Annotated in this window: 52 protein-coding genes and 1 pseudogene (2 of these 53 cut by a window edge); 13 read left to right on the top strand and 40 right to left on the bottom strand. The window is 73.0% G+C overall.

Annotated features, from left to right (window positions below; all coding sequences use genetic code 11):
• The 9 genes from COO58_RS29125 to COO58_RS29085 form a co-directional block, all read right to left on the bottom strand.
• Positions 1–176, bottom strand: the 5' end (the start) of a protein-coding gene (locus COO58_RS29125; protein ID WP_098748106.1) for a hypothetical protein. The gene continues 253 nt to the left of window position 1, outside the view; only the first 176 of its 429 coding nucleotides appear in the window; the start codon lies at positions 174–176; its stop codon lies beyond the left edge, outside the window.
• Positions 166–402 (bottom strand): hypothetical protein, encoded by a 237-nt coding sequence (locus COO58_RS29120; protein WP_369700234.1) that lies wholly within the window; start codon positions 400–402, stop codon positions 166–168. Before COO58_RS29120 ends, COO58_RS29125 begins: the two co-directional genes overlap by 11 nt.
• Positions 403–451: 49 nt before the next feature.
• The gene (locus COO58_RS29115) at positions 452–2536 is read right to left on the bottom strand and encodes an AIPR family protein (protein ID WP_176559014.1); all 2085 of its coding nucleotides are present in this window, start codon (positions 2534–2536) and stop codon (positions 452–454) included.
• A gap of 58 nt (positions 2537–2594) precedes the next feature.
• Positions 2595–4073, bottom strand: coding sequence for a class I SAM-dependent DNA methyltransferase (locus COO58_RS29110; RefSeq protein ID WP_255292810.1), 1479 nt, complete (start codon positions 4071–4073; stop codon positions 2595–2597).
• 23 nt (positions 4074–4096) lie between these two features.
• Positions 4097–5497: a restriction endonuclease subunit S gene (locus COO58_RS29105; protein WP_098748100.1), complete on the bottom strand. Its 1401-nt coding sequence runs from the start codon at positions 5495–5497 to the stop codon at positions 4097–4099.
• Positions 5494–8985 carry a DEAD/DEAH box helicase family protein gene (locus tag COO58_RS29100; RefSeq protein ID WP_141561967.1) on the bottom strand — a complete coding sequence of 1164 codons (3492 nt, stop codon included), beginning with the start codon at positions 8983–8985 and terminating at the stop codon, positions 5494–5496. Before COO58_RS29100 ends, COO58_RS29105 begins: the two co-directional genes overlap by 4 nt.
• Positions 8986–9099: 114 nt before the next feature.
• Complete coding sequence (locus COO58_RS29095) at positions 9100–9750, bottom strand: hypothetical protein (protein ID WP_218012430.1); 651 nt, start codon at positions 9748–9750, stop codon at positions 9100–9102.
• Between the two features lie 91 nt (positions 9751–9841).
• Positions 9842–10039, bottom strand: a complete 198-nt coding sequence (locus COO58_RS29090; RefSeq protein WP_141561965.1) for a hypothetical protein — start codon at positions 10037–10039, stop codon at positions 9842–9844.
• Positions 10040–10132: 93 nt separating this feature from the next.
• Positions 10133–10720: a TetR/AcrR family transcriptional regulator gene (locus COO58_RS29085; protein WP_176559013.1), complete on the bottom strand. Its 588-nt coding sequence runs from the start codon at positions 10718–10720 to the stop codon at positions 10133–10135.
• A gap of 254 nt (positions 10721–10974) precedes the next feature.
• Here COO58_RS29085 and COO58_RS29080 point away from each other — a divergent pair, with 254 nt between their 5' ends.
• Positions 10975–12456 carry an MFS transporter gene (locus COO58_RS29080; RefSeq protein ID WP_255292809.1) on the top strand — a complete coding sequence of 494 codons (1482 nt, stop codon included), beginning with the start codon at positions 10975–10977 and terminating at the stop codon, positions 12454–12456.
• Positions 12457–12525: 69 nt separating this feature from the next.
• Here the strand turns inward: COO58_RS29080 and COO58_RS29075 are convergent, their stop codons facing one another.
• The gene (locus COO58_RS29075; RefSeq protein WP_091573333.1) at positions 12526–13311 is read right to left on the bottom strand and encodes an SGNH/GDSL hydrolase family protein; all 786 of its coding nucleotides are present in this window, start codon (positions 13309–13311) and stop codon (positions 12526–12528) included.
• Between the two features lie 188 nt (positions 13312–13499).
• On the opposite strand from COO58_RS29075, the gene COO58_RS29070 reads away from it, so the two are divergent.
• A complete protein-coding gene (locus COO58_RS29070; RefSeq protein ID WP_098748094.1) occupies positions 13500–15035 on the top strand; it encodes a M1 family metallopeptidase in 1536 nt (511 codons plus the stop codon).
• Between the two features lie 97 nt (positions 15036–15132).
• Here the strand turns inward: COO58_RS29070 and COO58_RS29065 are convergent, their stop codons facing one another.
• The 4 genes from COO58_RS29065 to gltB all read right to left on the bottom strand — a co-directional run bounded on the left by COO58_RS29065 (position 15133) and on the right by gltB (position 23655).
• On the bottom strand, positions 15133–15660 hold the full coding sequence (locus COO58_RS29065; protein ID WP_091573331.1) for a hypothetical protein: 528 nt from the start codon (positions 15658–15660) through the stop codon (positions 15133–15135).
• Between the two features lie 62 nt (positions 15661–15722).
• On the bottom strand, positions 15723–17267 hold the full coding sequence (locus COO58_RS29060) for an MFS transporter (protein WP_098748166.1): 1545 nt from the start codon (positions 17265–17267) through the stop codon (positions 15723–15725).
• A 231-nt stretch (positions 17268–17498) separates the two neighbouring features.
• Positions 17499–19004, bottom strand: a complete 1506-nt coding sequence (locus tag COO58_RS29055) for a glutamate synthase subunit beta (protein ID WP_098748092.1) — start codon at positions 19002–19004, stop codon at positions 17499–17501.
• Positions 18997–23655: a glutamate synthase large subunit gene (gene gltB / locus COO58_RS29050; RefSeq protein WP_098748091.1), complete on the bottom strand. Its 4659-nt coding sequence runs from the start codon at positions 23653–23655 to the stop codon at positions 18997–18999. Before gltB ends, COO58_RS29055 begins: the two co-directional genes overlap by 8 nt.
• 145 nt (positions 23656–23800) lie before the next feature.
• Here gltB and COO58_RS29045 point away from each other — a divergent pair, with 145 nt between their 5' ends.
• Positions 23801–24643, top strand: a complete 843-nt coding sequence (locus tag COO58_RS29045) for a GNAT family N-acetyltransferase (RefSeq protein ID WP_098748089.1) — start codon at positions 23801–23803, stop codon at positions 24641–24643.
• Between the two features lie 36 nt (positions 24644–24679).
• Here COO58_RS29045 and COO58_RS29040 read toward each other — a convergent pair whose 3' ends face one another.
• Positions 24680–25867 carry an NAD(P)/FAD-dependent oxidoreductase gene (locus tag COO58_RS29040; RefSeq protein WP_098748087.1) on the bottom strand — a complete coding sequence of 396 codons (1188 nt, stop codon included), beginning with the start codon at positions 25865–25867 and terminating at the stop codon, positions 24680–24682.
• 11 nt (positions 25868–25878) lie between these two features.
• Positions 25879–27192: a prolipoprotein diacylglyceryl transferase gene (gene lgt, locus COO58_RS29035; protein ID WP_098748086.1), complete on the bottom strand. Its 1314-nt coding sequence runs from the start codon at positions 27190–27192 to the stop codon at positions 25879–25881.
• A gap of 102 nt (positions 27193–27294) precedes the next feature.
• On the opposite strand from lgt, the gene COO58_RS29030 reads away from it, so the two are divergent.
• Complete coding sequence (locus COO58_RS29030) at positions 27295–27840, top strand: NUDIX hydrolase (RefSeq protein WP_098748084.1); 546 nt, start codon at positions 27295–27297, stop codon at positions 27838–27840.
• Positions 27841–28613: 773 nt separating this feature from the next.
• Here the strand turns inward: COO58_RS29030 and trpA are convergent.
• The 3 genes from trpA to trpC are packed head-to-tail and all read right to left on the bottom strand — an operon-like array spanning position 28614 to position 31489.
• Complete coding sequence (gene trpA, locus COO58_RS29025; RefSeq protein WP_098748082.1) at positions 28614–29417, bottom strand: tryptophan synthase subunit alpha; 804 nt, start codon at positions 29415–29417, stop codon at positions 28614–28616.
• A 4-nt stretch (positions 29418–29421) separates the two neighbouring features.
• Positions 29422–30648, bottom strand: a complete 1227-nt coding sequence (gene trpB, locus COO58_RS29020) for a tryptophan synthase subunit beta (RefSeq protein WP_098748080.1) — start codon at positions 30646–30648, stop codon at positions 29422–29424.
• A gap of 37 nt (positions 30649–30685) precedes the next feature.
• Entirely contained in the window at positions 30686–31489 is an 804-nt protein-coding gene (trpC, locus tag COO58_RS29015) for an indole-3-glycerol phosphate synthase TrpC (protein ID WP_172968088.1), read from the bottom strand.
• A gap of 473 nt (positions 31490–31962) precedes the next feature.
• Here trpC and COO58_RS29010 point away from each other — a divergent pair, with 473 nt between their 5' ends.
• The gene (locus tag COO58_RS29010; protein WP_172968087.1) at positions 31963–32211 is read left to right on the top strand and encodes a hypothetical protein; all 249 of its coding nucleotides are present in this window, start codon (positions 31963–31965) and stop codon (positions 32209–32211) included.
• Here the strand turns inward: COO58_RS29010 and COO58_RS29005 are convergent.
• From COO58_RS29005 to COO58_RS28990, 5 genes and pseudogenes are all read right to left on the bottom strand, one after another.
• Complete coding sequence (locus COO58_RS29005; protein WP_098748079.1) at positions 32204–32782, bottom strand: Trp biosynthesis-associated membrane protein; 579 nt, start codon at positions 32780–32782, stop codon at positions 32204–32206. The genes COO58_RS29010 and COO58_RS29005 overlap by 8 nt on opposite strands.
• A complete protein-coding gene (locus COO58_RS29000) occupies positions 32779–34332 on the bottom strand; it encodes an anthranilate synthase component I (protein ID WP_098748077.1) in 1554 nt (517 codons plus the stop codon). The genes COO58_RS29005 and COO58_RS29000 overlap by 4 nt, the downstream gene beginning before the upstream one ends.
• A complete protein-coding gene (gene hisI, locus COO58_RS31080) occupies positions 34329–34763 on the bottom strand; it encodes a phosphoribosyl-AMP cyclohydrolase (protein ID WP_369700233.1) in 435 nt (144 codons plus the stop codon). Before hisI ends, COO58_RS29000 begins: the two co-directional genes overlap by 4 nt.
• 180 nt (positions 34764–34943) lie before the next feature.
• Positions 34944–35594 (bottom strand): annotated as a pseudogene (locus COO58_RS31075) (phosphoribosyl-AMP cyclohydrolase); the annotation flags it as partial.
• A 164-nt stretch (positions 35595–35758) separates the two neighbouring features.
• Positions 35759–36148, bottom strand: coding sequence for a MerR family transcriptional regulator (locus COO58_RS28990; protein ID WP_091573318.1), 390 nt, complete (start codon positions 36146–36148; stop codon positions 35759–35761).
• A gap of 106 nt (positions 36149–36254) precedes the next feature.
• Between COO58_RS28990 and COO58_RS28985 the strand changes: the two genes are divergently transcribed.
• From COO58_RS28985 to COO58_RS28975, 3 genes are read left to right on the top strand one after another with little or no spacing between them, the layout of a single operon-like run.
• On the top strand, positions 36255–36977 hold the full coding sequence (locus COO58_RS28985) for an ABC transporter ATP-binding protein (RefSeq protein ID WP_098748075.1): 723 nt from the start codon (positions 36255–36257) through the stop codon (positions 36975–36977).
• Positions 36974–37729, top strand: a complete 756-nt coding sequence (locus tag COO58_RS28980; RefSeq protein ID WP_091573316.1) for an ABC transporter permease — start codon at positions 36974–36976, stop codon at positions 37727–37729. The genes COO58_RS28985 and COO58_RS28980 overlap by 4 nt, the downstream gene beginning before the upstream one ends.
• On the top strand, positions 37726–38328 hold the full coding sequence (locus COO58_RS28975; protein WP_091573315.1) for a TetR family transcriptional regulator: 603 nt from the start codon (positions 37726–37728) through the stop codon (positions 38326–38328). The genes COO58_RS28980 and COO58_RS28975 overlap by 4 nt, the downstream gene beginning before the upstream one ends.
• 104 nt (positions 38329–38432) lie before the next feature.
• Here COO58_RS28975 and COO58_RS28970 read toward each other — a convergent pair whose 3' ends face one another.
• Both COO58_RS28970 and COO58_RS28965 read right to left on the bottom strand, forming a co-directional pair.
• Positions 38433–40214 carry an ABC transporter ATP-binding protein gene (locus COO58_RS28970; RefSeq protein ID WP_091573314.1) on the bottom strand — a complete coding sequence of 594 codons (1782 nt, stop codon included), beginning with the start codon at positions 40212–40214 and terminating at the stop codon, positions 38433–38435.
• Positions 40215–40328: 114 nt separating this feature from the next.
• Complete coding sequence (locus tag COO58_RS28965) at positions 40329–42203, bottom strand: ABC transporter ATP-binding protein (RefSeq protein WP_176559010.1); 1875 nt, start codon at positions 42201–42203, stop codon at positions 40329–40331.
• A 195-nt stretch (positions 42204–42398) separates the two neighbouring features.
• Here COO58_RS28965 and COO58_RS28960 point away from each other — a divergent pair, with 195 nt between their 5' ends.
• From COO58_RS28960 to COO58_RS28950, 3 genes are all read left to right on the top strand, one after another.
• Positions 42399–43028 (top strand): TIGR03085 family metal-binding protein, encoded by a 630-nt coding sequence (locus COO58_RS28960; RefSeq protein ID WP_091577206.1) that lies wholly within the window; start codon positions 42399–42401, stop codon positions 43026–43028.
• Between the two features lie 129 nt (positions 43029–43157).
• A complete protein-coding gene (locus tag COO58_RS28955; protein ID WP_091573312.1) occupies positions 43158–44108 on the top strand; it encodes a terpene synthase in 951 nt (316 codons plus the stop codon).
• A gap of 139 nt (positions 44109–44247) precedes the next feature.
• Positions 44248–46074, top strand: a complete 1827-nt coding sequence (locus COO58_RS28950) for a long-chain fatty acid--CoA ligase (RefSeq protein ID WP_098748072.1) — start codon at positions 44248–44250, stop codon at positions 46072–46074.
• A gap of 82 nt (positions 46075–46156) precedes the next feature.
• Here the strand turns inward: COO58_RS28950 and COO58_RS28945 are convergent, their stop codons facing one another.
• On the bottom strand, positions 46157–47464 hold the full coding sequence (locus tag COO58_RS28945) for a low temperature requirement protein A (protein WP_369700231.1): 1308 nt from the start codon (positions 47462–47464) through the stop codon (positions 46157–46159).
• Positions 47465–47539: 75 nt separating this feature from the next.
• Complete coding sequence (locus tag COO58_RS28940; RefSeq protein WP_091573310.1) at positions 47540–48991, bottom strand: PLP-dependent aminotransferase family protein; 1452 nt, start codon at positions 48989–48991, stop codon at positions 47540–47542.
• 59 nt (positions 48992–49050) lie between these two features.
• Here COO58_RS28940 and COO58_RS28935 point away from each other — a divergent pair, with 59 nt between their 5' ends.
• Both COO58_RS28935 and COO58_RS28930 read left to right on the top strand, forming a co-directional pair.
• Positions 49051–49683 (top strand): YitT family protein, encoded by a 633-nt coding sequence (locus tag COO58_RS28935; RefSeq protein WP_098748071.1) that lies wholly within the window; start codon positions 49051–49053, stop codon positions 49681–49683.
• 116 nt (positions 49684–49799) lie between these two features.
• Positions 49800–50261, top strand: a complete 462-nt coding sequence (locus COO58_RS28930) for a hypothetical protein (RefSeq protein WP_098748069.1) — start codon at positions 49800–49802, stop codon at positions 50259–50261.
• 8 nt (positions 50262–50269) lie between these two features.
• Here the strand turns inward: COO58_RS28930 and hisF are convergent, their stop codons facing one another.
• The 12 genes from hisF to hisD all read right to left on the bottom strand — a co-directional run.
• Positions 50270–51037 (bottom strand): imidazole glycerol phosphate synthase subunit HisF, encoded by a 768-nt coding sequence (gene hisF, locus COO58_RS28925; RefSeq protein ID WP_098748067.1) that lies wholly within the window; start codon positions 51035–51037, stop codon positions 50270–50272.
• Positions 51038–51114: 77 nt separating this feature from the next.
• Complete coding sequence (locus COO58_RS28920) at positions 51115–52113, bottom strand: NADP-dependent oxidoreductase (protein ID WP_098748066.1); 999 nt, start codon at positions 52111–52113, stop codon at positions 51115–51117.
• The gene (locus COO58_RS28915; protein WP_091573305.1) at positions 52110–52535 is read right to left on the bottom strand and encodes an organic hydroperoxide resistance protein; all 426 of its coding nucleotides are present in this window, start codon (positions 52533–52535) and stop codon (positions 52110–52112) included. Before COO58_RS28915 ends, COO58_RS28920 begins: the two co-directional genes overlap by 4 nt.
• Before the next feature lies 1 nt (position 52536).
• Positions 52537–52983, bottom strand: coding sequence for a MarR family winged helix-turn-helix transcriptional regulator (locus COO58_RS28910; protein WP_098748064.1), 447 nt, complete (start codon positions 52981–52983; stop codon positions 52537–52539).
• Positions 52984–53374: 391 nt separating this feature from the next.
• Complete coding sequence (locus COO58_RS28905) at positions 53375–53800, bottom strand: RidA family protein (RefSeq protein WP_091573303.1); 426 nt, start codon at positions 53798–53800, stop codon at positions 53375–53377.
• Entirely contained in the window at positions 53797–54525 is a 729-nt protein-coding gene (priA, locus tag COO58_RS28900; protein ID WP_098748062.1) for a bifunctional 1-(5-phosphoribosyl)-5-((5-phosphoribosylamino)methylideneamino)imidazole-4-carboxamide isomerase/phosphoribosylanthranilate isomerase PriA, read from the bottom strand. Before priA ends, COO58_RS28905 begins: the two co-directional genes overlap by 4 nt.
• 19 nt (positions 54526–54544) lie before the next feature.
• A complete protein-coding gene (locus COO58_RS28895; RefSeq protein WP_091573301.1) occupies positions 54545–54865 on the bottom strand; it encodes a hypothetical protein in 321 nt (106 codons plus the stop codon).
• Positions 54858–55481, bottom strand: a complete 624-nt coding sequence (gene hisH, locus COO58_RS28890; RefSeq protein ID WP_098748061.1) for an imidazole glycerol phosphate synthase subunit HisH — start codon at positions 55479–55481, stop codon at positions 54858–54860. Before hisH ends, COO58_RS28895 begins: the two co-directional genes overlap by 8 nt.
• Positions 55481–55648, bottom strand: a complete 168-nt coding sequence (locus tag COO58_RS30430; RefSeq protein WP_172967956.1) for a hypothetical protein — start codon at positions 55646–55648, stop codon at positions 55481–55483. Before COO58_RS30430 ends, hisH begins: the two co-directional genes overlap by 1 nt.
• Positions 55648–56259, bottom strand: a complete 612-nt coding sequence (hisB, locus tag COO58_RS28885; protein ID WP_091573299.1) for an imidazoleglycerol-phosphate dehydratase HisB — start codon at positions 56257–56259, stop codon at positions 55648–55650. The genes COO58_RS30430 and hisB overlap by 1 nt, the downstream gene beginning before the upstream one ends.
• Entirely contained in the window at positions 56256–57329 is a 1074-nt protein-coding gene (locus COO58_RS28880; protein ID WP_098748059.1) for a histidinol-phosphate transaminase, read from the bottom strand. The genes hisB and COO58_RS28880 overlap by 4 nt, the downstream gene beginning before the upstream one ends.
• Positions 57326–57671, bottom strand: partial view of a histidinol dehydrogenase gene (gene hisD, locus COO58_RS28875; RefSeq protein ID WP_098748058.1) — the 3' portion only. It continues 980 nt past the right edge of the window; the window shows 346 of its 1326 coding nt (coding positions 981–1326); its start codon lies off the right edge, out of view; the stop codon is at positions 57326–57328. The genes COO58_RS28880 and hisD overlap by 4 nt, the downstream gene beginning before the upstream one ends.

Genomic DNA, 57671 nt, shown 5'->3' with positions numbered 1-57671 from the left:
CGCAGCACGTGCACACGCAGGTCGACCCGGTAGCCGTCCTCGACCTGGCGCTCCCAGACGCGGGTGGCGAAGCGGACGTCCTCCCACTCGGTGGCGAAGTCCGACACCTGCTCCCCGACCTCGGCCGGCAGGTATCCGATGTGGAAGCCGCTCAGTTCCCCACCGTCACGTGTCACCCCGACTCCCCACGTAGATCTTGGAAGGAACGGCCCCCGGGAGAGCCCTCAGCCTCCAAGATCTCGAAGCGTCCCCACTACCGCGACTCGGGACGCTCGGCAACGAAGCCTTCGACCCCGGGGCGCTGATCGCCTTGGGCACCACAATGGCCGACACACCATGCTGACGGCACAGCTCCGAGGTCGACGGCAGCTTGTCTCCCGGCGCGAGCGCAACGGAACGGATCTCGACGCGGATACCTCAACTCCTAGCGGACGCGCGCACTCTGACGGAGCTATTCGGGTTCGGTGGCACGGATATCGTCAGCAATACTGGCGAGTGAGCCGAGGCTGGGGATGAACCAGCGTGTGGTGCCCTGCACAGCTCGCGGGGGCTCACCAGGAGCGGCTTTCAGCATCTGCATGGTCAGTCCCGTGGGCGAGTACTGCTTGCGGTCCGCTGCCCAGAGCAGTGGGCGTCGTCGGTCGTTGACCCAGGTGGCCTGTCCTCGACTCGGATCCTCGGCGATCCACGGCAGAAGCGCCTTGCGTTCTGGCCCCGTGACCGGTCGGAACTCCACAGGCGAGCCGTCGGGAACCCGCCCCGAGTTCACAATCACGGCAACGGCCGCCGCCCTACGCTCGGTCTCCTTCGGAGCTGGCCGATACTCGGGAGGGAGATTAGGACGCGCTGAACCGCTCTGGATGGATTCCAGAGCACGACCGACGAGTTGACGGCACTTCTGCGGGTGCTTGAACGTCACCAGGGCTGAACTGTTCGGATACTCCGCGTCGAAGTGGTGGATGAGCCAGTCAAGCGCAGCGTCCGTGAGCGCCGGTACCCGACGAATCACGCGTTCCCAGTCCTGATGCTGTTCATCCATCGACTCACCCCCGATCGTCTGCATGACGAGGTGTGCGGTGAGCAGATCGCCATGTTCGGCTACCTGCGCTGCTCTGCCCTCCCTCAGCTTGTTGCCCTCGCTCAGGTGAGCCAGCGCAGCCCTGAGGACGAGTACCGACCGCCAGACCCGGTAGGCACTCGGCTGTGTGCCGAACAGTTGGTGGTAGCTGCCGTGTGCGCCGAACTCCCACAGGAGTTCCTGGTTCTGCTTGGCGCGCATCGCCAGCTCAGGATTCCGATGCGCACAGGAGAGAGCCGTGGCCGCCTCCACTATCGAGCAGCCCGCGTCCGGCGAGGGGTCCACATCGCCACGCTTGTAGACGTAAGTTTTGTGCAGCGACAACGCGAAGTCGTCACGCAGTCTGGCCTGCCGCTCGTCGAGCGCGGCATAGTCACGGGCCTGAACCTGGTTCTGCGTGTTCGTCGCCTGTGTCACCGCCGTCGCGAAGCCCTCGGGGCAGTCCTCCAGTGAGATCAGTCGAACCCAGATCCTGCCAATCCCGGCGACGTCGGGGGCTTGCCGGACGCCGGCATGCACGGCAGCCACGGTCTGGGCACCGTTGACCACGGTCGCGCCGGTCAGCACAAAGTCCCCCGGCCCACCGGCGGCGTTGGCGAATTTCGCCGTGCGCCGCACACTGTCGCAGAGCACGGTGATCCCGTTGTTGAAGTACCAGAAGTGATCGGGGCGCTTGGTCAAGGTCTCGGTGATGCCGCGGTTGACTGTGGTCAGGCCGAGCGATGTGCGGATGTTCTTGGCGAAGAGACGGTCTCCGTGCTCTTCGTACCAGCTCGCCACCTCGCCGGCGTACATCGTGCCGTAGTAGGCCTTGAACGGTTCGGGAACGGAGGCGCATCCGTCCAACCGGGCGGTGAGATCGATCTTGGGCTCGCCGATGCCAGCCCGTACCAGGTCGTGGAAGTCCTTCAAACCAAGGATCTTCACGTCCGTCATCGGTTCCGTTTCCTGACGCGCCTGGTCGAGGACGTAACCCACCGCGTCGGCGAGCGCCGGACGGCCGAGCAACGCCACGACAAGCGTGATCTTGATGTCACCCTCACTGAAGGCACGGTCCACGGTGTCGGCCAGCGCTTGGAACCGCTTATTGAAGCGGGCGTATTCCTCCTTCAACAGCAGATCGAAGCCCTGTTTGAACTTGAGCGCACTGGCCTGGTCCAGGGAGGCGTTACCCGTGTCGCTCCATTTCGCTTGAACGAGCCACACATGAGGCACATCCTCACTGACCGCAACCGCGTCGATACCCCAGTCGTCGAATCCGTCGATGACAGCCATCGCGGCCTCGGCCGGTCCGATCCCGGCGAGGTGCTGTACCGCCATCGCCGCCAGCGCGCGCGATAGGAACACCTGCTCGCGGTGCCTTTCGGGGGCCTTGGCATCCACATCGCTGAGGTCGATGTGTTCCTCGAACTGGCGCACGAGCGCTTCGCGCACATGCCGCACCTGAAGCGGGTTCATCTGCGTTCGTCCTAACCGCTGGGGGTGGAGGGAGGAATTCGACGGCGTCGTCGGCCGACTACTGGCCCGGGGCAGCGAGGGTGGATGGCTTGGCATTCAACGCGTCCGCGATGGCAGCGAACTCCACGAGAGCTGCTTGCAGGTCGTCAACGATCTCCTGGGCGATGATCTCGGGTGGCAGTAGCGAATCCGCGTCCTCCAGCGAAGCGTCCTTGAGCCAGGTGATGTCGAGGTTGACCTTGTCCCGGGCGATCAGCTCCTCGTAGGAGAAGGTTCGGAACCGCTCGGTCTCGACTCGCTCGGCGCGGTCCTTGCCTGGCAGATAGCAGTCGACGAAGTCCTGGAGGTGATCACGACGCAACGGGTTCTGCTTGAGCGTGAAGTGCTGGTTGGTGCGAAAGTCGTAAACCCAGAGTTTCTGGGTCCACGGCTCCTCACGGGCGCGCTTGCGCTCGAAGAAGAGCACGTTGGCCTTCACACCGCCCGCGTAGAAGATGCCGGTGGGCAACCGCAGCATGGTGTGTAGGTCGTACTGCTTGAGCAGCCGACGGCGGATGGTCTCCCCCGCGCCGCCCTCGAAGAGCACGTTGTCGGGGAGCACGACGGCGGCCCGACCGTCGATCTCCAGCAGGGAGGCAATGTGCTGGACGAAGTTGAGCTGCTTGTTGGCGGTGGTGGCCCAGAAGTCGCCTCGCTCGATCTCCCGTTCCTCCCGGCTGGACCGGCCGTCCTCGCCGACGACTCGAATTGAGGAGCTGCGGCCGAACGGCGGGTTGGCCAGCACCAGGCTCACGCGGCGGGCGGGTTCCTTGCCGAGCGCGTCCCCGACCGTGATGAGGGACGGTCCGTTCGGCGTGCCGATGCCGTGCAGCAGCATGTTCATCGCCGCAAGGCGAGCCGTCCCGTCAACCAGCTCGGTGCCGGTGATCGCGCCGTGGGCGAGTCGCCGCCGCTGGTCAGGAGTGAGTGCGGCACCGTGATGCCGCTGGATGTACTCGTAGGCGGCAAGCAGGAACCCACCAGTGCCGCACGCAGGGTCGGTGATCCTGTCATCTGGCGTGGGCAGCATGCAGTCGACCATTGCGGCAGTCAGCGCTCGCGGAGTGAAGTACTGCCCCGCGCCGGACTTGGCGTCCTCGGCTCCCTTGGCGAGCAGTTCCTCGTAGGCGTCACCCTTGACGTCGACGCCGGTGCCCGACCAGGACTCCTTGTCGATCAAGTCCACGATCAGGCGCTTGAGCTTCGCCGGATCCTGGATCTTGTTCTGCGCCTTCCGGAAGATGGTGCCGAGGGTTCCGCCCTCTTTGCCCAGCCCGGTCAGGATGTGCCGATACTGCACCTCCAGCGCGTCGCCTTCGGCGTCGAGTAGCGTCTGCCAGCTCAGCTCATCCGGCACGATCTGCTCGGGCTTCAAGGGTCGGCGGGCTCGTTCGTCAGCCATCTTGAGGAACAGCAGGTACGTCAACTGCTCAACGTAGTCGATGGTCGAGACACCGTCGTCACGTAGGACGTCACAGTAGTTCCACAGCTTCTGCACCAGTCGGCGGGAACCTACATTGCTCACAGCGGCAGCGCCTCCTGCTGATAGTTGTCACCAGTCACCTTGGTCGGCGGAGCCGGCAGCTCCTTCGTGGCACGCACGGTGCGCGCCCTTTGCTTTGGAGGCATGGCTACTCGTTCGGTCCGGACACGAGCGAGCAACGCCGAGGCCGGCTCATCGTTTGGATCCTGAGGCACAAGCTGGCCGGCGAAGGCGGCTGACAGGAGCGCCTTGCTCAACTTCTCACCCCGTCGAGCGGCGCTCGCGACGTCGCCCCGCAGCCGATCCACCATCTTGAGCCGAGACGAAGCTTCGGCCGCGATTCGCGTTTGATCGACAGCATCAGGAATAGGGATACGAGTCTCCAGAAGGGCCCGCTGCGATATGTTTCGCATTGAGTCTTTGGTACCTGTAGCTTTGGCCGATATCTGGCGGCGCACAAACGGCGAAGCAAGTAGATGGAGTAGCCAATCCTTGTCAACATCCGACTTTACGCGCAACCGAAGACTCTTATCACTTAGCAGCAACCTCTGCCGCAGCACTCCTACCATCACCGGCGCACCGACATAGGCGGACGTGTTCGCCCGACTGATCAGGATATCGCCCGAATGAATTTGGTTTGCGGCATCAATAACACGACCTTCAGGGACGGCCTTGTTTTCCTCTGGCCGGAACTCACCCCACGTCATTGCACTTACCTTGATCACACCCCACTCATCAGGTCGAGCAGGCCGCGGATGGCAGCTGAATGACTGGCCAGCTTCTACAGAGGCGATTACATCCCCGAGGATCCCCCAACGCCAGCCAGCAGGAAGGCTGTGATCAGCGTCGGCGCCACCGAGAACGGAAGCCTGCCGAAGAGAGCGAATCAGGTTGTGCGATCTGACGGAACCTCGCTCAAGATTTATCCGGCCTGCCGTTGCATGCGACAGCAGCCTTTCGAGGACAGCCACGATCCGACGCTGCTCAGCGAGCGGCGGAATTGGAACCGGAAGCTGAGAAAGTGCCCGCTCGTTAATTTTCGGAAGCACAGTGCGCGCCTGACGCGCAGCGGCCGCCTGAGTAAATTCAGAGGTAAGCATCCAATAGAATAGAAAGCGCTGATCGATGAAGCAATCAATTGGATACATGTCGGCGCTACATAGGCCGTCAAAGTTGACGTCTACAACCTTTGATAGGTACGGACGGATTTTCGAATATAGCAACTGACCCGCGAAAAAGCGATGCTTTGGACTCGTAACGCCATCTTCAACAACTGTGCGGTACGCGAGGAGTCGGCCGCTTCCAGATTCGATGTGGTTAGGTGCGATATGCGGCATCGCAGGAAAGTCGGCTGGATCTACCAGGTTCGAGGCAACGGAAGCAACTTCACCGAAGGTCGCCCACCTCCACGAGGCCGGAATACGGAATGGCTCGGTCATGCAGAGATCTCCTCGTTCAGCTCGGTCAGCAGCGACTCAGCGCGCTCACCGAAGGCGCCCGCGTACCCGTCGATCCCACCCCGCTCGGTGAACGGCGCGCCCTCCAGGTCATCCGGGCTGATCTCCACGCTGACCGCTATCACGTCCTTGATCCTCTCCAGCCACCACGCCTGATCGGTAGTGAACGTAGCGCCCGACTGCTCCTGTCGGAGCAGCCACCCACGGAAGCGCTCCTCGACGAGACTGCGGTACGGACGCAGCTCCTGATCCAGCCCCAACTCATACCGGACGAGGCTGACAAGGTCGGTGACGCCCCGGTTGCCGGGTGCCTCGGCGGTGCGCCCGAGCAGCACGTACGACTTCCACAGCGACTCCGGCGTCCATGCCTGCGGCGGCCGGGCGATCCGCGCCGCCAACTCCTTGAGCTGCTCGTAGCCCACCCGACCCCGGCCGTCGTAGAAGACCTGCAACGCGGTGATCTCGTCGCGGTGCTCCTCCAGGTAGTCGTGCCAGCTCTTGACCGTGACCTGGGCGCGCTCCTCGGCGGGGACACCCTTTGCCGAGATCAGCCGGTCGGCGTTCACCTCGTCGATGGTGATGTCGTGGGCCCGGCGGATCTCCAGGATGCGTTCCCGCAGCGGCGGGTTCGCGGCCAGCGGGCGCAGCGCGCCGGCCAGCAGGTCCCGCACGGCAGCCGGGCCGGCCTCGGTCGCCGGGTTGAGCTGTTCCGGGGCCACCGCGTCGGTCAGCCCTCGCACGATGTCCTTCAGCGGTTGGCCTGCGAGGTCGGCGAGTTCGGCCCGTTCGTCGTCGGTGAGCTGCTGATTGAGTCGGGCCAGCCGTGAGGCGAGCGTCGCCACCTCGTCGGCGTCGGCGGTCAGCGTGCCGGCCTTGCGCAGCAGGTCGCGCAGCGAGATCTGCCGTTCGGTGTGCCGCTGCAACGGGACCGCCTCGTCCAGTTCGGCCTCGGTGACGCCGACCGCATCGACGATGACGAAACGGTCCTTGACCTCGGCGTCGGGCGTGACGGCCTGGAAGTCGGCCGCGTCGATGGTGCGGGCGCCGCGTCCCTTCATCTGCTCGAAGTAGGTGGAGCTGCGTACGGGCCGCAGGAAGAAGACGCACTCCAACGGCCGGACGTCGGTGCCGGTGGCGATCATGTCCACGGTCACCGCGATCCGCAGCTCGGGACTGTTGCGGAACGCCTGGATCAGGGTGTCCGGGTTGTCGCCGTCCCGGCGCGAGGCGTACGTGATCTTCTTGACGAAGTCGTTGCCCCGGCCGAAGACGTACCGGACCATCTGCACGATCTCCTCGGCGTGGTTGTCGTCCCGCGCGAAGATCAGCGTCTTCGGCACGGTCGAGCGGCCCGGGAAGATCTCCTCGAAGAGCTTCTCGCGGAACGTCTCCAGCACCAGCTTGAGCTGACCCTTCGAGATCACCGACCGGCCGACCTGGCTGCCGCCGTACGTGAAGTCGTCCTCCAGCTCCTGGTAGCGCTCGGCCCGGGTGCGGCGGTCCCGTAGCGGCACGACGGTGCCGGCCTCGATGTCCGCACCGCTCTCGGTGATCTCCGTCTTGATCCGGTAGACGTCGAAGTCGACGTTCACGCCGTCGGCGACGGCCTGCTCGTAGGTGTACTCGGAGACCAGGTTCTGCTGGAAGAAGCCGAGCGTCTGCTTGACCGGCGTGGCGGTGAGGCCGACCACGAACGCGTCGAAGTACTCGATGACCGCCCGCCACTTGCCGTAGATCGAACGGTGGCACTCGTCCACCACGATCAGGTCGAACGTCTCCGGCGGGAGCTGTGGGTTGTACCTCACCTCGGCCGGCTCGTCCAGGTCGTAGCTGTCGTAGGCACGGTCGTCCAGGTCGACGTCGGGCAGCTCGACGCCGCGCAAGGCGCCGTAGAGGCGCTGGATGGTGGAGATGACCACGGCGGACGAGTCGAGCATGCCGGTGCCGGAGAGCCGGTCGACGTTGTAGAGGTCGGTGAACTTCCGCCCGTCGTCGGGCGTCTGGTAGCCGGCGTACTCCCGCAGCGTCTGCTTGCCGAGGTTGTTGCGGTCGACCAGGAACAGGATCCGGGCGGCGCGGGAGTGCTTGAGCAGGCGGTAGCTGGCGGTCACCGCGGTGAACGTCTTGCCCGCGCCGGTCGCCATCTGGATCAGCGACCGCGGCCGGTCCTCGGCCAGCGATCGTTCCAGCCCGGCGACGGCGTCGACCTGCGCGGGCCGCAGACCGAGCCGGTCCAGCGCCGGCATCCGCCGCAGCCGGGCCCGCAGCGTCGGCGCGGACGGATCGTCGTCGGCCTCCCGCATCCACCGCGCGAGGGTGGCCGGTTGATGAAAGGCGAAGACCTCCCGGGTACGCGGAAACGGGTCGAGCCGGTTGACGAAGGCCGTCTCCGTGCCGGTGGCGACGTATCCGAACGGCAGCGGCTCGTCCCGCCGCCAAGCGCTGAGCTTCTGCGCCGGGGTGAGCCCGCTCAGGTAGCGGTCGAGCTGCGCCTCCACGCCGCGCGGGGCGGTGCCTTCCCGCTTCGCCTCGATCACGCCGACCAGTCGCTGGTCGACGTAGAGCAGGTAGTCGGCGCGGCCGGTGGCGAGCGTCACCTCGCGGACGGCGACGCCGGTGGCCGCGAACAGGTTGATCTGGTTCTCGTCCTGTACCACCCAGCCGGCGGCACTCAACTGCCGGTCGATCTCTCCCCGGGTCTGCACCTCGTTGAGCGGTTCGTGGGAGGCGCGGCGGGCACGCGCGATGAACTCCTCCCGCCGGGCGGCGGAGACCCGTGCCGGCTTCCGCTGCTCGGCGGCCCGCTGCGCCTCGTGCGCCGCCGGCTCCAGGCTCGCCACCAAGGCGGCAGCCTCACCCTGGCGAGCACTCGCCGCTCGGACCGCCTGTTCCGCCGCCGCGTGCGCGTCGGCCTGGGCCTGCACCAGCGACGGCTTGCCGTCGAGCAGCAGCTTGGTCTGCGCCAGTTCGTTCTTGTAGCGCTCGAGTTCGGCCTGGAGCGCGTCGGCGACGCTCTGGGGCACCTGCTGAGGGGGCGGTGTGGGCGGCACGAAGCCGATCGGTGCGCGGTCGCCGGTCAGCGCGCGGTGGAACCAGACGCCCAGCTCGAAACACGTCCGCAGCAGCTCCAGCGCCGCGCGCACCTCGCCCAGGTGATCGTGTACGGCGCGGTTGCCCTGATCCCGCAGCCGGTCGAACGCACGGTAGATGTCCGGGACGAGGGTGCCGTTGGCCTGGAGCGCCTGCACCCGGTGGAAGAACTTCTCCGACTGCGGCCGGGCGTCGGTGCGGCGCACCAGGTCCTTGGCCAGCTCGTCGCCGAAAGCGCGGATCTTGAACATCGCCGCCTGGGCGTCGACGTAGACGAGCAGCTCGGCGCCCGCGCCGTACCAGACCAGGAGCGGATGATCCTTGAGGAAGCCGAAGTTGGCGGACTGCTCTGCCAGACGTCGTACCTGTCGCTGATCCACAGCTCTCCACGCACATAGCCGACGGATGAACACGTCAGGATATGGAGGATCACTCTGGAGCGCAGCCCCCACCACAGGCTGTGTCGCCTTTCCGACCGTCGACGCCGAACACGATCAGCGACGGTTGGCCGGTCCGCTACCGCTCGGGCTGTTGCCCGGAGGACGCGAGCGAGGTGTGATCAGTCGCGAGATCTGCGCTCGCAGGCCGTGGTCGTCCGGCGGCACGACCCGGTAGCCCAATCGCTCCAACTCGGCCATCGCGGTGCCGGTGTTGCGCCGGACGACCGCCGCGATCTGCCGGCGTCGGTAGTCCCGACGGGTCGACTCGATCAGCTGCTGCCACCCGCTCTTGGCCTCGACAAGCCCTTCGATGATGAGGCACTCGAGGACGTCCTCCAGCGCCGGGCGGAATCTACGTCCGCCGACCGGAAGGTGGATCTTGCTCAGCCCGCCGGTGCCCTTACGCCCCAACTCGGAGAGGAAGGTTTCGAAGGTGGGATGAGTGGCGCATACCTGCAGGTGCGCCTCGGTGTATTGCTCCTTGTCGCGCTGGAAGTCGTAGTGCAGCAGCGGCTCGGGCGTGTCACCGAACTTCAGCGCACAGTAGGACGCCTCGATGGTGAGGAACCTGCCTTCGTCCTGGTCGAGCGCGAGAAGGCACTGCACATCGAGCCAGATGCTCGTGCGAGCCGCCGAGCGCATGCGTACCGGCTTCGATCGGAGCCCGACGAGGTCGGTTCCGACGACGGCCTGCCCGGTTGCCACTCGCGCCACGACCCGCGCGTTGTCACAGACCGTTTTGTTCAGCAGACCCTGCAGCGTTTCGGCGAACGTTCGAGCCTGCGGCCCGAGCGCACTACGGCCGCGTGTTGCCAATGGACATCCAGAGCTTCTGGGCTTCGACCGAGCAGAAGTCGCGCCGCTCCGCCATGTCGGCGAGCTGTCCGTACGTGAGGTGCAACTGGTCGAGTTCCTGCTCGACCGCGACGCGCCACTCGTCGTCACTCATCTCGATCACGAGTGAGCCTGGCATCTGGTAGGGGGCACTGGTCACCGCAACCTCCACCTCACTCGATGTCCGTAAACGCGATGTTAGGCAGAAGACAAGATCCTTATCTACCCGGCGCGTCCTTCCGGCTACTTTTCGTCACGATCGGGCGGGTGTCGCCGGTGGGCGCAGGCCGTCCAGCGCGATCGTCAGCACCCGGTCGCGCTGCGCCGGGTCCGGGAACTGGTACGCCGCGAGCCCGCTGATCAGCCGCACCACGTCGTCGAAGTCGGCGTCCGGCCGGGCGGCCCCGGCGGCCTGGGCGCGGCGCAGCAGCGGCTCGCCGGCGGCGTAGATCTCGGTGCGGCAGCTGCGGAACACCTCGGAGTCGTGCACCAACTCCTCGGCCAGGGCCCGCTTGGTGGCCACGTAGGCGACGAACCGGTGCAGCCAGCCGACCAGGGCGTCCCACGGGGCGAGGTCGGCCAGGTCGGCGGCGGAGGCGCTGAGCGCCCGCACCTCCTCGACGTAGACCGCCTCGAACAGGTCCCGCCGGCCGGGGAAGTTGCGGTAGAGCGTGCCGATGCCCACGCCCGCCCGGCGGGCGATCTCCTCCAGCGAAGCCCCCGCGCCGCACTCGCCGAACACCTCGCGGGCGGCGGCGATCAGCGCGTCGTAGTTGCGCCGGGCGTCGGCCCGCTTCGGGCGGCGCGCGAAGACCTCGTCCCGCTGGTCGGCGCTGGTCATGACGCGCGTCACCTCTCCCTCCCGCTTGCAACCGGAGGCATCCCTCCGCTACGTTGGTGGAGGCACCCCTCCGGATAGCGTACTCCGGACTTCCCGGCCGCGTCCGGCCGGCGTGGGTGACCGAAACCGACCCCGGACCCCAGGAGGTCCCGCCATGCCCGCTGTTCGCTGACCACCCGCGACGACCCGGCCGCCACCGCCGCCCCACCCGCGCGAGCGGCCACTCACCTCGTACCGAACGGAAGTTCTCCCACATGATCGACACACCCCGGCGCGGCTCGCGCCGGATGACGTTCCTCGTCCTCGCGGCCGGCACCGGATTCTTCGCGATGCTCCAGTCGCTGATCACCCCGGTGCTGCCCACGATCCAGCACGACCTGCACACCTCGCCGAACACGGTGACCTGGGTGCTGACCGCCTACCTGCTCTCCGCGTCGATCTTCACGCCGATCCTCGGCCGGGTCGGCGACATGATCGGCAAGGAACGGACGCTGGTGGTCTCGCTCGCCGCGCTGGCGCTGGGCTGCCTGCTGGCGGCCGTCGCGCCGAGCATCGGCGTGCTGATCGCCGCCCGGGTGGTCCAGGGCATCGGCGGCGCCGTCTTCCCGCTGTCCTTCGGCATCATCCGGGACGAGTTCCCGGCCGCCCGGGTGAGTTCGGCGGTCGCCTCGATCTCGGCGGTCGTCGCCGTCGGCGGCGGGCTGGGCGTGGTGCTGGCCGGCCCGATCGTGGCCACCCTCGGCTACCGCTGGCTGTTCTGGATCCCGCTGGTGGTGGTCGGCCTGACCGCGGTGGCCGCGTACCGGTTCGTGCCGCCGTCGCCGGTGCGCACGCCGGGCCGGATCAACTGGCTCAGCGCGCTGCTGCTCTCCGGCTGGCTGGTGGCGCTGCTGCTGCCGGTCAGCAAGGGCGCCGCGTGGGGCTGGGGCTCCGGCCGGGTGGTCGGGCTGCTGACGCTGGCCGTGGTGCTGGCGGCGGCCTGGCTGGTCGCCGAGGCCCGGGCCGGGAACCCGCTGATCGACCTGCGGATGATGCGCCTGCCGGCGGTCTGGACGACCAACCTGGTCGCGCTGCTCTACGGCGCCTCGATGTTCTCCGTCTACGCGTTCCTGCCGCAGTTCGCCCAGATCCCGACCAGCGCCGGCTACGGCTTCGGCGCCAGCGTCACCCAGGCCGGGCTGCTGATGCTGCCGATGCTGGTCGGCATGTTCGCCGCCGGTCTGCTGGCCGGCCGACTGGAGTCCCGGTTCAGCGCCAAGGCGCAGCTGAGCACCGGCGCGGCGTTCAACGTGGCGGCGGCGGCGATGCTCACCGTGGCGCACGACACCCGGTGGGAGGTCGGCGTGGCCGGCGGCCTCGTGGGCCTCGGCATCGGGTTGGCGTTCGCCTCGATGGCCAACCTCATCGTGGCCAGCGTGCCGGCCGCACAGACCGGCGCCGCGACCGGCATGAACGCCAACATCCGCACCATCGGCGGCGCGATCGGCGCGGCCCTGGCCAGCGCCGTGATCACCGCTCACCCGCAGGCGAGCGGGTTGCCCCGGGAGGCCGGCTTCACCGCGGGCTTCCTGCTGCTCACCGGCATCTCGCTGGCCGCCGCGCTGGCGGCCCTCGCGGTCCCCTCCGGGCGCCACGCGCGACCTCGACGGCGGCGGCTGGGACCGGTGTCGGGCGTGACCGGCGCGCCGGTCGTGGCGGCGGAGACGGTCGGCAGCCTGGCGCCGGCGGGCCGCTGACCCCCGTGAGTTGTTAAAAGGGGGCCCCTCCTCTACAGAATGCGTTAAGAGGGGCCCCCTCCTTACACCTCAGCCGATGGCGGCGGTCAGCGCGGCCAGGTAGCCGTAGCGGTAGCCGCTCGCGTTCGGGTGGTACGCCTCGATCACGCCGCTGACGTCGCGGATCCACGGCTCGGCCGCGCAGACACCGTGCCCGGTGAAGTACGGCCGGGCGTCGACGAAGGTGGCCCCGGCCGCGCCGGCCCGGTCGGCGGTGACCCCGTTCAGCACGTCCGCGGCCTGGTTGAGGATGGTGCGCTTGTAGCTGCTCATGGCGAGCAGGCCGCAGTATCCGGTCTCGAACAGCCGCGGGTAGCCCAGCACCACCAGCCGGGCGTTCGGGGCCCGCTCGCGGATCGCGGCGTAGGTGGCGTCGAGCCGGCCGGGCAGCGTGGCGGTGGCGAACGCCTTGGCCCCGGCCACCGCGCTCTCACAGCTCGACGTGCTGCCGAAGCGGCAGCTGGTCATCACGTCGGCGAAGCCGGCGTCGTTGCCGCCGATGGTGATGGTGACCAGCGTGGTGCTCGCGCTGAGCTGCCCGACCTGGTTGTTGCGGACGTCGGCGGTGACCGCGCCGCCGCAGGCAGGGAACCGGAAGCTGGTGACCGCGTGCGCCGCGGCCCAGAGCGGGGCGTACGACTTCTGGCTGCGCAGGCAGGTGGAGAGGTCGTACGGCCCGGCGCCGACGCCGGAGGAGTAGGAGTCGCCCAGGGCGACGTAGTTGACGGTGGCGGCGCGGGCCGCGCCGGGCAGGAGCACGGCGCCGAGGACGGCCGCCAACACCGCGGCGAGGGCGGTACGGACGCGACGGGACATGACAGGACCTCCACGGGACAGGGGTGGTGGAGCCCGTTGACCGCGCGCGTGGCCGAGGGGTCGTGCTTGTTACTAGTCGGTAATGCTATCGAAACATTCGCAAGAATTGAATAGCTGCCGACCCAGATCCGTTTACATGCGTCGATTAAGTTGGCCGGTGCGTACACCCGACGGAGGGAGTCCCACCCGTGCGACGCGCACTCACGGCGGCGATCGCCGCCCTGACCCTCACCACCGCCGGCACCACCGTGACCGGCGCCCCCGGCCTGGCCGCCCCGACCGGACGGGGCGGCCCGCAACCCGCGGCGGCGACCCCGACGCCGGGCGGCCCCGGGCTGGGCGACAGCTACTTCCCCGACTACGGCAACGGCGGCTACGACGTCGACCACTACGACATCCGGCTGCGCTACGAGCCGTTCACCGACCGCCTCAGCGGCACCACCACGATCCTGGCCACCGCCAGGAAGGACCTGTCCCGCTTCAACCTCGACTTCGCGCTCGACGTCGAGTCGGTCCGGGTCAACGGCTGGGTCGCCACGTTCGCCCGGGCCGGCGACCACGAGCTGGTGGTGACCCCGGCCCGGTCCCTGGCCAAGGGCCAGCAGCTCACCGTCGTGGTGAAGTACGCCGGCGTCCCCTCGCAGACGACGGTCTACGGCTACACCGGCTGGACCCGCACCGCCGACGGAGCGCTCGCGGTCAACGAACCCGAGTCGGCCTGGTGGTGGTATCCGAGCAACGACCACCCGAAGGACAAGGCCACCTGGGACATCTCGGTCTCGGTGCCGACCGGTGTCGAGGTGGTCAGCAACGGCGTGCAGCCGCGCGACCCGCTGCCCGAAGCCGGCAACCGCACCCGGTGGAGCTGGCGCAGCGTGAAGCCCGGCGCCACCTACCAGGCGTTCCTGGCCATCGGACAGTACGACATCGTCACCGACACCGCACCGAACGGGCAGCCGGTGGTGAACGCGTACAGCACCACGCTGGGCGAGCGCGGTCCGGCGGCCCGGGCCAGCATCGAACGCACCGCCGAGATCGTCGACTGGGAGAGCGGGCTGTTCGGCCCGTACCCGTTCGAGGCGCAGGGCGGCGTGGCCGGGCCGGTCGACGGCATCGGCTTCGCGCTGGAGACGCAGACCCGACCGGTGTACGGCCCCGGCTTCTGGCGGCGCGGCGCGAACCCGTACGTGGTGGTGCACGAGAACGCGCACCAGTGGTTCGGCGACTCGGTCTCGGTGGCGGCCTGGCGCAACATCTGGCTGAACGAGGGCTTCGCCTCGTACGCCGAGTGGCTCTGGTCGGAGGAGCAGGACGAGGGCACCGCCCAGGAGCTGTTCGACTTCACCTACTCCAGCTACCCGGCCGACTCGGAGTTCTGGCAGGTGCTCCCCGGTGACCCGGGCGCCGAGCGGATCTTCGACGACGCCGTCTACGACCGGGGCGCGATGGCGCTGCACCAGATCCGGTTGGCCGTCGGCGATCCGGCGTTCTTCCGGATCCTGCGCGCCTGGACCGCGCAGCGCCAGTACGGCAACGGCACCATCGAGCAGTTCCAGGCGCTCGCGGAGCGCGTCTCCGGTCGCGACCTGGACGCGGTGTTCACCACCTGGCTGTTCACCGCCGGTCGCCCCGAGGTGGGCGCCACCGCGCGGGCGACCTCGGCCCCGGCCCGACCCGCCTCCTGGGCGAAGATCCGGGCCGCGCACGACCTGCTCGGCCGCTGACCGGCACCGGCCGGGCCCGCTCCCCCACCGGCGGGGCCGGCCCGGGCGGGCCGGCCCCCGGGTCCGTGGTCCCCGCTGCGACCGGGTACGGCCCCGGTCAGCCGGCCGCCGGCGCGGGCGTCCCGACCGGCGTCGCCGGCGTGCGGGCCGCCTCGACCGCGCGGATGTGCCGGTAGGCGAACCAGAGCGGCGGGAACGCGCCGACCGCGAACGAGAGGTCGACGAGCGTCCAGAACCACGGGATGCCCCGGATCGGGCCGCAGATCAGGGCCAGCGGCACGATGCCGGCGCAGGCGATCATTCCGACCTGGACCACCCAGACGTTGCGCACCGGGTCGCGCAGCGGCCCCCAGAACGCCACCGCCAGCACCAGATGGGCGAACGCCAGCCAGTCGGTGCCGTAGAGCAGGAACGGGTAGTCCCGGTCGGCGGCCACCAGCCCGTCGTGGACCCGCTCGATCCAGCCGACCAGCGCCGGGAGCCGCCCGGCGAGCGGGTCGAGCGCCGCGAGCAACCACCGGACCTCGATCTCCAGCGGGAACGCGGTCACCCCGCTGAGGAAGAGCCCCACCACCACGACCCAGAGCCAGCGGCGGATGCGCCGCAGGCGTACCTCGACGTCCATGCCCGCAGCGTAACGATGATCATCGTGCCCGCGGGGCCCCGGCGGGCATGACGTGGCCCACCTCAGCGGCGGCCCGCGTCCACCCGGGCGGCGGCCGACGCCGGCCGGGCCGTGCCGGGACGGACCCCGGGCCGTGACGCCGGGACCGGCCGACCGGCCATGACGGTCGGCGCGACACCCGCCGCGACGGTCGGAGTCGGCCCGGACGGGACCGGCACGGCACGCCGGACCGGCCGCACCACCCGGACGGCGCTCGCCGCCACCCGACGGACCGGACGACGCACCGCGACCGGCACGAGCGTGAGCCGACGGACCGGACGCCGCACCGCGGGCGGCACGAGTGCGAGCCGACGGACCGGACGACGCACCGCGACCGGCGTCCGGACCAGCCGGCGCTCGCGCAGCCGGTCCAGCGCCACCCCGGCCGCGAGCGTCGCCACGGCGCTGACCGCGCCGGCCAGCACCAGCGTCTGGCGGGGGCCGGCGTGCTCGGCCAACCAACCCAGCAACGGCGCGCCCACCGCGGCGGCGACCGAGCCGGTGACCGCGAGCGCCGCCAGCACCCGCCCGCGCATCGCGTAGTCGGTGTCCAGCTGCGCGCGGGCGCCGACCGTGGTGTCGATGACCACGGCCGCCGCCGCCACCGGCAGGATCACCGCGGCGAAGCTCGCCGTGCCCGGGGCCAGCCCGGCCACGATCTGCAGCGCGCTGGCGAGCAGCCCCGCGCCGACCAGCACCGCGTAGCCCAGCTCGGCGCGGCGGGCCGCGACCAGCGCGCCGAGCACCGCGCCGACGGCGAAGACGGTGGACAGGAAGCCGTAGCCGGACGCGCCGCCGCCCAGCGGCCCGTCGCTCATCGCCGCCATGGTCACCTGGTAGTTGCGGCCCAGGCTGCCCAGCACGAACGACAGCGCCAGCGCGACCAGCACCACCGGCTGACCCCGCAGGTAGCGGAACCCGGCCCGGATCCCGCCGTCCGCCGGGCCCGCGTCGGCCGCCACCGGCCCGCCGGTGTGCCGCTCCCCCTCGCGTACGGCCAGCAGTGCGACCACGACCGCCACGAAGCTGGCCGCGTTGACGGCGAACAGCAGCGCCGGGCCGACGGCGGCGACCACCACGGCGCCCACGCTCATGCCGAGGATCCGCCCGGCGGAGTTGGTCAACGAACCGAGCGCGAGCGCGTTGCCGAGGCTCTCCCGGTCCACCAGGGTGGACGCCCAGCGGCCCAGCACCGGCCCCTCGATCGCCGACACCGCGCCGGTGGCCAGCGAGATCGCGTAGACGGCCGGCAGACCTCCGGCGCCGGTGAGCGCCACCACGGCCAGGCCGGCGGCCAGCACCGCGTGCGCCGCCTGCGCGGTGACCAGCAGCGGCTTGGCGGGCAGGCGGTCGGCCAGTGCGCCGCCCCACACGCTGAGCAGCAGCGTGGGCAGCGCCTGGAGCAGGACGGTGAGGCCCATCGAGGTGGCGGAGCCGGTCTCCGCGAGCACGAACCAGTTGACGCCGAGCACCTGCATCCAGGTGCCGGTGACCGACACGAAGCCGGCGCCCGCCCAGATCCGGTAGTTCCGGTGGCGCAGCGCGGCGAACGTGGCGCCGAGAGCCACGACGATCTCCCCCGTTGACGACAGCGACATGACGAAGGCCGGACCCTCGTGAGGTCCGGCCGGTCGCCAAGTCTGGCGGCGGAGGAAACGTCGCGGCGACAGTTGGTGGCAGGTGTCACCGGGCGACCCGGACACCCGGTCCGGGTCGGTGCGATACCGGGCGTCCCGCCCCGACACAGCTGTTAAGAGGGGCCCCCTGCTCTACCGGAGGCGTTAACAGGGGGCCCCTCCTTACGCGGCGAGTGGCTGCCGGGCCGGGTCGACCGGGGCGGGCAGCTCGCCCACCCCGCCCAGGTACGCGTGGATGGCCGCCGCCGCGGCCCGCCCCTCGGCGATCGCCCAGACGATCAGCGAGGCGCCCCGGTGCATGTCCCCGGCGACGAAGACCCCGTCGGCGTCGGTCTGCCAGTCGGGTCGGGCGTCGACCGCGCCCCGGCCGTTGCGGGTCACCCCGAACTGGGCCAGCAGCGGCTGTTCCTCGGTGCCCTCGAAGCCGATCGCGAGCAGCACCAGGTCGGCCGGGATCTCCCGCTCGGATCCGGGCAGCGGGGTGACGATGCGCCGGCCGTCGACCTTCTCCACGGTCACCTCGGCGACGCGCACGGCGCGGACCTGCCCGGTGCCGTCGTCGACGAACTCCTGCACCGCCACCGCGAAGACCCGCTCCCCGCCCTCCTCGTGGGCCGGATAGGACCGCAGCACCCACGGCCAGGTCGGCCACGGGTCCCGCGCGCCGTCCCGCTCCGTCGGGGGCTGCGGGTAGAGGTCGAGCTGGTGTACGCCGGCCGCGCCCTGCCGGTGGGCCACGCCCAGGCAGTCCGCCGCGGTGTCGCCACCACCGATGATCACCACGTGCTTGCCGGCCGCGTCGATCGGCGTGCCGTCCGGCAGCACGGCCAGGGCGGGCCGCCCGTCGCCCGCGGCCGCCACCACCCGGTTCGCGGCCACCAGGTGCGACATCGCCTGGTGCACGCCGCGCAGCGCCCGGCCCGGGGTGCCCGGGGTGTCCCGGCCCTGGAGCGCGCCGCAGGCGAGCAGCACCGCGTCGTGCTCGGCGCGCAGCTGGTCGGCGGTCACGTCGACGCCGACCTCGACGCCGGTGCGGAACCGCACCCCCTCGGCGGTGAGCTGGGCGACCCGGCGGTCGACGTGCTGCTTCTCCAACTTGAAGTCGGGAATGCCGTAGCGGAGCAGGCCGCCGATCGCGTCGTCGCGCTCGTACACGGTGACCGTGTGACCGGCGCGGGCGAGCTGCTGCGCGGCGGCCAACCCGGCCGGGCCGGAGCCGACCACCGCGACCGACCGGCCGGTAGGGGTGGAGGCGGGCCGGGGACGCAGGCCGTCCCGGGCCACCGCCGCGTCGGCGATCTCCACCTCGACCTGCTTGATGGTGACCGGCTGCTGGCCGCCCAGGCCGAGCACGCAGGCCGCCTCGCACGGCGCCGGGCAGAGCCGGCCGGTGAACTCGGGGAAGTTGTTGGTGGCGTGCAGCGACTCCACCGCCGCGTCCCAGTTGCCGGTGCGGACCAGGTCGTTCCAGTCCGGGATGCGGTTGCCCAGCGGGCAGCCGTCGTGGCAGAACGGGATGCCGCAGTCCATGCACCGGGTGGCCTGCTCGCGGACCAGCTCCTCGCCGGCCGGCGGGTAGACCTCCCGCCAGTCGGTGATCCGCACCGGCACCGGGCGGCGGGCGGGCAGCCGCCGGTCGTAGCGCAGGAAACCGTTCGGGTCAGGCACGAGCCACCTCCTGGGCGACCACCCGGGGCGCGGGTGGTACCGGGGCGGGAGAGAGGGCACTCATCACCGCGTCGTCGACGTTCCGGCCGGCGGCTTCGGCGGCCCGCATGATCTCCATGACCCGGCGGTAGTCCCGGGGCACCACGGCGGTGAACTCCTCCACCGCCTGCGGCCAGCGCTTGAGCAGGTCCTCGGCGACCGCCGAGTCCGTCTCGGCGAAGTGCCGCTGGACCAGCTCGTGCAGCCGGTCGCGCTCCTCGTCGCGCAGCGGCGACAGGTCGACCAGCTCGGCGTTGACCAGCCGGCGGTCGAGCCGGTGCACGAACGCGGTGCCGCCGGACATACCGGCGGCGAAGTTGCGCCCGGTCGGACCGAGCACCACCACCGTGCCGCCGGTCATGTACTCGCAACCGTGGTCGCCGAGACCCTCGACCACCGCGGCCGCGCCGGAGTTGCGCACCGCGAACCGCTCGCCGACCCGACCGCGCAGGAACACCTCGCCGCCGGTGGCGCCGTAGAGGATCGTGTTGCCGGCGATGATCTGGTCCTCGGCGCGGCGGCCCGGCTCGGCTTCGGCGCCGACGAACGGCGCGTCGGCGTCCGGCCGGACCACGATCCGCCCGCCGGACAGTCCCTTGCCGACGTAGTCGTTGGCGTCGCCGTGCAGGCGCAGCGTGACCCCGCGTGGCAGGAACGCGCCGAACGACTGCCCGGCGGTGCCGCGCAGCAGGAACTCGACGGTGTCGTCGGGCAGCCCGGCGCCGCCGAACCGGCGGGTCACCTCGCCGCCCAGCATCGCGCCCACGCTGCGGTGCTCGTTGCGCACCTCGACCTCGACCCGGACCGGGGTGCCGTCGCGCAGCGCCGGGCCGGCCAGCTCGATGAGCCGGTTGTCCAGCGCCGCGTCGAGGCCGTGGTCCTGGGCACGGACGCCGCGCCGGGCCGCGCCCTCGGGCAGCTCCGGCAGGTGCAGCACCCGGCCCAGGTCGAGCCCGTGGCCCTTCCAGTGGTCGATCGCGCCGGCCACGTCGAGCAGCTCGGTGTGCCCGATCGCCTCGTCGATGCTGCGGAAACCCAGCTCGGCCAGGTAGCCCCGGACCTCCTCGGCGAGGAAGAGGAAGAAGTTCTCCACGAACTCGGGCCGGCCGGTGAACCGCTCGCGCAGCACCGGGTTCTGGGTGGCGATGCCGACCGGACAGGTGTCCAGGTGGCAGACCCGCATCATCACGCAGCCCTCGACGATCAGCGGGGCGGTGGCGAAGCCGAACTCCTCGGCGCCGAGCAGCGCCGCGACCAGCACGTCCCGGCCGGTCTTGAGCTGGCCGTCGACCTGCACGGTGACCCGGTCGCGCAGCTTGTTGAGCAGCAGCGTCTGCTGCGCCTCGGCCAGGCCCAGCTCCCACGGGGTGCCGGCGTGCTTGAGCGAGTTGAGGGGCGACGCGCCGGTGCCGCCGTCGTGCCCGGAGATGAGGATGACGTCGGCCTTCAGCTTGGCCACGCCGGCCGCCACCGTGCCCACACCCACCTCGCTGACCAGCTTGACGTGCACCCGGGCGGCCGGGTTGACGCACTTCAGGTCGTGCACGAGCTGGGCCAGGTCCTCGATGGAGTAGATGTCGTGGTGCGGCGGCGGGGAGATCAGGCCGACACCCGGGGTGGCGTGCCGGGTCCGCGCGATCCACGGCCAGACCTTGTTGCCGGGCAGCTGCCCGCCCTCGCCGGGCTTCGCGCCCTGCGCCATCTTGATCTGGAGGTCGTCCGCGTTGACCAGGTATTCGCTGGTCACGCCGAACCGGCCGCTGGCGATCTGCTTGACCGCCGAGCGGCGCGCCGGGTCGTGCAGCCGCTCGACGTCCTCGCCGCCCTCGCCGGTGTTGGACTTGCCGCCCAGCCGGTTCATCGCGATCGCGAGCGTCTCGTGCGCCTCCGCGGAGATCGACCCGTACGACATGGCACCGGTGGCGAAGCGCTTGACGATCTCGGTGGCCGGCTCGACCTCGTCCAGCGGCACCGCCGGGCGGACGCCGGTGCGCAGCGTGAACAGCCCGCGCAGCGAGCCCGCCTGCGCGGCCAACTCGTCGACCTTGGCGGTGTACTGCCGGAACACGTCGTACTGGCGGCTGCGGGTGGCGTGCTGGAGCAGGAAGACCGTCTCCGGGTTGAACAGGTGCAGCTCGCCCTCGCGGCGCCACTGGTACTCGCCGCCGACCTCCAGCCGGTCGCTGATCTGTGCGCCCGGCGCCGGCCAGGCCCGCGCGTGCCGGGCGGCCACCTCGGTGTGGATCTCGGCCAGCCCGATCCCGCCGATCGTGCTCGGCGTGCCGCGGAAGTAGCGGTCGACCAGGCGCGTGTCCAGGCCGACCGCCTCGAACACCTGCGCCCCGCAGTACGACGACACGGTGGAGATGCCCATCTTGGACATGATCTTCAGGACGCCCTTGCCGAGCGCCTTGACGTAGTTGCGGACCGCCTTCACCGGCTCCACACCGGCCAGCGCGCCGGTGGAGATCATGTCCTCGACCGACTCGAAGGCGAGGTACGGGTTGACCGCCGCCGCGCCGTAGCCGATCAGCACGGCCGCGTGGTGCACCTCGCGGCAGTCGCCGGACTCGACGACCAGCGCCACCTGGGTCCGGGTCTGCTCGCGCACCAGGTGCTGGTGCACCGCGGCGGTGAGCAGCAGCGACGGGATCGGCGCCAGGTCGGCGTTGGAGTCCCGGTCGGAGAGCACCAGGATCCGTACGCCGTCCTCGATCGCCTCGGACACGTGCCGGCAGATCTCGGTCAGCCGGGCCTTGATGCCGGCGCCGCCGTCCCGGATCCGGTAGAGACCCGAGACCCGGACCGCCTTGAAGCCGGGCAGGTCGCCGTCCTCGTCGATGGAGAGGATCTTGGCCAGCTCGTCGTTGTCGATCACCGGGTAGGGCAGCACGATCTGCCGGCAGCTCGCCGGGCCCGGGTCGAGCAGGTTGCCCTCCGGCCCGATGGTGGACGCCAGGCTGGTCACCAGCTCCTCCCGGATGGCGTCCAGCGGCGGGTTGGTGACCTGGGCGAAGAGCTGGTGGAAGTAGTCGTAGAGCAGCCGCGGCCGGGTGGACAGCGGGGCGATCGGGGTGTCGGTGCCCATCGAGCCGATCGGCTCCGCGCCGCTGCGGGCCATCGGGCCGAGCAGGATCTTCAGCTCCTCCTCGGTGTAGCCGAACGTCTGCTGGCGGCGGCGTACCGAGTCGTGGGTGTAGACGGTGTGCTCGCGCGGCGGCAGGTCGTCCAGCTCGATCAGGCCGGCGTGCAGCCACTCCTGGTACGGCTGCGCGGCGGCCAGCTCGGTCTTGATCTCGTCGTCGGAGACGATCCGACCGTTGACGGTGTCGACCAGGAACATCCGGCCGGGCTGGAGCCGGCCCTTGGCCACCACCGTGGTCGGGTCGAGGTCGAGCACGCCCGCCTCGCTACCCAGCACCACCAGGCCGTCGGAGGTGTGCCACCAGCGGCCCGGACGCAGACCGTTGCGGTCCAGCACCGCGCCGACGATCTCGCCGTCGGTGAAGGCGACCGAGGCGGGGCCGTCCCACGGCTCCATCAGGCTGGCGTGGAAGCGGTAGAACGCGCGCTTGTCGGCGCGCATGTCCGGGTCGTTCTCCCAGGCCTCGGGGATCATCATGAGCACCGCGTGCGGCAGGCTCCGCCCGGCCAGGTGCAGCAGTTCGAGCACCTCGTCGAAGTTCGCCGAGTCCGACGCGGCCGGCGTGCACACCGGGAAGACGCGGCGGATGTTGCCGGGGATGCTCGGGCTGCGCAGCAGCGCCTCCCGGGCCTGCATCCAGTTGCGGTTGCCGCGAATCGTGTTGATCTCGCCGTTGTGCGCGATGAAGCGGTACGGGTGCGCCAGCGGCCAGGACGGGAACGTGTTGGTGGAGAAGCGCGAGTGCACCAGCGCGATGGCGCTGACCACCCGCTCGTCGGTCAGCTCCGGGTAGAACGCCGGGAGCTGGTCCGGGGTGAGCATGCCCTTGAACACCATCGTGCGGCCGGACAGCGACGGGAAGTACGCCGGCACGCCCCGCTCGGTGGTCTCCCGCTCGACCTGCTTGCGCAGGCAGAACGCCACCCGGTCCAGGTCGAGCCCGGCCAGCGGGGAGCCGGCCGGGCCGGCCGGCGAGTCGGTCAGCCGGTGCGCGGCCACGAACAACTGCCGCACCCGGGGCATGGCCGCGAGCGCGGTCTCGCCCAGCCCGGACGCGTCGGTCGGCACCTCGCGCCAGCCGAGCACGTCGGCGCCCTCGACCAGCGCGTACTTGTCCACCACCTGGCGGGCGCGCGCCTCGGCCGCGTCGTCGTCGGGCAGGAACACCAGACCGGTCGCGTACTGGCCGGCGGGGGGCAGCGGGAAGTCGACCACGGCGCGCAGGAACGCGTCCGGCACCTGGATCATGATGCCGGCGCCGTCACCGGTGTTGTGCTCCGCGCCCCGGGCGCCCCGGTGGTCCAGCCGGCAGAGCGCCCCGAGGCCGTTCGCGACGACCTGGTGCGAGCGCCGCCCGTGCAGGTCGGCCACGAAGGCCACGCCGCAGGCGTCGTGCTCGTACGCGGGGTCGTAGAGCCCCGTCGTCCGTGGGGCCGGCTGCGGGCTGAGAGGGTACGGAAAGGCCACCGGGCCTCCTGTCGTCACTCAGGTTGGATCATGGTGGGGACGACGTCGGCCCTCTGGGGTTTATTGAGTCTACGTTAGGGCGTCCGGCGCAAGGCCAGTTCAGATTGATCACACTTCCAGAATCTGGGACGTGTAGTCTCGCGCGGTGGATGTCGTACGAGCTGACGCACTCGACCGGTTGGAGCGTTTCTACGACGCGGTGCCCCGCGACGGGGCCCGGACCGAGGAGTTCGACTCCCTGGTGCTCTTCGTCCGCGACGGGGCCGGATGGCCGTTCTACGCCCGCCCCCGGCTCGACGCCACCGAGACGCCCACCCTGGCCGAGGTGACCGCCGTCCGCGCCCGGCAGCGGGAGCTGGGCCTGCCGGAGGCGTTCGAGTGGGTGCACGAGCACCAGCCGGAGCTGCTCGCGGTGGCCCGCTCGGCGGGGCTGAGCGTGCTGGAGGCGCCGCTCATGCTGCTCGAACCCGAGCTGCTGCCCGAACCGGGGACGCTCAGCGACGTACCGGTGCGGGTGCTGGACCCGGGCGACCCGGGCTTCGCCGCGGACATCGCGCTGCGCCGGGCCGTCGCCGCTGTCGGTTTCGCGAACGGCGGCACCGCACGCGGCGAGGCCGGGCCGGCCGAGCGGGACGCCGCGGTGGCCCGCCTCGACGTGGAGGCGCTGGAGGAGGAGGCCGCCCGGGTGGCCGACGGCCGGCGCGTATCGGCGCTCGCCGGCACCCCGCAGGAGGGCGCGCTGGCCAGCGGCATGGCGATGCGGGTGGACGACGTGGCGGAGATCGCCGGCGTGGCCACGCTGCCCTCCGCCCGCCGACGCGGCCTGGGCGCCGCGGTCACCGCCACGCTGGCCCGGGAGCTGCGCGCCGCCGGCACCGACCTGGTCTTCCTGAGCGCCGGCAGCGAGGACATCGCCCGGGTCTACCTGCGGGTCGGCTTCCGCCGGGTCGGCACCGCCTGCATCGCCGAGCCGGCCGCCGTCATCTGACCAGCGCGCCGACCGGACGAGGGACGCGCGAGGCGGTCAGGACGGCGGCTGCCAGGCGGCGGCCGCCGCGGCGGCCGTGTTGCGCATCCGCGGGCTGATCGTGCCGAGCGCCGCGTCCCGGGCGCGCAGCGCCAGCCGGCCCCGGGTCTGCAGCACCGCCGACATCCGGCGGGTCTGCCGCACCATGGTGGCCGCGCGCGGCCGGCGCAACCGGTCGTAGCCGGTCACCGCGTCGGGCAGCCGCGACTCGCGCAGCAGCCCGGCGAGCGTGGCCGCGTCCTCGAACGCCAGGCAGGCGCCCTGCCCCAGGTGCGGCGGCATCGCGTGCGCGGCGTCGCCGAGCAGCACCACACCGCCCGGGCCGACCGGGAAGCCGTACGCCCGGGGCAGCGGTCGCAACTCGCGGATCTCCTGCTGCACCACGTCCGCCGGGTCGGTCGCCTCGAGCAGCGTGGCGATCGGCGCGGGCCAGCCCGCGTACCAGCGCTTGAGCAGGGCGAGCTGGATCTCCGGCGGCTCGGGGCGGGGCGCGCCGGCGGCGGTGGCCACCCAGTAGATGCCGCCCCGGCGGGAGGCGCCGGCGGTGCCCCGCTCACCGAGCGAGGCGGCCACGAACCGGTAGCCGGCGCCCAGCGTCTCGCCGTGCACCGGCTGGTCGGCGGGGAGCTGCGGCGCGCGGTACCAGGGGATCACCGCCCGCCAGGCGGCGCAGCCGGAACTCACCACCGTCGTCTCCGGGCAGAGCTGCCGGCGGATCTCGCTGTCGGTGCCGTCGGCGGCCACCACCAGGTCGGCCTCGACCGTGTGCCGGCCGTCGCCCACCGCGGGACGTTCGCCGGGCACCGCGCGTACGCTGCGCACACTCACCCCGGTGCGCAGCTCCACCTGGTCGCCCAGCCCGGCGATGAGCGCGTCGTGCAGGTCCTCCCGGTGCACCACCACCGGCATCCGGTCGGCCGGCGTGGGCCGGGGCTGCACCAGCCACTGCCCGTCCGGGCGACGGATGCCGCCGTCGGGCAACGGCGTGGCGATCGCGTCCAGCCCGGCGCCGAGCCCGAGGGCGCGCAGCGCGCGTACCCCGTTGGGCCACAGCACCACGGCGGTCGGCTCCGGCCGGACCCGGTCGGAGCGTTCCAGCAGCGTGACCCGCCATCCGGAGCGGGCCAGCGCGCCGGCCACCGCCATCCCGCCGAGGCCGGCGCCGACCACCACCGCGCTGCGCATGACTCCCCCGCTCAGCTGTCCCGGTCCGTCGGTCGCCCGCCGGCGTCCGCCCGACCGGCGTCCGCGCGGTCGACCCCGCCCGTGTGGTCCGACCCGGCCGGATCGTCGCCGGCCCCGGCCCGGTCGGCCGACGCGTCGTCCGGGCCGTCGGTCGCCGCGCGGTCCGGCCGGACCGCGTCGTCGTCGATCACCGCACGGTCCGCGTCGTCGTCGGCCGCCGCACGGTCCGCGTCGTCGTCGGCCGCCGCACGGTCCGCGTCGTCGTCGGCCGCCGCACGGTCCGCGTCGCCGGTCGCCGCCGGTTCCGTCGGGGGCAGCGCACCGGTCTCCCGGTACGCGCGGAACTGGTCCTCGGTCACCACCCGGTAGCCCTCCGGCGCGACCGGCCGCGCGCCGGCCTCGCCGGCCGAGAGGTCGACCTGGGACACGTCGCCGGCCGGTGCCACCGGGGCGGCCGGCTCACCCACCGGGACGAGGTATTCCCGGGGACCGCGGACCCGCACGAAGTAGACGAGCGCGCCGAGGAAGACCAGCGCGGCGGTCCAGACGTTGAGCCGCACGCCGAGGATGTGGTTGGCCTCGTCGGTGCGCATCAGCTCGATCCAGAACCGGCCCACCGTGTAACCCATCACGTAGAGCGCGAAGGCACGGCCCCGGCCCAGCCGCAGCCGGCGGTCCAGGATCAGCACCAGCGCGGCGACGCCGACGTTCCAGAGCAGTTCGTAGAGGAACGTCGGGTGGTAGAGCCCGGGTTGCAGGACCGGGTTGCCGGCGTCGTCGCGCAACGCGTGACCCGGGTTGTCCGGGTCCATCACGTGCACCTCGAGACCCCAGGGCAGGGTCGTCCGCCCGCCGTACAGCTCGTTGTTGAACCAGTTGCCCAGCCGGCCGATCGCCTGGGCCAGCGGCATCCCCGGCGCCAGCGCGTCGGCCACCACGGTGAGCGGGATGCCCAACTGCCGGGCGGCGAGCCAGGCGCCCACCGCGCCGCCGGCCACCGCGCCCCAGATGCCGAGGCCACCCTCCCAGATGTAGAGCGCCTTGATCGGCTCACCGCCGGCGCCGAAGTATTTCTCCGGCGAGGTGATCACGTGGTAGATCCGGGCACCGATGATGCCCGCCGGCACCGCCCAGACGGCGATGTCGAGCACGGCACCCGGGGCAACGCCACGGCGGCGCAGCCGGTACTCGGTGACCACGCAGGCCACCGCGATGCCGGCGATGATGCAGAGCGCGTACGCCCGGATCGGAAAGGGACCGAGCTGCCAGACGGCGGTGCTGGGGCTGGGCATGGCCGCCAGTGGGGTCATCGGGGCGAGGGTCACGGGTGCACACGGTACCGGTGCGGACCGTGTGTGCGGCACCCCGGTCCGCCGCGTCGTGGAGCCGCATGACTTCTGGTTTGCGCGGCCGTACGCTCTTTGTCCATGAGCGCGCTCACCTGGGCGGTCGCCGCGGTCGTCAGCGACGGGTCCGGCCGGGTCCTGCTCTGCCGGCGCTCCGGCGGCGTGCCCCGCTGGGGCCTGCCGGGCGGGCGGCTGCGCCACGACGAGAACCAGCCCGACGCCGCCGTCCGGTCGATCCGCGCGGAGACCGGATGGCTCGTCGACCTGGTCGACCTGGTCGGCCTCTACCGGGTCGCCGATCCGAGCGCTCCCGTGCCCCCGGCCGGCCGTTGCGGCCCCGCGCCGGACGTCCTGGTGCACGTGTTCCGCGCCCGGCCGACGGGTGGCGCTCCGGCCGGCGAATCGGCACCCGGCTGCCATCCCGAGTGGCACCCCTCGGTCGCACTGCCCCGCGCGCTCACCCCCGCCACCCGGGCCGCCGTCGCGGACGCGCTCGCCGGCCGTTCCGGCGTGCTCCGGAACACGCCCGCCGCCGACCCGCCGCCGCCGGACGCGCATCCGTCCGACGGCGTCGGCACGCCGCCCGGCCAGCGGTCGCCAGGTGGCTTCGACACCGGCCGGCGCTGAGCGGCACCGGCGCTGAGCGGGCTGACGCCGATCGAGGGCCGACGCCGAGCAGGGGCCGACGCGAAGTCGCGGCCCACGCGAAGTCGCGGCCCACGCGAAGTCGCGGCCCACGCGAGGCGAGCCGCGACTGTGACGGGGTCGGCCTCGGGCAGACCGTCAGCCGGACAAGGCCGCCTCGACTCGCTCGGCCGGGCTGGGTCTCTTTCCGACGCCTGTCGAGCTGATATCAGTAACGACTCAGCGCACGGGGGATCTCGCCAGGACGGCGGTCACCACCGGGAGGGCGCAGGACCGGACGCCACTCGGCCGGACCGGCGGTATCGGGGTGAGCCACGCAGCGCATTCCCGGCGGCGTGGTGTCGACTGCGCGTGGAGGCGGCCCGCTGCGTCCCTCGGGGCAGCGCGATATCACAAACGACTCAGCTCGAAAGGCGTGCGGTGGGGGTGGCCCGACCTCGGGCGGCGGGAAACCGACGGGTTCGGCGCGAGGCCTGCCCGGCACCCGGCGCAAGCCTGCCCGGCACCCGGCGCAAGCCTGCCCGGCACCCGGCGCGAGCCAGCCCGGCACCCGGTCCGAGCCTGCCCAGCGCCCAGCGCCCGGTGCCCGGTGCCCGGTGCCCGGTGCGAGTCTGAGCGGTGCCGGTGCGAGCGCGGAGACCCGACAGGAGCCCGACACCGGCCCGACGGCGCCCGACACCGGCCCGACGGCGCCCGACACCGGCCTGACGGCGCCCGATGCGAGCCGACAAGTGCCGGACGGCTGGCGGAGACGGTCAGCGGACCGGGTTGCGGACGCCTTCGGCCAGTTCGGCGCTGAGCGTGCGCAGGGCGGTGAGGCCGGCGGCCTGGTCCGGGGCGTCGAGCACGCACCGGACCAGCGCGCTGCCCACGATCACCGCGTCGGCGTAGCCGGCGACGGTCGCGGCCTGCGCGCCGGTGCCCACGCCCAGCCCGACGCCGACCGGCAGGTCGGTGACCTCGCGCAGCCGGGAGACCAGGATCGGGGCGGCGTCGGAGGTCCGCGACCGGGCGCCGGTGACGCCCATGATCGCGGTGGCGTAGACGAAGCCACGGCAGTGCTCGACGGTCATCCGCAGCCGCGCGTCGGTGGAGGACGGCGACACCAGGAACGTCCGGTCCAGGCCGTGCGCGTCGGAGGCGGCCAGCCACTCGGCCGCCTCGTCGGGGATCAGGTCGGGCGTGATGAGGCCGGTGCCGCCGGCGGCGGCCATGTCGCGGGCGAACGCGTCCGGGCCGTACTGCTCGATGGGGTTCCAGTAGGTCATCGTCACCACGGACGCCCCGGTCGCGGCGACCGCCTCGACCACGCGCAGCGCGTCGGCGGTGCGTACGCCGCCGGCCAGGGCGATGTCGCTGGCCTTCTGGATGACCGGGCCGTCCATCACCGGGTCGGAGTAGGGGATCTCCACCTCGATGACGTCCACACCCGCCTCGACCATGGCGGTCATGGCGGCGATGCTGCCCTCGACGGTCGGGAAGCCGGCCGGCATGCAGCCGATCAGCACGGCCCGCCCGTCGGCCCGGGCCTTGTCGAACGCGACCCCGATGCGGCTCACGCAGTCACTCCTTGTCGAGGATGCCGAAGTACGCCCCGGCGGTGTGGACGTCCTTGTCGCCCCGACCGGAGAGGTTGACCACGATCACCGGCTCGCGGCCCAGCTCGGCGGCGAGCTCCGGGGCGATCCGCTTGGCGCCGGCCAGTGCGTGCGCGCTCTCGATCGCCGGGATCACGCCCTCGGTGCGGCAGAGCAGCTCGAACGCGGCCATCGCCTCGGCGTCGTCGACCGGCAGGTAGGTCGCCCGGCCGGTGTCGTGCAGCCAGGCGTGCTCCGGCCCGACGCCCGGGTAGTCCAGGCCGGCCGAGATCGAGTGCGACTCGATGGTCTGGCCGTCGGCGTTCTGCAGGACGTACGTGCGGGTGCCGTGCAGCACGCCCGACGAGCCGCCGGTGATGCTGGCCGCGTGCCGGCCGGTGGCGACGCCCTCGCCGCCGGCCTCGAAGCCGTAGAGCCGAACCCCGGTGTCGGGCACGAAGGCGTGGAAGATGCCCAGCGCGTTGGAGCCGCCGCCGACGCAGGCCGCGACCGCGTCCGGCAGCGCGCCGGTCAGGTCCAGGCACTGCTGGCGGGCCTCGACACCGATGCCGCGCACGAAGTCCCGGACCATCTCCGGGAACGGGTGCGGCCCGGCGGCGGTGCCGATCAGGTAGTGGGTCGTGTCGACGTTGGCGACCCAGTCCCGCATCGCCTCGTTCATCGCGTCCTTGAGCGTGCGCGAGCCGGTGGTGACCGGGACGACGGTGGCGCCGAGCATGCGCATCCGGGCCACGTTGAGCGCCTGCCGCTCGGTGTCCACCTCGCCCATGTAGACGACGCACTCGAGGTCGAACAGGGCGGCGGCGGTCGCGGTGGCCACGCCGTGCTGGCCGGCGCCGGTCTCGGCGATCACCCGTCGCTTGCCCATCCGCCGGGTGAGCAGCGCCTGGCCGAGGACGTTGCGGACCTTGTGCGCGCCGGTGTGGTTGAGGTCCTCCCGCTTGAGCAGGATCCGGGCGCCGAGCTGGGCGGACAGCCGCCGGGCCTCGTACAGCTTCGAGGGGGTGCCGGCGTAGTCGCGCAGCAGCGCGTCGAACTCGGCGAGGAACTCCTCGTCGCCCATCGCCTTGCGGTACGCCGCGTCCAGCTCGTCCAGCGCGGCGACCAGCGCCTCGGGGACGAACCGGCCGCCGAACCGGCCGAAGTGGCCGGCGGCGTCGGGGACCTGGCCGGCTGCGGGTGCGGCGCTCATCGCGGGCGTCCTCTCGGATCGGGTGGCCCGGCGCGGGTCAGCGCACCGGGCGGGGCGTGGCCGGGTGGTTACCGGCGTTGACCAGCTCGGCGACCGCCTCACGGGGGCTCTTCTGGGTGACCAGTCCCTCGCCCACCAGGACGGCGTCGGCGCCGGCCGAGGCGTAGCGGATCAGGTCGTGCGGGCCGCGCACGCCGGACTCGGCGATCTTGACGACGTTGCTGGGCAGGCCGGGCGCGATCCGCTCGAACACCGAGCGGTCGACCTCCAGGGTACGCAGGTCACGGGCGTTGACACCGATCACCTGGGCGCCGGCCTCCAGGGCCCGGTCCGCCTCCTCCTCGGTGTGCACCTCGACCAGCGCGGTCATGCCCAGCGACTCGATCCGCTCCAGCAGCCCGACCAGCGCGTTCTGCTCCAGCGCGGCGACGATCAGCAGCACCAGGTCGGCGCCGTGCGCCCGCGCCTCGTGCACCTGGTAGCTGGAGACCACGAAGTCCTTGCGCAGCACCGGCACGTTCACCGCGGCCCGGACCGCGGCCAGGTCGTCCAGCGACCCGCCGAACCAGCGGCCCTCGGTCAGCACGCTGATCGCCCGCGCCCCACCGGCCGCGTAGTCACCGGCCAGGTCGGCCGGGTCCGCGATCTCGGCCAACCGCCCCTTGGACGGCGACGAGCGCTTCACCTCGGCGATCACGGCCACGCCGGGCCGGCGCAGCGCCGCGTACGCGTCCAGCGGCGGCGGCGCGGCCGCGGCCAGCTCGCGGATCCGCTCCAGCGGAACCTGCTCCTGGCGCCGGGCCACGTCCTCGCGGACGCCGGCCAGGATCTCGTCGAGCACGCCTGCGGACGGCGCCCCTGCGGCGTCGTCCCCCTCCGCGTGCGCATGCTCAGCAGTCACCAACGGACTCCCCTCTCCGGGTGTCATGGGCCGATGCTAGGGGGCGCCACCTGGCGACACGTGCCGGGGGGTATGGCGCACCTCACGAAACGGGCTGTGGCATGATGGCCGACTTCTGGTGAACGCGGTGTCACGCAGCGCCACCGTGGGTATCGATCGCCGCCCATGCCCTATCTCACCACGGCCGCTCCCGCGCCGCAGCGGGGCGGGTCCCGCGCGACTGTGACCAAGCTCAAGGACCTCCGGCCCTGCCCTGGTCGCTCCCTCTGTCGGACCGTTGACCTGGGCTTCACGGCGCCGAAACGTGAGCCCGGCAGCATGGTCCTCGGGCAGACTCGACGAGGCGGCTGCCGACCGTCACCAACGATCTCGTGCGGGGTGAACCAGTGAGCGTCAACGGGCCGAACCAGACCATGGGCCTGACCACCATCTCCCGGACCGTCGCCTCCCTCGCCGTCGGCGTGGTGCACACGCTGGAACGCGCGGTGGCGGGCGACGGCCGCACCCGTACCGCCCGGGGCAACGCCTGGGAGGCGGTCTGCGCCGATCGCGCCCGGGCCGCACAGCGTCGGGAGCTGGAGCGGCTGGTGGCCGAGCTGGCCGCCGCCCGGGCCGCGGCCCGTGAGCGCCGGGACGCGCGCGAGGCCCAGCCGGTCAGCTGACCGTCGGGTCCTCGCCCCGGTCCAGCGCGTCCCACGCGTCCCGGGCGCCCCGCTCGACCGCCGGCCGCTCGGCGCCGCCCGGTGCGGCCGACGACGACGCCGCCCGCCGCTCGTAGCGGGCGCCCATCGCCGGCCACCCGCCGCCCCGCAGCGCCGCGAACGCGCCACCGGCGGCCAGGGCCAGGCCGCCCGCCAGCACCAGCGCCGGCCAGTGCCGGCTCACCCCCGACTCGGCGAGCCCGATCCCACCGCCCAGCGCCACGGCCAGGCCGATGCCGGCCAACAGCGCGCCCAGCACCCGGCGCAGCCGCCCCCCGGTCGCCAGCAGCGCGCCGCCGCCGGCCAGCCCGACCCAGGCCAGCGCCGACACCCACGGCAGCAGCTCCGCGCCGGTGCGGCCCGGCCGCCCGGGCGGCAGCGACCCGCGGGTGGTCACCTCGACCGACCAGGTCCGGGTCACCGCCCAGCAGGCCAGGCCCGCGCCGGCCAGGCAGAGCAGCACCGCGTACGCCAGCTCGCGCCGGCCCCGCGCGGCGGGCGCGCCGGTCGCGGCCGTGCCGGACGCGCTCATCGGGCCGGCCGCAACGTCTCGGCGGCGGCGATCGCGGCGAGCACCGCGGCGGCCTTGCTCCGGGTCTCCTGCTCCTCGGCGGCGGGGTCGGAATCGGCCACCACCCCGGCGCCGGCCTGCACGTAGGCGCGGCCGTCGCGGATCAGCGCGGTGCGGATGGCGATCGCCATGTCCAGGTCGCCGCCGAAGGCGAAGTAGCCGACGGTGCCGCCGTAGACGCCACGGCGGACCGGTTCCAGCTCCTCGATGATCTCCATGGCGCGGACCTTGGGCGCGCCGGAGAGCGTGCCGGCGGGGAACGTGGCGGCCAGCGCGTCGAACGCGGTGCGGTCCTCCCGCAGCTCGCCGACCACCGTGGAGACGATGTGCATGACGTGGCTGTAGCGCTCGATGGTGGCGAACTCCGGCACCTCCACGGTGCCCGGCCGGCAGACCCGGCCCAGGTCGTTGCGGCCCAGGTCGACGAGCATGACGTGCTCGGCGCGCTCCTTCGGGTCGGCCAGCAGCTCGGTGGCGAACTTGGCGTCACCCTCCGGCGAGCCGCCGCGCGGGCGGGTGCCCGCGATCGGGTGCAGCAGGGCCCGGCGCCGCCCGCCCGGCCCGCCGCTGACCTTGAGGTGCGCCTCCGGGGACGAGCCGACGATGTCGAAGCCGTCGAAGCGCAGCAGGTACATGTACGGGCTGGGGTTGGTGGTGCGCAGCACCCGGTAGACGTCGAGCGGGTCCGCGTCGGTGGGACGCTCGAAACGCTGGCTGAGCACGATCTGGAAGCACTCACCGGCCCGGATCGCCTCCTTGGCCGCCTCCACCGCCCTGGGGTATCCGCCCTCCGGCGTCCGGCTCACCACCTCGCCCACGCCGGGCCGGCCGACCGTGGCGACCATGGGCGGAATCGGACGGGACAGCGCGGTGGTCATCGCGTCGAGGCGGCCCACCGCGTGGTGGTACGCGGCGGTGACCCGCTCGTCCCGGTCGGGCGCGTCCGGCGGCGGAAGGACCGCGTTGGCGACCAGGATCGCCGAGCCCTCGTAGTGGTCGAGCACCACCAGGTCGGTGGCGAGCATCATGCCCAGCTCGGGCACGTCCAGCTCGTCGCGGGTCAGCTCGGGCAGCCGCTCGAACCGGCGGACCAGGTCGTAGCCGAGGTAGCCGACCAGGCCGCCGGTGAGCGGCGGCATGTCGCCGGCCGGGTCCCAGGCCGGGCCGGCGAGCGCGGCGACGGTCTCCCGGAGCACGGCGACCGGGTCGCCGGTGGTGGGCACGCCGGCCGGCGGCGTACCGGTCCAGTGGGCCGCGCCGTCCCGCTCGGTGAGCGTGGCGGCGCTGCGTACGCCGATGAACGAGTAGCGCGACCAGGCGGTCCCGGCCGCCCCGACGCCCTGCTCGGCGGACTCCAGCAGGAACGTGCCCGGCCCGCCGGCGAGCTTGCGGTAGACCCCGACCGGGGTCTCGGCGTCGGCGAGCAGCCGCCGGGTCACCGGCACGACCCGCCAGCGGGCCGCCAGCTCGGCGAAGGTGGTCCGGTCCGGGGTGAGCGCGCCGTCGGTCACGGGGTCGCCTCCGGCGAGCTGACCGGCAGGTCGGTGAAGAAGCAGGTGCGGTGCCCGGTGTGGCAGGCCGCGCCGACCTGCTCCACGCTGACCAGCAGCGCGTCGCCGTCGCAGTCCAGCGCCACCGAGCGGACGTACTGGTGGTGGCCGGAGGTGGCGCCCTTGACCCAGTATTCCCCCCGGCTGCGCGACCAGTAGGTGGCCCGGCCGGTGGTGAGCGTGCGGTGCAGCGCCTCGTCGTCCATCCAGGCGACCATCAGCACCTCACCCGAGTCGTGCGCGCGCACCACGGCGGCGACCAGGCCGTCGGGGGTGCGGCGCAGCTTGGCCGCGATGGCCGGGTCGAGCCGGGAGGGGCGGGCCGGGCCGGGGGCCGCGGCGCCGCCGGAGCGGGCGGGGGCGCCGGTCACCGGCGCGTCAGAGGCGGGCACGGTTGACCATTCTCCCGCACGCGGCGTCGGCACCGCCGACGTGTCCCGGGGGACGGGCCCGACCGGGTCCAGCGCCCGGCCCAACTGGCGCAGGTAGCGCTCCACCCGGCCGTCGACCAGGGCCTCGGCCAGGTCCGTGCCGGCCACCTCGGCGATCTCCCCGGCGTACGGGCGGACCAGCGGGAGGATCCCGCGGACCAGGCGGCCGGCGGCGGCGCCGACCTCGGCCGGGTCGGCGGGGCGCAGACCGAGGCAGAGCAGCATGTCCGTCCGGTAGCCGGGGGGCGCGACCGGCAGGTCCAGCGCGGCGGTCAGGGCGGCCCGGCGGGACACCACCCGCACCGACGGGTTGGCCAGCCGCAGCACCGAGGGGCAGAGCCGGGCCAGGTCGGCCGCGGCCAGCCGGACGCCGACCGGGTCGTCGGCCCAGTGGGCGCCGGCCACCTTGCCCAGCGTGGCGATCAGCTCCTCCAGGCGCGGCTCGTCGGCGGGCTGGCAGAGCACCGGCAGGTCGATCCGGCGACGCCACTCGGGCACCGCCCAGAGCAGGCGGGCGGGCGCGGTGACGGGCAGCCCGAAGGCCCAGTCGGCGGGCTGACCGAGCCGGTGCACCCAGGAGCGGACGTCCCGGGCGGCCACCGAGACGTGCACCAGCCGGCCGTCGAACTCGGTCAGGTAGGCGCGGCGGGCCGCGTACGGGCCGGCGGGGCGGGCCGGGGCGGTGGTTCCGGGGGTGCGGACCGCGCGGTCGTCGTCGGCCGCGACGAGCACGTCCACGTCGACGTCGCTGTGTTCGGTGGCGGCCCGCCGGGCGTGGCTGCCACGCAGCATGATCCCGACGACCGGCCGGTCCGCGGCCTGCCGCAGGCGGGCGGCCCACTCGTCGAGGAATCCGGACTCGGGCAACGAAGCGGGACCCACCGCGACATGGTGCCGGAAGTCCGATCTTCGGCGCAATGCCCGATGGCGGACCGGGTGTCCGCTACTGGGCGACTTCAGCCCAGTTCCTCCTCCGCCCTCCGGTACGCGTCGATCTTGTGGTCGAGGACCGTCAGGTCCTCGGTCAGTTCGGCCATCCGGGCCAGCACGCGGGCCCGGTGCGCCTCGAACAGCGCCCGCCGCGCGCCGAGCGTGCGATCACCCTGCCGGGCCAGCTCGGCGTAGCGGCGCATGTCCCGCACCGGCATCCCGGTGCGGCGCAGCCGGGTGAGCAGGAACAGCCAACTGACGTCGTCGTCGGTGTAGCGCCGCCGACCCGCCGAGTCCCGCCCGACGGGGGCGACCAGCCCCTCCTGCTCGTACCAGCGCAGCGTGTAGGTGGTCAGGCCGACCCGCTCCGCCGCCTCGCCCACGCTGAGGCTCTTCTCCCGGATACCGATGTCCACCGGTCCAGGCTTCCAGTTCGAGTCCGCTCGAAGTCAAGCCCGTTGACCGGACGGAAGAATTCATCTAGCGTTGATTTCAACGGTTGATGACTTATCGGAGGCGGACATGGACGACGCGGTGTCGGTCCGTGACCTGGTGATCGAGCGCGGCAAACGGCGGGTGCTGCACGGCATCAGCTGCGCCGTGCCCCGGGGCACGGTCACCGGGCTGCTGGGACCCAGCGGCAGTGGCAAGACCACGCTGATGCGCGCCGTCGTCGGGGTGCAGAGCGTGCGCTCCGGCGCGGTCGACGTGCTCGGCCGTCCGGCCGGATCGGCCGACCTGCGCCACCGGGTCGGCTACCTGACGCAGGCGCCCAGCGTCTACGCCGACCTGACCGTGCGGGAGAACGCCCGCTACTTCGCCGTGCTGCACGGCCGGGGGCACGCCGAGGCCGACCGGGCGGTGGCCGACGTCGGCCTGGCCGCGGCGGCCGGGCAACTGGTCGGCACGCTCTCCGGCGGTCAGCGCAGCCGCGCCTCGCTGGCCTGCGCCCTCGTCGGGGACCCGGAGCTGTTGGTGCTGGACGAGCCCACCGTGGGCCAGGACCCGGTGCTGCGGGCCGACCTCTGGGCCCGGTTCCACGCGATGGCCGCCGCCGGCACCACGCTGCTGGTCTCCAGCCACGTGATGGACGAGGCGGCACGCTGCGACCGGCTGCTGCTGATCCGCGAGGGGCGGCTGGTCGCCGACGACACCCCGGCCGCGGTGCGCGCCGCCACCGGCGTGGACGACCTGGAGGAGGCGTTCCTGCGCCTGATCCGCAGCAGCGAGGAGGCCGGCGCGTGAACCCGAAGATCCTGACCGCCACCGTCGCGCGGATCCTGCGCCAACTGCGGCACGACCGGCGCACCGTGGCGCTGCTCGTCGTGGTGCCGGTCGTGCTGCTCACCCTGGTCTACTTCATGTACGTCGACCAGCCCACCCCACCCGGTGCGCCGAGCACCTTCGACCGGGTGGCGCTGATCATGCTGGGCTTCTTCCCGTTCATCATCATGTTCCTGGTGACCAGCATCGCCATGCTCCGCGAACGCACCACCGGCACGCTGGAACGGCTGCTCACCACCCCGCTGGGCAAGCTCGACCTGCTCTTCGGCTACGGCATCGCGTTCGGCCTGGCCGGGGTGGTGCAGTCCACCGTCGCCTCGCTGGTGGCCTACCAGGTGTTCGGGTTGGACACCGCCGGCAGTCCGTGGCTGGTGGTCCTGATCGCCGGGGTGAACGCGGTGCTGGCCGTGGCGCTCGGTCTGTTCTGCTCGGCCTTCGCCCGCACCGAGTTCCAGGCCGTGCAGTTCATGCCGGTGGTGGTCGCCCCGCAACTGCTGCTGTGCGGGCTGTTCGTGCCGCGCGGGCAGATGGCCGGCTGGCTCCAGGCGGTCAGCGACGCGCTGCCGCTGTCGTACGCGGTCGAGGCCTTGCAGGAGGTCGGCGCGCACGCCGAGCCGACCGGCACCATGTGGCGCGACGTGGCGATCGTGGCCGGCGCGGCGGTGGCGGCGCTGGTGCTGGCCGCCGCGACGCTGCGCCGGCGCAGCGGATGAGCCCACGTCGCACCGGCCGGCGGCCCGGCAACCCGGACACCCGGGAGTCGATCCTGGCCGCCGCCCGGGCCGCCTTCGCCGAGCGCGGCTTCGACGCCACCCCGATCCGGGCGGTCGCCGCCGCCGCCGCTGTGGACCCGGCGCTGGTGCACCACTACTTCGGCACCAAGGAGGACCTGTTCCGGGCCGCGATGGCGATCCCGATCGACCCGGCCGAGCTGGTGCCCCGGGTGCTGGCGGGGGGCCGGGACGAGGTCGGCGAACGAATGGTCCGCACGTTCCTGGGCGTCTGGGACTCCCCGGCCGGGACCGCCGCGGTGGCCCTGCTCCGCTCCGCCGTGAGCAACCAGTGGACCGCCCGCCTGCTGCGCGAGTTCCTGACCACGCAGATCCTGCGCCGGGTCGTCGACCGGCTCGACCTCGACCCGGCCGAGGTGCCGCTGCGGGGCGCGCTGGTCGCCACCCAGATCGCCGGCCTGGCCATGATGCGCTACGTGATCCGCCTGGAACCGGTCGCGTCCGCGACGCCGGACACCCTGGCCGCCACGATCGGCCCGACCGTCCAGCGCTACCTCACCGGCCCGCTGGACGGGGGCTGACCCGTCCCCCGCGCCGATCTTGCACTTGCTGCCCGGACGAAAGGGGACGATCCACCCCTACCGGGGGCCGAAAATGCAAGATCGCGGGCGTTCCGGGTGACAGGTCAGCGGGTCTGTTCCAGCCAGGAGGCGTAGAGCAGGGCGTAGACCGAGTCGGTGTCGCGGACCAGCTCGTCGTGCGGGCCGCGCTGCACGATCCGGCCCCGGTCCACCACGATCACCTCGTCCGCGGCCTGCGCGGTGGAGAGCCGGTGCGCGATGGCCAGCGTGGTCCGGCCCCGGGTGACCGCGTCCAACGTGCGTTGCAGGCGTACCTCGGTGGCCGGGTCGACGGCGCTGGTCGCCTCGTCGAGGACCAGCAGGTCCGGGTCGGCGACGTACGCGCGGGCCAGCGCCACGAGCTGCCGCTCACCCACGCTGAGGGCCTCGCCGCGCTCCCCCACCGGGGTGTCCAGCCCGGCCGGCAGGCCGGCCAGCCAGTCGGCCAGGCCCAGCTCGGTGAAGGCGGCGGTGAGCCGCTCGTCGGTCAGGTCGGGGCGGGCGAAGCGGACGTTCTCCCCGACCGTGGCGTCGAACAGGAAGCCGTCCTGCGGCACCATCACCACCCGGGTGCGCAGCGAGTCGAAGCGCACCCGGCGCAGGTCGACGCCGGAGAGCAGCACCTCCCCCTCGCTCGGGTCCATCAGCCGGGTGAGCAGCTTGGCGAAGGTGGTCTTGCCGCTGCCGGTCTCGCCCACCACCGCCACCCGGCTCTTCGCCGGGATGTCCAGCGTCACGTCGTGCAGCACCGGCGGGCCGCCCGGGTAGGCGAACGTCACGCCGGCGAAGCGGACGTCCAGCGGACCGGCCGGCAGGTCCCGCCCCTGCGTGCCCGGGTCGGCCACGTCCGGGGCGACGTCGAGCACGTCGAGCACCCGACGCCAGCCGGCGATCGCGTTCTGCGCCTCGTTGAGCACCTCGGTGGCGATCTGCACCGGCTGGATGAAGAGCGTGACCAGGAACAGGAACGCGGTGAGCTGACCGACCGACAGCGTCCGGTCGACGCCGAGGTTGACCCCGACCACCACCACCCCGGCCAGCGCCAGGCCGGCGGCCAGCTCGCCGACCGAACTGCCCAGGATGCTGATCCGGATCGCCCGCTGCTGGGCCAGCCGCTGCCCGTCGATCGCCGCGTCCAGCCGCCGCGCGGTGCGCCCGGCGATCCCGTACGCCCGGATCACCGGGGCGCCCACCACGCTCTCGCCGATCGCGCCGAGCAGCGTGCCGGTCCGCTGCCGGACCAGCCCGTACGCGCCGGCCAGCCGGCGCTGCAACGACCGGATGATCAGCACCGCGGGCGTGAACGCGATGAGCACCACCAGCGTCAACTGCCAGGAGTACGCGAGCATCACGGCGGTGGTGACCAGCAGCTGCCCCAGGTTCACGATCAGGATCACGCCGCCCCACTGGAGGAACTGGGTGATCTGGTCGACGTCGCTGGTGACCCGGGAGACCAGCGAGCCACGCCGCTCCGACTGCTGGTGCAGCATGGACAGGTCGTGCACGTGCCGGAAAGCCCGGGTGCGCACCCCGGCCAGCGCGGTCTCGCTGACCGTGAACAGCCGGCGCATCATCAGATAGCCGCAGGCGGTCGTCACCACCAGCACGGCGGCCGTGATCGTCACGGTCAGTGAGATGACGTCCAGGTCGAGCCCGCCGACGATGCCGTGGTCGATGCCGCGCTGCACCGCCACCGGCACGGCCACCCGGCCGATCATGTAGACCAGGGCCAGCGCCAGCGTGCCGGCGAGCCCGGTCTTCAGCTCCGGGGAGAGCGCCAGCCCGCGCCGCAGCGTCCGCCAGGTCGACTCGGTCCGTGCCTCGGCCGTGGTCGCGCTCGCGCTCACCGGGCCCGCCCTTCGTTCGCGACTGCGGGGCTCCGCTTCGCTGCACTCCTCGCGCTCACCGGGCCCGCCCTTCGTTCGCGACTGCGGGGCTCCGCTTCGCTGCACTCCTCGCGCTCACCGGTCCACCTCCATCTCCAGGCCGGAGGGCACCGGCGCGACCTCGTCGTACGTGCGCTTCTGCTCGCGCTCCTGCTCGGCCTGCTCGTACGCGGTGACCAGGTCGACGTAGCCGGGCACGGTGGCCAGCAGCTCGGTGTGCGTGCCCCGGGCCACCACCCGGCCCTGCTCCACGTAGATCACCTCGTCGGCCAGCGCGATGGTGGCCCGCCGGTACGCCACGACCAGGATCGACGCCGACGCGCCGCCGTCACCGGGGGTCCGCAGGCCGGCCAGGATGGCCGCCTCGACCCGCGGGTCGACGGCACTCGTGGCGTCGTCGAGCACCAGCAGCCGGGGCCGCCCGGCCAGCGCCCGCGCCAGCGTCAGCCGCTGCCGCTGGCCGCCGGAGAGCGAGGTGCCGCGCTCGCCGACCATGGTGTCCAGTCCGTCCGGCAGGGCGGCGACGAACCCGTCCGCCTCGGCCAGCCGCAGCGCCGCCCACACCTCGTCGTCGCCGATGCCGTCGCGGTCGAGCGTGATGTTGGCCCGGACCGTGTCGTCGAAGACGAAGGGCACCTGGGCCACCAGCGCCACGGTCGCGGCGAGCGACGCGGCGGTCAACTCCCGCACGTCGACGCCGTCGAGCGTGACCCGGCCGGAGCCCGGGTCGACCAGCCGCACGGCCAGCGACGCGATGGTGGACTTGCCGGCCCCGGTCGGCCCGACCAGTGCGACGGTCTTCCCGGCCGGCACGGTGAACGTCACCTCGCCGAGCACCTCGGCGCCGGGCAGGTGCGCCTCGGCCGGCTCGTACCCGAAGTGCACGTCGTCGAAGCCCAGCGTGGCCGGTGTGCGGGTGGCCGGGTCGAACGCGACCTCGCCGTAGGGCATCTCGCCGGTGGTGTCGAGGACCCGGCGGACCCGGTCCCAGCCGGCGACGCTGCGCGGCAGCTCGGCCAGCACCCAACCGATGGCCCGCACCGGGAAGGCCAGCACGGTGAACAGGAACGCCACGCTGACCAGCTCGGTCACCGTGATCGCGCCCTGCCGCAGCCGGATCGCGCCGACCACCAGCACGGCGAGGGTGCCGAGGCTGGGCAGCGTCTCCAGCATCGGGTCGAAGACGCCGCGCAGTCGACCGACCGAGATGAGCGCGTCGCGCAGGTCGCCGGCGCGGGCGGCGAAACGGGCGGTCTCCTGCGCCTCCCGGCCCATGGTCTTGACCACCAGCGCGCCGTCGAAGCTCTCGTGCGCGATGCCGCTGACCTCGGCGCGCAGGCGCTGGGCCCGGGCCTGGCGGGGCGCCATCCGACGGGAGTAGACCACGTTGAGCGCGAACAGCGCGGGAAAGACGGCGAGGCCGACCAGCGCGAGCGCCCAGTCGGTGACGAAGAGCGAGGCCACCGCGCCGACCAGCATCACCAGCGTGCCGACCGCGAACGGCAGCGGCGCGATCGGATACCAGGCGGCTTCGACATCGGAGTTGGCGTTGGACAGCAACGTGCCGGTGGAGTTGCGGTGGTGCCAGGCCAGCGGCAGGTCCAGGTAGCGGCGGGTGACCCGGCGGCGGTAGGCGGCCTGGAGCCGGTACTGCATGTAGCCGGCGCCGAGTCGCCGACCGAAGATGCCGACCACCCGCAGCACGCTGATGCCGAACAGCGCCGCGGCGGCGAGCGCGAGGACCCCGCCGCCCACCTCGCCGCGCTCGACCGCCGGCACCACCACCTCGCCGACCACGCCGCCGACCACGTACGCGCTGGCGATCACGAGGAGGCCGAAGAGCACACTGCCGGTCACCGCCACCGCGAAGATGCGCGGTTGCTCCCGGATCGCCCGGCCGAGCACCCGTAGCCCTCTGCCGAGCACGTCCCGACTTGTCCCGCTCGCCACGCTCTCCCCCGCCGTAAGCCGCCCGTTTCTCCCCCATCCTTACCGCACCCCGCCAGGTCCGCCGACCCGCCGGGGATATGTCCGCCGTCACGTTCCTCGGCGGACCTGGGCGGACCACGCCGCGTGGTCGGCCGGTCGCCGCCGCCGCGCCGGCCACGGCGCGCCGATCGGTCCGCCCGGGCCTACGATCGGGCCATGCCGCGGTACGCCCGGGCGGAGCGCGAGGCGCTCGCCGATCTGATGCTGGAACTGGGACCGGACGCGCCGACGGTCAACGAGGGGTGGACCACCCGTGACCTGGCGGCGCACCTGCTGGTGCGTGAGCGCCGGCCGGACGCGGCCGGTGGGATCCTGCTGCCGCCGCTGCGCGGACACGGCGAGTCGGTCCGCCGGCGGATCGCCGCCGGGCCCTACCCGGAGCTGGTGGCCCGGGTGCGCCGCCCGCCGCTGTGGAGCCCGGTGAGCAATCCGCTCACCGACGAGCTGGCCAACGGGCTGGAGTTCTTCATCCACCACGAGGACGTCCGCCGGGCCCGGCCCGGCTGGCACCCGCGCGACCTGCCGGCGGGGCAGCAGCGGGTGCTCTGGAAGCGGGTCGGCCTGCTGGCCCGGATGGCGTTGCGCCGCTTCCCGGCCGAGGTGCTGGTGCAGGCGCCCGGTCACGGCGAGCTGCGGGCGGGGCGCGGCGGCGAGCGACTGCGGGTGGTGGGCGCGCCGGGCGAACTCGTCCTGTTCCTCACCGGCCGGCAGCGGGTGGCCCGGGTCCAGGTGGACGGCCCGGTCGAGCGGGCCGACCGGCTGCGCGCGGCCGAACTGGGGTTCTGACCGAGCGTGCGCGGCGGGTCACCGTGCCAGGTGGAAATTGCACAACCCAACGACGGTGACCGATCGAGCCTGCCGTACGCTCCTGCCCGCCGCCCGACCCCCGCCGGCGGCGGACAGGGGACAGAACCGATGCGTGGCTTCGCGCTCTCGGCGCTGCACGAGCCGCCCTTCCCGGCGCGGCGGCACCCCGACGTCGAGCGGATCGCGCGGGAGAGCGCCGGCTGGGTGGGTGACCTGGGCCTGGTCGACGACCCGGCGGGACGACGCCGACTGGCCGGCGCGCACGCCGCCGAACTGGCCGGACGGGCGTCCCCGCAGGCGTCCCCGGACGGCCTGCGCCTGCTGACCGATCTGATCAACTGGCTGTTCGTGATGGACGACGCCTGCGACGACGACGGCCTGGGCGCGGATCCCACCCGGCTCGCCCCGACCGTGGCGGCGCTGCTGGCCGTGCTCGACCGGCACGGCGACCCGGACGCGCCCGCGCCGAGCGACGCCGGGCCGCTCGCCGTCGCGCTCGACGACCTGTGCCGACGGGTCCGTGGGCAGCGTCAGCCGGCGTTGCTGCTGCGCCTGGTCAGCCAGTTGCGGGAATACCTGCTGGCGCTGCTGTGGGAGGCGGCCAACCGGGAGCACCGGCGGGTGCCCGGGGTGGCCGAGTACACGCAGATGCGCCGGCACACCGGCGGCGTACGCCCCAGCTTCACCGTGACCGACCTGGCGCGCACGCCCCGGACCGGTGCGGCGCAGCGGTCCGAGCCGGCGCTGGCCGCGCTGGACGCCCTCGCCACCGACCTGGTGTGCTGGTGCAACGACCTGTTCTCCTACGGCAAGGAGCGCGGCGTCGCCCCGGAGGCGCACAACCTGGTCACCACCATCGCGGGCGAGAACGGGCAGGACGAGCCGGCGGCGCTGCGCGCGGCGGCGGCCCGGTTCAACACCGCCCTCGCCACCTACGCGGAGCGGGACGCGGCGCTGGCGGGCGCGGCCGACGACGGGGTGCGGGCGTTCCTGGACACCCGGCGGGACTGGATCCGGGCCACGTACGACTGGTCCCGCGCGGCCGCCCGCTACACCTGAGCCGGGTTCCAGGACGCGGGACCGGCATGGTACGCGTCGGCCGGGGCTAGCCGCTGCCCCGGTGCAGGCAATACCCTTCGGTAACCGCAGATCGGCGTGACCCCCGTCACGTCCCTCCACCCTGAAGGCGGCTACAGCGATGGCTCTCGATGTACCGTACCGTTCCGTACCCGACATGTTCCTCAAGCGCGTGGCGGATTCCCCCGACCGGCAGGCGTTCGCCCACCCCGCACCCGACGACTCGGGCCCGGTCTGGCTGACGTGGGAGCAGGTCGGGCAGCGCGCCAAGGCGATCGCGGCCGGGCTGCACGGGCTCGGTGTCGGCCTGGAGGACCCGGTGGCGATCCTGGCCAACACCCGGCTGGAGTGGGTGCTCGCCGACTTCGGCATCATGTGCGCCGGCGGGGCCACCACCACCGTCTACCCGACCACCGAACCCGACGACGCGGTCTACATCGTCGCCGACTCCGGGTCGCGGGTGCTGTTCGCGGAGAACGCCGCCCAGGCGGCGAAGATCGCCGGCGCGGAGCTGCCGGCCCTGACCCACGTGGTGCTCTTCGACGGCACGCCCGACCCGGCCGCCGGCGTACCCCAGCTCACCCTGGCCGAGCTGGAGGAGCGCGGAGCCGCCGCGCTGGCCGCCGAGCCCGACCTGATCGACATGCTGGTCGCGGGGATCGGGCCGGACCATCTGGCCACCCTGATCTACACCTCCGGCACCACCGGCCGCCCGAAGGGCGTGGAGCTGCTGCACGGCGGCTGGTGCTGGGAGGGCGTGGCGCAGGCCGAGCTGGGCCTGCTGCGGGTCGACGACCTGCAGTACCTGTGGCTGCCGCTGTCCCACTCGTTCGGCAAGACGCTGCTCTGCGGCGCCACCCACGTCGGCCTGCCCACCTACGTCGACGGCCGGGTGGACAAGCTGGTCGAGCTGCTCGGCGTGGTCCGCCCGACGCTCATGTGCGGCGCGCCCCGGGTCTTCGAGAAGGTCTACAACAAGGCGGTCACCACCGCGCAGGGCGCCGGCGGCGCGAAGGCCAAGATCTTCGCCTGGGGCGTCGCGGTCGGCAAGGAGAAGGTCGCGCTGGAGCAGGCCGGCAAGCCGGTCCCGGCCGGCCTGCGGCTGAAGTACGCGCTCGCCGAGAAACTCGTCTTCAGCAAGCTCCAGGCCCGGCTCGGCGGCCGGATGCGGGTGCTGGTCTCCGGCGCGGCGCCGCTGAGCAAGGAGATCGCCACGTTCTTCGCCGCCGCGAACCTGCCCATCTCCGAGGGCTACGGTCTCACCGAGACCAGCGCCGGCGCCTTCGTCAACCCGCCCGGCGGCCTGAAGATCGGCAGCGTGGGCCGGGCCATGGGCGACCTGGAGTGCCGGATCGACACCGACGGCGAGATCCTGATGCGCGGTCGTCCGGTCATGCGCGGCTACCACAATCTGCCCCAGGAGACCGCCGAGGCGTTCACCGCCGACGGCTTCTTCCGCACCGGCGACATCGGCACCCTCGACGACGACGGCTACCTGCGCATCACCGACCGGAAGAAGGACCTGGTCAAGACGTCCGGCGGCAAGTACGTCGCGCCGTCGCACATCGAGGGCATGTTCAAGGCGGTCTGCCCGTACACCTCGCAGGCGGTGGTGATCGGCCAGGCCCGCAACTACTGCACCATGCTGGTCACCCTGGACCCGGACGCGATCAAGGGCTGGGCCGCCGGCACCCCGCTGGAGGGGCGCGACTACACCGAGATCGTCACCTCCCCCGAGGCGCGGGAGATGGTCGAGGGCTACGTGGCCGAGCTGAACACCAAGCTCAACCGCTGGGAGACGATCAAGAAGGTGACGATCCTCCCCCGCGACCTCACCATCGAGGACGGCGAGGTCACCCCGTCGCTGAAGATCAAGCGCCGCAGCGTGGAGACCAACTTCGCCGGCGAGATCGACAAGATGTACGAGGGCACGCTCGCCGAGCTGTAGGCGACGCCCGCGAGGCCGTGCCGGCCGTGCCCCACCGTCCCGGGGCACGGCCGGTCGGCCCCGTCGCGGGCCCGGACGTCGGTCACAGGTGCCGCTGCCGCCACCGGCTCTGCTCGGCCTCCGCGGCGAGCTGCTCCTCCAGGGCCAGCTGGCGCACCCGGCGCCTCCGCCCGTTTTCGCTGCGCGTCTCCCAGGCGATGCCGGCGGCGGTGAGCGCCGCCAGCACGCCCAGCGCGGCCACTTCCGGAATGCGGAACGCGACCGGACCGGCGGCGGCGAGCGCCACCGCCGTGGCCACCAACGGCCAGTGCGTCTCGCGCAGCGCCAGCCACCAGCAGCCGGCCAGGCTGAGCAGGTAGAGCGCGACGCCGCCGAACAGCACGCCGCCCCAGAAGTCGCCCAGCGGCCACCCCCACGTGGGCGTCTCGCGCGCGGCGACCTCGGCCAGCAGGTCCTTGAGGCCGAGCGCGTAGAGGATGGTGCCGGTGATCATCGGCAGGTGCAGGAACGTGTAGACGTCGCGGGCCAGCCGCAGCCGGGCGACACGATCCCGGGCGTGGTGCAACGCCTGCTCCAGCGCGAACGCCAAGGTGTCGAAGTACGCCCACCAGAGCGCCGCCACGATCAGGATGCCGAGCAGCGCGGCCACCGCCACCGGGCCGGTCAGCGGCAGTCCCCGCTTCGGGCCGAGCCCGAGTGCGATGATCGACTCACCGAGCGCGACCAGCACCATCAGCGCGTGCCGCTCCGCCCAGTGCCCGGCCGAGACCACCACCCACCAGCGCCGCGCCAGCGTCACCCCGACGCCGTACTCGACCAGCAGCGCCAACGTCCAGAGCGTCAGTTGCAGCCCGACCGCGAACCGTCCCTCCGGCAGCCGGGACGGCACGGTTCCGGCGAGCACCAGCAGGACGGTGGCCACGACCGGGACCAGGGCGCGTATCAGGAGACGGCGGCGGCGGACCGGGTCGGCGCGGTCCGTCCAGCCGAGGACGGCGAGCTGGGCCATCCGGATCACGAAGTAGGACCCGGCGAAGACCAGCGGCCCGGGCAGCCCGCCCGGGCGGTCCACGAACGCGCCGGGCACGCTGAGCACCAGCAGGAACGTGGCGGCCACGGTGACGAACCCGACCAGCGGCAGCACGCCCTGGTCGGCGCGCAGCGCGTTGCCCATCCGGGCGAACCCGGTCCACGACCACCACAGCAGGGCCAGCACCAGCACGAAGCGGTAGAGGTTGGCCGGGGTGAGTTCGCTGGCGGTGAGCGTGGTGACGCTGAGGAACGCGAACACGAAGACCAGGTCGTAGAAGAGCTCCAGCCGGGTGGTCCGGGAGCCCGGGGCGCCGGGCCGCACCGACCGCGACCACCGCGCACCACCCCCGTTGCCCACCCGCGCAGTCTGCGGGGCCGCGCCGGGCCGGTGATCCGGTTCCCCGGACACCCACCGGATCGGGCGGCGGACGGGTCAGGCGATGACGCTCGGCTCCCGCCACTGCGGCCGGCCGGCCCGGTCCAGGTCGTAGCGGACCGCGGCGAGCCGCCCGACCGCCTCCACCAGCTCGGCGGCCGGCAGCGTGAAGGGCAGCCGGAGGAACCGCTCCAGCGTCCCGTCCAGGCCGAACCGGGGACCGGGCGCCAGCCGTACGCCGACCTCCTCGGCGGCCCGGGCCAGCGCGCTGGAGATCGGGCCGTCCAGCTCGGCCCAGAGCGTGACGCCGCCGCACGGCACGGTGACCCGCCAGTCCGGGAGCCGCTCGGCGAGCGCCGCGACCAGGGCGTCCCGCTGGGCGGCGAGCTGCGCCCGGCGGGCGGTCACGATGGCCGGCGCCTGGTCGAGCAGGTGCACGGCGACGAGCTGGTCGAGCACCGGGCTGGCCATGTCCACGCCGACCCGGGCCGCGGCCAGGCGCTGCACCTGGGGCGCGGAGGCGCGCACCCAGCCGATCCGCAGGCCGCCCCAGTAGGGCTTGCTCATCCCGCCGATGCTGATCACCCGGGAGTGCCGGTCGAAGACCGCCACCGGGGGTGGCAGCGGGGTGCCGTCCAGCGGCAGGTCGACGAAGGACTCGTCCACCACCAGGTCGGTGCCGGCCGCGTGCGCCGCGCCCACCAGCCGCTCGCGCAGGTCGGCGGCCATCAGGTGACCGGTCGGGTTGTGGAACTCCGGGATCAGGTACGCGAGCTTCGGCCGGGTCTGCCGGATGCTGCCGAGCAGCAGGTCGGCGTCCCAGCCGTCGTCGGAGAGCCCGTGGGTGGTGATCCGGGCCCGGCGGGCGGCGAGCGCGGCGAGCGCGTTGGGGTAGGTCGGTGACTCGACCAGCACCCCGCCGCCGGGTGACAGGGCCAGCCGCAGCACCAGGTCCAGCGCGTGCTGGGTGCCGCTGGTGACCATGATCTGCTCCGGGCTGGTGGGCAGCCCGCGCTCGGTGTAGCCGCGGGCGACCGCCTCACGCAGCTCGATGATGCCGGTGGGGTGGTAGCCGGCGCCGCCGAGGTAGCGGGGCAGGTCCTCGGCCGCCGCCCGGGCGGCCGGGACGAGCTGGGCCGGCGCGGAGAGTGCGGCCACCCCGAGGTCGATCATGTCCCGGTCGTCGAGCGGGGTCCACAGGCCGGTGCTGGCGACCCGGTGGGTGCCCGGCAGCATGGTCCAGCTCCCGGCGCCTCGGCGGCTGGCCAGGTGGCCGGTCTCCCGCAGCTCCCGGTAGGCGGCGGTGACGGTGGTCCGGCTGATCCGCAGCGCCTCGGCCAGCTCGCGCTCGGCCGGCAGGCGTACCCCCAGGGGCAGCCGGCCGTCGGCGAGCAGGCCCCGCACGGCACCGGCGAGCGCGGCGTAGTCGGGGCTGCGCCGGCGGCCGGGCAACGCGTGCCACTGGCCGAGAAGACGCGCCAATTGGACACCGCGCACCTGGGTCGTCATGGCCACACCTCCGGAATTGGCCCCCTTGCACTCCGCAATTGGCCCCTAGGGTGGCATGCATGGCTCAGCTTGGCAATCTCCGGCACCGGCCGGCGCGACGGCTCACCCAGCTCTACGCCGGTCTCGCCCTCTACGGCGTGAGCATGGCGCTGATGATCCGCTCCGGGCTCGGCCTGGACCCCTGGGACGTGTTCCACCAGGGGCTCGCCCGGCAGACCGGCCTCTCCTTCGGCACCGTCACCATCGCCGTCGGCGCGCTCGTGCTGCTGCTCTGGATCCCGCTGCGGCAACGCCCCGGCCTGGGCACGGTGAGCAACGTCGTGGTGATCGGGCTGGTCGTCGACGCCACCCTGGCCGTCCTGCCGCCCGGCGAGGGCCTGCCGGTGCGCACCGCATTGCTGGTCGTCGGCATCGTCGCCAACGGCGCCGCCACCGGCCTCTACCTGGGCGCCGGGCTCGGCCCCGGCCCCCGCGACGGCCTGATGACCGGGTTCGTCGCCCGCCACCCGCGCTGGTCGGTGCGGCTGGTCCGGACCGTCATCGAGGTCACCGTGCTGGCGCTGGGGTGGCTGCTCGGCGGGACGGTCGGGCTCGGCACCGTGGCCTACGCGCTGGCCATCGGACCGCTCGCGCAGATGTTCATCCCGATCTTCGCCATCCCCACCCGACCGGCGGACGCTTACGCTACGTGACGGCCGCCGGGCCGACCGCCACGGGATGGGACGAGCCGGACGGCCCTGAGCTGCGACGACGTACGGCACCGAAACCAGGTGTTTTCTCCGCCGCCGTCGCCGGGCATCATTCGTGCATGGGGGAGAACGGATGGCGTTGGAGCGACGCCTGGATCTTCGTCGCGTTGGTCATCGCGAGCGGCGCCGGCCGGCACCGCCGGGCCGCCGCGACACGCCGCCCCGAGGGGGTGCGCCTCGCCGACGTCCTCTCCACCGCCGACCACCTCAACCAGGCCATTCCCGAGCGGCACGAGGTCGAGGGGGCGGTCCGCCGGCTCGTCGGCGCGGGGCTGGTCAGCGTCGCCGACGGCTGGTTCCGGGTCACCCCGGACGGTGAGCGGCTCTGGCGCACCCGGCCCAGCGCCGGGCTGGGCACCACCGTCGACACGGTGCAGGGCGTGCTGAGCCGCCGGCACCCGCCGGACGAGTCCGAGTGGCAGCTCGACGAGGACGACCACGCGGCCGCCGTGCAGGAGTACGTGGTCCGGTCGATCCCGATGCCGCGCCGCTCCCCCGAGGGGCACAGCGGCCGACCCTGACCCGGTGGTCAGCGCACCGGGTGCCCGGCGCCGCGCAACGCGTCCTTGACCTCGCCGACGGTCAGCTCACCGAAGTGGAAGACACTCGCCGCGAGCACCGCGTCGGCGCCCGCGCCGACCGCCGGGGGGAAGTGCGCCACCGCGCCCGCGCCGCCGCTGGCGATCACCGGCACCTCGACCACCGCGCGGACCGCCTCGATCAACGGCAGGTCGAAGCCCGTCTTGGTGCCGTCGGCGTCCATCGAGTTGAGCAGGATCTCGCCCGCGCCCAGCTCGGCGGCGCGCGCGGCCCACTCGACCGCGTCCAGACCGGCGCCCCGACGACCACCGTGCGTGGTCACCTCGAAGCCGCTCGGCGTCGTGCCCGCCGGCGCGCGTCGCACGTCCAGCGAGAGCACCAGCACCTGCCGGCCGAACCGGTCGGCGATCTCGGCGATCAGCTCCGGCCGGGCGATCGCCGCGGTGTTCACCCCGACCTTGTCCGCCCCGGCCCGCAGCAGCGTGTCGACGTCGGCGACCTGCCGGACGCCGCCGCCGACGGTGAGCGGGATGAACACCGACTCCGCGGTGCGCCGCACCACGTCGAGCATGGTGCCCCGGTCGCTGGACGAGGCGGTCACGTCGAGGAACGTCAACTCGTCCGCGCCGGCCCGGTCGTACGCCGCCGCCAGCTCCACCGGGTCGCCGGCGTCGCGCAGGTCGAGGAAGTTGACCCCCTTGACCACCCGACCGGCGTCCACGTCCAGACACGGGATGACCCGTACCGCCACCGTCATGCCCCGAAGCCTAGCCAACGCGCGGGCGGCGGCGACCGGCCTGTGAGGCCGGCCACCGCCGCCGGGTCGCCCGCCGGTCAGAGCCGGACGAGCATCTTGCCGAGGTTCTCGCCGCGCAGCAGGCCGAGGAACGCCTCGGGCGCCTGCTCGATGCCGTCGACCACGGTCTCGTCGTAGGACAGCCGGCCGTCGCGCAGCCAGCCGGCCATCTCCTGGACGAACTGCTCGCGCAGATGCCCGTGGTCGCCGACCAGGAAGCCGCGCAGCGTCAGCCGCTTGCCGATCACCAGCGCCAGGTTGCGCGGGGCGGCCGGCGGCTCGGTCGCGTTGTACTGGGCGATCATGCCGCAGATGGCGGCGCGGCCGTGCAGGTTCATCGCCCCGATCGCGGCCTCCAGGTGGTCCCCGCCGACGTTGTCGAAGTAGACGTCGACGCCGTCCGGGGCGGCGGCCTTGAGCTGCTCGTACACCGGGCTGTCGTGGTAGTCGAAGGCGGCGTCGAAGCCGAGCGCCTTGAGCCGCTCGACCTTCGCCGCCGAGCCGGCGCTGCCGATCACCCGGCCGGCGCCGCGCAGCTTCGCGATCTGGCCGACCATGCTGCCCACCGCGCCGGCCGCGCCGGAGACGAAGACGGTCTCGCCCGGCTTCATCGCGGCCACGTCGAGCAGCCCGGCGTACGCGGTCAGCCCGGTCATGCCGAGCACGCTCAGGTAGGCGCTGACCGGGGCGAGGCCGGGATCGACCCTGCGCACGGCGCGGGCGTCGACGAGCGCGTACTCGCGCCAGCCGAAGCCGTGCAGGACGACGTCGCCGGGCTTGACGCCCTCGGCCTCGCCGGCCACCACCTCACCGATCGCGCCGCCGTCGAGCGGGGCGTCCAGCGCGAACGGTGGCACGTACGACTTGACGTCGTTCATCCGGCCGCGCATGTACGGGTCGACCGACATGAACTGGTTGCGGACCACGACCTGGCCCGGACCCGGCGTCGGCACCTCGGTGGTGACCAGCCGGAAGTTGTCGGCGGTCGGCCACCCCTGCGGGCGGGACGCCAGGTGGATCTCCCGGTTCACAGTCACAGTGCCTCCCGGACGGTCAGGGCGACCTCGATGTTGCCGCGGGTCGCGTTGGAGTAGGGGCAGACCTGGTGCGCCGCGTCGACCAGCCGCTCGGCGGCCGAGCGCTCGACGGCGGGCAGGTCCACCACCAGCGTGACGGTCAGGCCGTAGCCGCCGCTGCCGTTCGGGCCGATGCCCACCTCGGCCTCGACGACGGAGCCGGTGACGTCCGCCTTGGCCTGGCGCGCGACGATGCGCAGCGCGGAGTGGAAGCAGGCGGCGTAGCCGGCCGCGAAGAGCTGCTCCGGGTTGGCCGCGCCGCCGGCGCCGCCCATCTCCTTCGGCACGGCGAGGTCCAACTCGACGGTGCCGTCGGAGGTGCGGACGTGGCCGTCGCGGCCGTCGCCGGTGGCCCGGGCGGACGCGGTGTAGAGCACCTGCATGTCACTGCTCCTTCTGTGAGTGGATCGTCTCGGTGACCCGGGTGAGGGTGTCGCGCAGGCCGATCAGCTCGGCCTCGGTGAGCCCGGTGGCCATCGCCACCCGCATCGGCACCTCCGCCATCCGCTCCCGCAGGGCCCGGCCCCGGTCGGTGAGGCCCACCTCGACCCGGCGCTCGTCGGCCGCCGAGCGGGTACGCACCACCAGGCCGGCCGCCTCCAACCGCTTGAGCAGCGGGGAGAGCGTGCCGGAGTCGAGCCGGAGCCGCGCGCCGAGCTCGGAGACCGTGGGGGCGTCGTCGTCGCGCTCCCAGAGCACCAGCAGCACGAGGTACTGCGGGTAGGTCAGTCCGTGCGCGTCGAGGATGGGCCGGTAGACGTCGGTCAGGGCGCGCGACGCCGCATAGAGGGCGAAGCACACCTGCCGGCGCAGCACCAGATCATCGGTCACGCATTGCACAGTAGCGCGCAATCAAGTTGTGCACAACTTGATTGCGTCGACGGTGTCGTACGCGGGCGGAGCGGGCCATCGCCGGCCAGCGCCTTTCGAGCTGATATCTGAAACGACTCAGGCACCGCGCCGGGCGTCCGGACGGACCGCGCCCCGCCGCCGCCAGCAGCTCCGGACATCCGGAGCGGCTCTTCCCGGCCTGCCGCCGCAGCCCCCGCCGCCGCCGCGGGTCAGCCCTCGTCCCCCGCCGCGGGTCAGCCCTCGTCCCCGCCGCGGGTCGGGCCCCGCCGCCGGACGTGGCCGTGTGGGTGAGTCGTTTCCGATATCAGCTCGAAAGGCACCGGAAAGGCGACCCTCCCCCGCCCGGCCGCGGAACCGGGAGGGGGCCGGCTCAGCCGACGGGGAGATACGCCTCCAGCTCGACCTCGACCAGGTGCTCCGGATCGATCAGCCCGGCCACCACCACCATGGTCGCCACCGGACGCACCGGGCCGAACACCGCGTTGTGCGCCCGGCCGACCTCGTCGACGTAGAGCCGGTCGGTCACGTACATCCGGGTCCGCACCACGTCGGCCGGGGTGGCGCCCACCTCGGCCAGGGCGTCCAGGCCGATCCGGATCGCCTGCGCGGTCTGCGCCGCCGCGTCCCCCACGTGCGCCACCCGGCCGTCCACCGTCGAGGTGCAGCCGGCCGTGATCGCCAGGGACCCGGCCCGGACCACCCGCGAGTAGCCGTAGAGCGCCTCCCAGGGGCCGCCCGAGCCGAGCCGGGTCACCGCCGTGTCGTCGACCGGCAGCTCGCCCGGGCCTGCCGTCACGCGCCGGCCCGCAGCGTGGCGAGCGCCTCGGCGACGGTGAACGCGCCGGCGTAGAGCGCCTTGCCGGCGATCACACCCTCGACCCCGACCGGCTCCAACGTGGCCAGCGCCCGCAGGTCGTCCAGCGTGGACACGCCACCGGAGGCGATCACCGGCGCGTCGGTGCGGGCGCACACCTCGCGCAGCAGGTCCAGGTTCGGCCCCCGCATGGTGCCGTCCTTGGTGATGTCCGTGACCACGTACCGCGCCGCGCCGGCGGCGTCCAGCCGGGCCAGCACCTCGTAGAGGTCGCCGCCGTCGCGGGTCCAGCCGCGCGCCGACAGGGTACGGCCGCGCACGTCCAACCCGATCGCCACCCGGTCGCCGTACTCGCCGCAGATCCGGTCGCACCACTGCGGGTCCTCCAGCGCGGCGGTGCCGATGTTGACCCGGGCCGCCCCGGTGCCCAGCGCCGCCCGCAAGGACTCGTCGTCACGGATGCCGCCGGAGAGCTCCACCTTGACGTCGAGCTTGCCGACCACCTCGGCGAGCAGCCCGGCGTTCGAGCCACGGCCGAACGCCGCGTCCAGGTCCACCAGGTGGATCCACTCGGCGCCGTCGGACTGCCAGGCGAGGGCCGCCTCCAGCGGATCGCCGTACGCGGTCTCGCTGCCGGCGGCACCCTGCACGAGCCGGACGGCCTGGCCGTCGGCGACGTCCACGGCGGGCAACAGGTCAAGGCTCAACGCTTCTCTCCTCGCATCCTCAACGACGGTCCAGCGCGATCACCACGATCGCCGGCAGGACCAGCAGCAACAACACGACCAACGCCAGACGCAGGGCGAGGTCGTCGACGAAACTCCAGATGCCGACCACCGCGACGGCGGTGAACAGCACGATCGCCGCCCGCTCGCGACGGGTGTGCCGGCGCAGCCGACCGGTACGCCCCCGGCGCAGGCGCGGCGTCAGTCGGCGTACGAGGGCCTGCCGCCACTGGCGACGGGCCGTGCGGCGGGCGCGGGCGGCGCGCTCGCGCTCCTGCTCGGCCTCGCGGGCCGCCCGGCGCCGGGCCCGCTCCTTACTCAAGCGTGCCGAGCCAGTTGCGCAGCAACGCGGCCCCCGTGTCGGCGGACTTCTCCGGGTGGAACTGGGCGGCCGACAGCGGGCCCCGCTCCACCGCCGCGACGAAGTCCGCACCGTGGTGGGCGGTGGTCACGGTGGCACCGGCGGCGGCCAACGCGGCCGGGTCGGTGACGCCGTAGGAGTGGACGAAGTAGAACCGGGCGTCGGCCGGGAGCCCGGCGAAGAGCACCGAGCCGTCCGGGGCCGCCACCGTGTTCCAGCCCATGTGCGGCAGCCGGGGCGCGGGCAGCCGGGTCACGCCGCCCGGCAGCAGCCCGAGCCCCTTGGTGACCACGCCGTGTTCCTCGCCGTGCCCGAAGAGCACCTGCATGCCGACGCAGATGCCGAGCACCGGCCGGCCGGCGGCGACCCGGTCGGCGATGACCGGACCGGCGCCCAACTCCTCGATCCCGGCCATGCACGCGGCGAACGCGCCCACGCCCGGCACCACCAGGCCGTCGGCGGACGCGGCGGCGGTCAGGTCGGCGGTGACCGTCACGTCGGCGCCGGCCCGCTCCAGCGCGCGCTCGGCCGAGCGCAGGTTGCCCGAGCCGTAGTCGAGCACCACCACCCGCGCCATCAGCCCTCCCCCGGCAGCAGCCAGAGCAGCCCGCCGGCGGTGGCCAGCGCGGCCAGCAGGCCGGTGACCACGACGGCGGCCCGGTTGGCGCCCTGCTTGTAGAGCGACCAGGTCCCGCCGACCAGCACCCCGGCCAGGATCAGCAGCAGCGTCGGCCACACCCGCATCAGAGCGCGCCCTTCGTGCTCGGCACCACGCCCGCGTTGCGCGGGTCGAGCGCGGTGGCCTCGCGCAACGCGCGGGAGACCGCCTTGAACTGGGCCTCGACCACGTGGTGCGCGTCCGGGTGGCCACCGGGACGGGCCGCCCGCAGCACGTCCACGTGCAGCGTGATGCGGGCCGCCTGACCGAACGACTCCCAGATGTGCCGGGTCATGCTGGTCGGGTAGACCGGCCCGATGTACGGGGCGAGCGCCGGCTCGTCGTGCACCACGTACGGCCGGCCGGACAGGTCGACCGCGGCCCGGACCAGCACCTCGTCCATCGGCACGGTGGCCGAGCCGTACCGGCGGATGCCCGCCTTGTCGCCCAGCGCCCGGTCGAACGCCGCGCCCAGCGCGAGCGCGGTGTCCTCCATCGTGTGGTGCGCGTCGATCTCCAGGTCGCCCACGGTGTGCACGGTCAGGTCGAAGCCGCCGTGCCGGGCGATCTGGTTCAGCATGTGGTCGTAGAAGCCGACGCCGGTGGAGATGTCGGCCTCGCCGGTGCCGTCGAGGTCGATCTCGATCAGCACCTTGGTCTCGTTGGTGACCCGCTCGATCCGGGCGGTGCGGCTCATGACAGCTTCTCCGTTGCGGTGAGGAAGGCGTCGGTCTCGGCCGGCGTCCCGGCGGTGACCCGCAGCCAGCCGGGCAGGCCGACGTCGCGGACCAGCACGCCGGCGTCGAGCAGGGTACGCCAGGCGGCGCCCTGGTCGCCGTCGACGGCGAAGAGCACGAAGTTGGCGTCGCTGTCGGCGACGCGGTGGCCCCGGGCGCGCAGCATGGCGACGATCCGGTCGCGCTGCTCCTTGATCGCGGTGACGGTGCCGAGCAGCGCGTCCCGGTGGGCCAGCGCCGCCCGCGCGGCGGCCTGGGTGAGCGCGGAGAGGTGGTAGGGCAACCGGACCAGCTGCACCGCCTCCACCACCGCCGGGTCGGCCGCCAGGTAGCCGAGCCGGCCACCGGCGAAGCCGAACGCCTTGCTCATGGTGCGGGTGACCACCAGCCGCGGGTGGCCGGGCAGCACCGCGAGCGCGCTGACCGTGCCGGGGCGGGCGAACTCGGCGTACGCCTCGTCCACGACCACCATCCCGGGCGCCTCGTCCAGCACGGCGGCGACCACGGCCGGGTCGAGCGCGGTGCCGGTCGGGTTGTTCGGCGAGCAGAGGAACACCACGTCGGGCCGGTGCCGGCGCACCTGGGCCACCGCGTCGGCGGCGGTGAGGCCGAAGTCGGCGCCCCGGGCCCCCGGGACCCACCGGGTGCCGGTGCCGAGCGCCAGCAGCGGGTGCATCGAGTAGGCCGGGGTGAACCCGAGCGCGGTGCGCCCGGGTCCGCCGAACGCCTGCAACAGCTGCTGCTGGATCTCGTTGGAGCCGTTGGCCGCCCAGACGTGGTCGGCGGTGAGCCCGTGACCCAGGTAGGCGGCCAGGTCGGCGCGCAGCGCCACGGCGTCCCGGTCCGGGTAGCGGTTGAGGTCGCGCAGCTCGGCCGCGACGGCCTTGCCGATCGCCTCGACCACCGGCTCGGGCACCGGGTAGGAGTTCTCGTTGGTGTTCAGCCGCACCGGCACGTCGAGCTGCGGCGCGCCGTACGGCGTCCGCCCGCGCAGGTCGTCCCGGATCGGCAGGTCGTCGAGCGTGGTCACGAGGTGCCGCCCTCGGGGAACCGGACGCTGACCGCCTGGCCGTGCGCCGGCAGGTCCTCCACCGTGGCCAGCGTGACCACGTGCGGCGCTACCTCGCGCAGCGCGTCCTGCGTGTATTCGACCAGGTGGATGCCGCGCAGGAAGGACTGCACGGACAGGCCGGACGAGTGCCGCGCGCACCCGCCGGTGGGCAGCACGTGGTTGGAGCCGGCGCAGTAGTCGCCCAGCGAGACCGGCGACCACGCGCCGACGAAGACCGCGCCGGCGTTGCGTACCCGCAGCGCCCACTCGCGGGCGTTCTCGGTCTGGATCTCCAGGTGCTCGGCCGCGTACGCGTCGACC

This window comes from Micromonospora sp. WMMA1996, assembly GCF_002573675.1.
GTDB classification, from domain to species: Bacteria; Actinomycetota; Actinomycetes; order Mycobacteriales; family Micromonosporaceae; genus Micromonospora; species Micromonospora sediminicola.
The sequence above is the reverse complement of the archived record's forward strand: the minus strand, read 5'-3'. Positions and strand labels throughout refer to the sequence as shown.

Bases quoted from the DNA above. Each gene is read 5' to 3' on its own strand.
- COO58_RS28950 (WP_098748072.1), top strand. From the start codon at position 44,248: ATGGCTCTCGATGTACCGTACCGTTCCGTACCCGACATGTTCCTCAAG.
- COO58_RS28960 (WP_091577206.1), top strand. From the start codon at position 42,399: ATGCCGCGGTACGCCCGGGCGGAGCGCGAGGCGCTCGCCGATCTGATG.
- COO58_RS28940 (WP_091573310.1), bottom strand. From the start codon at position 48,991: ATGACGACCCAGGTGCGCGGTGTCCAATTGGCGCGTCTTCTCGGCCAG.
- COO58_RS30430 (WP_172967956.1), bottom strand. From the start codon at position 55,648: ATGCGGGTGTGGCCGACGCTGCTGCTGATCCTGGCCGGGGTGCTGGTC.
- hisH (WP_098748061.1), bottom strand. From the start codon at position 55,481: ATGGCGCGGGTGGTGGTGCTCGACTACGGCTCGGGCAACCTGCGCTCG.
- hisB (WP_091573299.1), bottom strand. From the start codon at position 56,259: ATGAGCCGCACCGCCCGGATCGAGCGGGTCACCAACGAGACCAAGGTG.
- COO58_RS29085 (WP_176559013.1), bottom strand. From the start codon at position 10,720: ATGACCAGCGCCGACCAGCGGGACGAGGTCTTCGCGCGCCGCCCGAAG.
- COO58_RS28955 (WP_091573312.1), top strand. From the start codon at position 43,158: ATGCGTGGCTTCGCGCTCTCGGCGCTGCACGAGCCGCCCTTCCCGGCG.
- COO58_RS29065 (WP_091573331.1), bottom strand. From the start codon at position 15,660: ATGGACGTCGAGGTACGCCTGCGGCGCATCCGCCGCTGGCTCTGGGTC.
- COO58_RS29005 (WP_098748079.1), bottom strand. From the start codon at position 32,782: ATGAGCGCGTCCGGCACGGCCGCGACCGGCGCGCCCGCCGCGCGGGGC.
- COO58_RS29075 (WP_091573333.1), bottom strand. From the start codon at position 13,311: ATGTCCCGTCGCGTCCGTACCGCCCTCGCCGCGGTGTTGGCGGCCGTC.
- COO58_RS29030 (WP_098748084.1), top strand. From the start codon at position 27,295: ATGAGCGCGCTCACCTGGGCGGTCGCCGCGGTCGTCAGCGACGGGTCC.
- COO58_RS29080 (WP_255292809.1), top strand. From the start codon at position 10,975: ATGATCGACACACCCCGGCGCGGCTCGCGCCGGATGACGTTCCTCGTC.
- COO58_RS28985 (WP_098748075.1), top strand. From the start codon at position 36,255: ATGGACGACGCGGTGTCGGTCCGTGACCTGGTGATCGAGCGCGGCAAA.
- hisF (WP_098748067.1), bottom strand. From the start codon at position 51,037: ATGACGGTGGCGGTACGGGTCATCCCGTGTCTGGACGTGGACGCCGGT.
- COO58_RS28930 (WP_098748069.1), top strand. From the start codon at position 49,800: ATGGGGGAGAACGGATGGCGTTGGAGCGACGCCTGGATCTTCGTCGCG.
- COO58_RS28975 (WP_091573315.1), top strand. From the start codon at position 37,726: ATGAGCCCACGTCGCACCGGCCGGCGGCCCGGCAACCCGGACACCCGG.
- COO58_RS29115 (WP_176559014.1), bottom strand. From the start codon at position 2,536: ATGAACCCGCTTCAGGTGCGGCATGTGCGCGAAGCGCTCGTGCGCCAG.
- COO58_RS28915 (WP_091573305.1), bottom strand. From the start codon at position 52,535: ATGCAGGTGCTCTACACCGCGTCCGCCCGGGCCACCGGCGACGGCCGC.
- COO58_RS28935 (WP_098748071.1), top strand. From the start codon at position 49,051: ATGGCTCAGCTTGGCAATCTCCGGCACCGGCCGGCGCGACGGCTCACC.
- trpB (WP_098748080.1), bottom strand. From the start codon at position 30,648: ATGAGCGCCGCACCCGCAGCCGGCCAGGTCCCCGACGCCGCCGGCCAC.
- COO58_RS29040 (WP_098748087.1), bottom strand. From the start codon at position 25,867: ATGCGCAGCGCGGTGGTGGTCGGCGCCGGCCTCGGCGGGATGGCGGTG.
- COO58_RS29010 (WP_172968087.1), top strand. From the start codon at position 31,963: ATGGGCCTGACCACCATCTCCCGGACCGTCGCCTCCCTCGCCGTCGGC.
- COO58_RS29105 (WP_098748100.1), bottom strand. From the start codon at position 5,497: ATGACCGAGCCATTCCGTATTCCGGCCTCGTGGAGGTGGGCGACCTTC.